55 protein-coding genes (2 of these 55 cut by a window edge) are annotated in these 57,671 nt (G+C 40.3%); 34 read left to right on the top strand and 21 right to left on the bottom strand.

The features are described from left to right. Positions 1–130: the 5' end (the start) of a thiol-disulfide oxidoreductase ResA gene (gene resA, locus SporoP37_RS05135; protein WP_085430431.1), read on the bottom strand. It extends 407 nt beyond the left edge of the window; 130 of the gene's 537 nt are visible here — the first part of the coding sequence; its start codon is at positions 128–130; the stop codon falls past the left edge of the window. 207 nt (positions 131–337) lie between these two features. Between resA and SporoP37_RS05130 the strand changes: the two genes are divergently transcribed. From SporoP37_RS05130 to ccsB, 7 genes are read left to right on the top strand one after another with little or no spacing between them, the layout of a single operon-like run. Further along, complete coding sequence (locus SporoP37_RS05130; protein ID WP_085430430.1) at positions 338–1,699, top strand: sensor histidine kinase; 1,362 nt, start codon at positions 338–340, stop codon at positions 1,697–1,699. A gap of 20 nt (positions 1,700–1,719) precedes the next feature. Then, a complete protein-coding gene (locus tag SporoP37_RS05125; RefSeq protein ID WP_085430429.1) occupies positions 1,720–2,397 on the top strand; it encodes a response regulator transcription factor in 678 nt (225 codons plus the stop codon). Positions 2,398–2,411: 14 nt separating this feature from the next. Further along, a complete protein-coding gene (locus SporoP37_RS05120; protein ID WP_085430428.1) occupies positions 2,412–3,329 on the top strand; it encodes a F510_1955 family glycosylhydrolase in 918 nt (305 codons plus the stop codon). Positions 3,330–3,349: 20 nt separating this feature from the next. Continuing rightward, positions 3,350–4,084: an urease accessory protein UreH domain-containing protein gene (locus tag SporoP37_RS05115; protein ID WP_085430427.1), complete on the top strand. Its 735-nt coding sequence runs from the start codon at positions 3,350–3,352 to the stop codon at positions 4,082–4,084. Positions 4,085–4,129: 45 nt separating this feature from the next. Continuing rightward, positions 4,130–4,840 (top strand): cytochrome c biogenesis CcdA family protein, encoded by a 711-nt coding sequence (locus tag SporoP37_RS05110; protein WP_085430426.1) that lies wholly within the window; start codon positions 4,130–4,132, stop codon positions 4,838–4,840. 35 nt (positions 4,841–4,875) lie between these two features. Beyond that, positions 4,876–6,525: a cytochrome c biogenesis protein ResB gene (resB, locus tag SporoP37_RS05105; RefSeq protein ID WP_085430425.1), complete on the top strand. Its 1,650-nt coding sequence runs from the start codon at positions 4,876–4,878 to the stop codon at positions 6,523–6,525. Further along, the gene (gene ccsB / locus SporoP37_RS05100) at positions 6,525–7,709 is read left to right on the top strand and encodes a c-type cytochrome biogenesis protein CcsB (protein WP_085430424.1); all 1,185 of its coding nucleotides are present in this window, start codon (positions 6,525–6,527) and stop codon (positions 7,707–7,709) included. The genes resB and ccsB overlap by 1 nt, the downstream gene beginning before the upstream one ends. 75 nt (positions 7,710–7,784) lie before the next feature. Here ccsB and SporoP37_RS05095 read toward each other — a convergent pair whose 3' ends face one another. Together SporoP37_RS05095 and SporoP37_RS05090 are read right to left on the bottom strand one after the other, a co-directional pair. Continuing rightward, the gene (locus SporoP37_RS05095; RefSeq protein ID WP_085430423.1) at positions 7,785–8,168 is read right to left on the bottom strand and encodes a DUF302 domain-containing protein; all 384 of its coding nucleotides are present in this window, start codon (positions 8,166–8,168) and stop codon (positions 7,785–7,787) included. Positions 8,169–8,319: 151 nt separating this feature from the next. Next, positions 8,320–10,401, bottom strand: coding sequence for a heavy metal translocating P-type ATPase (locus SporoP37_RS05090; protein ID WP_085430422.1), 2,082 nt, complete (start codon positions 10,399–10,401; stop codon positions 8,320–8,322). Positions 10,402–10,611: 210 nt separating this feature from the next. On the opposite strand from SporoP37_RS05090, the gene SporoP37_RS05085 reads away from it, so the two are divergent. The 9 genes from SporoP37_RS05085 (at position 10,612) to SporoP37_RS05045 (ending at position 20,360) form a co-directional block, all read left to right on the top strand. Further along, the gene (locus SporoP37_RS05085) at positions 10,612–11,508 is read left to right on the top strand and encodes a plastocyanin/azurin family copper-binding protein (protein WP_085430421.1); all 897 of its coding nucleotides are present in this window, start codon (positions 10,612–10,614) and stop codon (positions 11,506–11,508) included. Positions 11,509–11,551: 43 nt separating this feature from the next. Next, positions 11,552–12,112, top strand: coding sequence for a redoxin domain-containing protein (locus SporoP37_RS05080; RefSeq protein ID WP_085430420.1), 561 nt, complete (start codon positions 11,552–11,554; stop codon positions 12,110–12,112). 241 nt (positions 12,113–12,353) lie between these two features. Then, a complete protein-coding gene (locus tag SporoP37_RS05075; protein WP_085430419.1) occupies positions 12,354–13,397 on the top strand; it encodes a C40 family peptidase in 1,044 nt (347 codons plus the stop codon). A gap of 211 nt (positions 13,398–13,608) precedes the next feature. Beyond that, complete coding sequence (locus SporoP37_RS05070) at positions 13,609–15,111, top strand: multicopper oxidase domain-containing protein (protein WP_085430418.1); 1,503 nt, start codon at positions 13,609–13,611, stop codon at positions 15,109–15,111. A 119-nt stretch (positions 15,112–15,230) separates the two neighbouring features. After that, positions 15,231–16,304: a stage II sporulation protein P gene (locus SporoP37_RS05065; protein ID WP_085430417.1), complete on the top strand. Its 1,074-nt coding sequence runs from the start codon at positions 15,231–15,233 to the stop codon at positions 16,302–16,304. A 115-nt stretch (positions 16,305–16,419) separates the two neighbouring features. Further along, positions 16,420–16,746, top strand: coding sequence for a four-helix bundle copper-binding protein (locus tag SporoP37_RS05060; protein ID WP_085430416.1), 327 nt, complete (start codon positions 16,420–16,422; stop codon positions 16,744–16,746). A gap of 106 nt (positions 16,747–16,852) precedes the next feature. Next, entirely contained in the window at positions 16,853–17,416 is a 564-nt protein-coding gene (locus SporoP37_RS05055; protein WP_085430415.1) for a YdhK family protein, read from the top strand. 360 nt (positions 17,417–17,776) lie between these two features. Next, positions 17,777–19,045 carry a TniQ family protein gene (locus SporoP37_RS05050; protein WP_085430414.1) on the top strand — a complete coding sequence of 423 codons (1,269 nt, stop codon included), beginning with the start codon at positions 17,777–17,779 and terminating at the stop codon, positions 19,043–19,045. A 28-nt stretch (positions 19,046–19,073) separates the two neighbouring features. After that, on the top strand, positions 19,074–20,360 hold the full coding sequence (locus SporoP37_RS05045; RefSeq protein ID WP_232329812.1) for a heteromeric transposase endonuclease subunit TnsA: 1,287 nt from the start codon (positions 19,074–19,076) through the stop codon (positions 20,358–20,360). On the opposite strand, the gene istB is transcribed toward SporoP37_RS05045, so the two are convergent. Both istB and istA read right to left on the bottom strand, forming a co-directional pair. Continuing rightward, positions 20,346–21,071 carry an IS21-like element helper ATPase IstB gene (istB, locus tag SporoP37_RS05040; protein WP_085430033.1) on the bottom strand — a complete coding sequence of 242 codons (726 nt, stop codon included), beginning with the start codon at positions 21,069–21,071 and terminating at the stop codon, positions 20,346–20,348. The two genes, SporoP37_RS05045 and istB, sit on opposite strands and share 15 nt — an antisense overlap. Beyond that, the gene (gene istA, locus SporoP37_RS05035; RefSeq protein WP_335696860.1) at positions 21,068–22,486 is read right to left on the bottom strand and encodes an IS21 family transposase; all 1,419 of its coding nucleotides are present in this window, start codon (positions 22,484–22,486) and stop codon (positions 21,068–21,070) included. The genes istB and istA overlap by 4 nt, the downstream gene beginning before the upstream one ends. A 264-nt stretch (positions 22,487–22,750) precedes the next feature. On the opposite strand from istA, the gene SporoP37_RS05030 reads away from it, so the two are divergent. From SporoP37_RS05030 to SporoP37_RS05020, 3 genes are all read left to right on the top strand, one after another. Further along, on the top strand, positions 22,751–24,178 hold the full coding sequence (locus tag SporoP37_RS05030; protein ID WP_232329811.1) for a Mu transposase C-terminal domain-containing protein: 1,428 nt from the start codon (positions 22,751–22,753) through the stop codon (positions 24,176–24,178). 2 nt (positions 24,179–24,180) lie between these two features. Continuing rightward, a complete protein-coding gene (locus SporoP37_RS05025) occupies positions 24,181–24,669 on the top strand; it encodes a P-loop NTPase family protein (RefSeq protein WP_085430413.1) in 489 nt (162 codons plus the stop codon). Between the two features lie 67 nt (positions 24,670–24,736). Continuing rightward, positions 24,737–25,144 (top strand): hypothetical protein, encoded by a 408-nt coding sequence (locus tag SporoP37_RS05020; protein ID WP_085430412.1) that lies wholly within the window; start codon positions 24,737–24,739, stop codon positions 25,142–25,144. Between the two features lie 550 nt (positions 25,145–25,694). On the opposite strand, the gene SporoP37_RS05015 is transcribed toward SporoP37_RS05020, so the two are convergent. The 4 genes from SporoP37_RS05015 to SporoP37_RS17735 all read right to left on the bottom strand — a co-directional run bounded on the left by SporoP37_RS05015 (position 25,695) and on the right by SporoP37_RS17735 (position 28,669). Continuing rightward, positions 25,695–25,952, bottom strand: a complete 258-nt coding sequence (locus tag SporoP37_RS05015) for a hypothetical protein (RefSeq protein WP_085430170.1) — start codon at positions 25,950–25,952, stop codon at positions 25,695–25,697. After that, a complete protein-coding gene (locus tag SporoP37_RS05010) occupies positions 25,949–26,752 on the bottom strand; it encodes an ExeA family protein (RefSeq protein WP_085430169.1) in 804 nt (267 codons plus the stop codon). The genes SporoP37_RS05015 and SporoP37_RS05010 overlap by 4 nt, the downstream gene beginning before the upstream one ends. Beyond that, the gene (locus SporoP37_RS05005; protein WP_085430168.1) at positions 26,745–28,001 is read right to left on the bottom strand and encodes a DDE-type integrase/transposase/recombinase; all 1,257 of its coding nucleotides are present in this window, start codon (positions 27,999–28,001) and stop codon (positions 26,745–26,747) included. The genes SporoP37_RS05010 and SporoP37_RS05005 overlap by 8 nt, the downstream gene beginning before the upstream one ends. Before the next feature lie 134 nt (positions 28,002–28,135). After that, positions 28,136–28,669, bottom strand: coding sequence for a DUF6431 domain-containing protein (locus SporoP37_RS17735; RefSeq protein ID WP_085430167.1), 534 nt, complete (start codon positions 28,667–28,669; stop codon positions 28,136–28,138). 113 nt (positions 28,670–28,782) lie between these two features. Here SporoP37_RS17735 and SporoP37_RS04995 point away from each other — a divergent pair, with 113 nt between their 5' ends. The 6 genes from SporoP37_RS04995 to SporoP37_RS04970 all read left to right on the top strand — a co-directional run bounded on the left by SporoP37_RS04995 (position 28,783) and on the right by SporoP37_RS04970 (position 36,928). Further along, positions 28,783–30,504 (top strand): choline/carnitine O-acyltransferase, encoded by a 1,722-nt coding sequence (locus SporoP37_RS04995; RefSeq protein ID WP_158233609.1) that lies wholly within the window; start codon positions 28,783–28,785, stop codon positions 30,502–30,504. 192 nt (positions 30,505–30,696) lie between these two features. Further along, positions 30,697–31,860, top strand: coding sequence for an S-layer homology domain-containing protein (locus SporoP37_RS04990; RefSeq protein ID WP_085430410.1), 1,164 nt, complete (start codon positions 30,697–30,699; stop codon positions 31,858–31,860). Positions 31,861–31,916: 56 nt separating this feature from the next. Continuing rightward, entirely contained in the window at positions 31,917–32,111 is a 195-nt protein-coding gene (locus SporoP37_RS04985) for a hypothetical protein (protein WP_081242578.1), read from the top strand. A gap of 288 nt (positions 32,112–32,399) precedes the next feature. Beyond that, positions 32,400–33,119, top strand: a complete 720-nt coding sequence (locus SporoP37_RS04980; RefSeq protein ID WP_232329810.1) for an AIM24 family protein — start codon at positions 32,400–32,402, stop codon at positions 33,117–33,119. Between the two features lie 296 nt (positions 33,120–33,415). Beyond that, entirely contained in the window at positions 33,416–35,476 is a 2,061-nt protein-coding gene (locus tag SporoP37_RS04975; protein WP_085430408.1) for a transglycosylase domain-containing protein, read from the top strand. Between the two features lie 192 nt (positions 35,477–35,668). Next, complete coding sequence (locus tag SporoP37_RS04970) at positions 35,669–36,928, top strand: cytochrome P450 (protein ID WP_085430407.1); 1,260 nt, start codon at positions 35,669–35,671, stop codon at positions 36,926–36,928. 140 nt (positions 36,929–37,068) lie between these two features. Here the strand turns inward: SporoP37_RS04970 and SporoP37_RS04965 are convergent, their stop codons facing one another. Beyond that, entirely contained in the window at positions 37,069–37,920 is an 852-nt protein-coding gene (locus SporoP37_RS04965) for a DegV family protein (protein ID WP_085430406.1), read from the bottom strand. 264 nt (positions 37,921–38,184) lie between these two features. Between SporoP37_RS04965 and SporoP37_RS04960 the strand changes: the two genes are divergently transcribed. The 3 genes from SporoP37_RS04960 to SporoP37_RS04950 all read left to right on the top strand — a co-directional run bounded on the left by SporoP37_RS04960 (position 38,185) and on the right by SporoP37_RS04950 (position 42,355). After that, positions 38,185–39,345: a DUF3221 domain-containing protein gene (locus tag SporoP37_RS04960; protein WP_085430405.1), complete on the top strand. Its 1,161-nt coding sequence runs from the start codon at positions 38,185–38,187 to the stop codon at positions 39,343–39,345. A gap of 348 nt (positions 39,346–39,693) precedes the next feature. Next, positions 39,694–40,854 carry an S-layer homology domain-containing protein gene (locus SporoP37_RS04955; RefSeq protein WP_158233610.1) on the top strand — a complete coding sequence of 387 codons (1,161 nt, stop codon included), beginning with the start codon at positions 39,694–39,696 and terminating at the stop codon, positions 40,852–40,854. Positions 40,855–41,266: 412 nt separating this feature from the next. After that, positions 41,267–42,355: an S-layer homology domain-containing protein gene (locus SporoP37_RS04950; protein WP_085430403.1), complete on the top strand. Its 1,089-nt coding sequence runs from the start codon at positions 41,267–41,269 to the stop codon at positions 42,353–42,355. Between the two features lie 63 nt (positions 42,356–42,418). On the opposite strand, the gene SporoP37_RS04945 is transcribed toward SporoP37_RS04950, so the two are convergent. After that, on the bottom strand, positions 42,419–43,423 hold the full coding sequence (locus SporoP37_RS04945; protein ID WP_232329809.1) for a polysaccharide deacetylase family protein: 1,005 nt from the start codon (positions 43,421–43,423) through the stop codon (positions 42,419–42,421). A gap of 138 nt (positions 43,424–43,561) precedes the next feature. Between SporoP37_RS04945 and SporoP37_RS04940 the strand changes: the two genes are divergently transcribed. After that, entirely contained in the window at positions 43,562–43,837 is a 276-nt protein-coding gene (locus SporoP37_RS04940) for a DUF2564 family protein (RefSeq protein ID WP_085430402.1), read from the top strand. A gap of 127 nt (positions 43,838–43,964) precedes the next feature. On the opposite strand, the gene SporoP37_RS04935 is transcribed toward SporoP37_RS04940, so the two are convergent. The 5 genes from SporoP37_RS04935 to SporoP37_RS16880 form a co-directional block, all read right to left on the bottom strand. Beyond that, positions 43,965–44,861: a glycine betaine ABC transporter substrate-binding protein gene (locus tag SporoP37_RS04935; protein WP_231293298.1), complete on the bottom strand. Its 897-nt coding sequence runs from the start codon at positions 44,859–44,861 to the stop codon at positions 43,965–43,967. Next, positions 44,858–45,511, bottom strand: coding sequence for an ABC transporter permease (locus SporoP37_RS04930; protein WP_085430401.1), 654 nt, complete (start codon positions 45,509–45,511; stop codon positions 44,858–44,860). The genes SporoP37_RS04935 and SporoP37_RS04930 overlap by 4 nt, the downstream gene beginning before the upstream one ends. Beyond that, on the bottom strand, positions 45,504–46,640 hold the full coding sequence (locus SporoP37_RS04925) for a betaine/proline/choline family ABC transporter ATP-binding protein (RefSeq protein WP_085430400.1): 1,137 nt from the start codon (positions 46,638–46,640) through the stop codon (positions 45,504–45,506). Before SporoP37_RS04925 ends, SporoP37_RS04930 begins: the two co-directional genes overlap by 8 nt. A gap of 449 nt (positions 46,641–47,089) precedes the next feature. Next, positions 47,090–48,160: a TDT family transporter gene (locus tag SporoP37_RS04920; RefSeq protein WP_085430399.1), complete on the bottom strand. Its 1,071-nt coding sequence runs from the start codon at positions 48,158–48,160 to the stop codon at positions 47,090–47,092. Positions 48,161–48,340: 180 nt separating this feature from the next. After that, entirely contained in the window at positions 48,341–48,484 is a 144-nt protein-coding gene (locus SporoP37_RS16880; RefSeq protein WP_232329808.1) for a hypothetical protein, read from the bottom strand. A gap of 112 nt (positions 48,485–48,596) precedes the next feature. Here SporoP37_RS16880 and SporoP37_RS04915 point away from each other — a divergent pair, with 112 nt between their 5' ends. The 4 genes from SporoP37_RS04915 to SporoP37_RS04905 all read left to right on the top strand — a co-directional run bounded on the left by SporoP37_RS04915 (position 48,597) and on the right by SporoP37_RS04905 (position 51,356). Further along, positions 48,597–48,860, top strand: a complete 264-nt coding sequence (locus SporoP37_RS04915; protein WP_081242561.1) for a hypothetical protein — start codon at positions 48,597–48,599, stop codon at positions 48,858–48,860. A gap of 231 nt (positions 48,861–49,091) precedes the next feature. Next, positions 49,092–50,015, top strand: coding sequence for a S66 peptidase family protein (locus SporoP37_RS04910; protein WP_085430398.1), 924 nt, complete (start codon positions 49,092–49,094; stop codon positions 50,013–50,015). Between the two features lie 246 nt (positions 50,016–50,261). Beyond that, positions 50,262–50,411 carry a hypothetical protein gene (locus SporoP37_RS17245; RefSeq protein WP_099662742.1) on the top strand — a complete coding sequence of 50 codons (150 nt, stop codon included), beginning with the start codon at positions 50,262–50,264 and terminating at the stop codon, positions 50,409–50,411. Positions 50,412–50,693: 282 nt separating this feature from the next. Continuing rightward, positions 50,694–51,356: a hypothetical protein gene (locus SporoP37_RS04905; protein ID WP_081242559.1), complete on the top strand. Its 663-nt coding sequence runs from the start codon at positions 50,694–50,696 to the stop codon at positions 51,354–51,356. Positions 51,357–51,482: 126 nt separating this feature from the next. Here SporoP37_RS04905 and SporoP37_RS04900 read toward each other — a convergent pair whose 3' ends face one another. Continuing rightward, a complete protein-coding gene (locus SporoP37_RS04900; RefSeq protein ID WP_085430397.1) occupies positions 51,483–52,256 on the bottom strand; it encodes an SDR family NAD(P)-dependent oxidoreductase in 774 nt (257 codons plus the stop codon). 368 nt (positions 52,257–52,624) lie between these two features. Here SporoP37_RS04900 and SporoP37_RS04895 point away from each other — a divergent pair, with 368 nt between their 5' ends. Then, positions 52,625–53,938 carry a short-chain fatty acid transporter gene (locus SporoP37_RS04895; RefSeq protein ID WP_085430396.1) on the top strand — a complete coding sequence of 438 codons (1,314 nt, stop codon included), beginning with the start codon at positions 52,625–52,627 and terminating at the stop codon, positions 53,936–53,938. Between the two features lie 613 nt (positions 53,939–54,551). Here the strand turns inward: SporoP37_RS04895 and chrA are convergent. The 4 genes from chrA to SporoP37_RS04875 all read right to left on the bottom strand — a co-directional run. Further along, positions 54,552–55,745 (bottom strand): chromate efflux transporter, encoded by a 1,194-nt coding sequence (gene chrA / locus SporoP37_RS04890; protein ID WP_085430395.1) that lies wholly within the window; start codon positions 55,743–55,745, stop codon positions 54,552–54,554. A 15-nt stretch (positions 55,746–55,760) separates the two neighbouring features. After that, complete coding sequence (locus SporoP37_RS04885) at positions 55,761–56,069, bottom strand: PadR family transcriptional regulator (RefSeq protein ID WP_085430394.1); 309 nt, start codon at positions 56,067–56,069, stop codon at positions 55,761–55,763. A gap of 634 nt (positions 56,070–56,703) precedes the next feature. Beyond that, complete coding sequence (locus tag SporoP37_RS04880) at positions 56,704–57,603, bottom strand: S-layer homology domain-containing protein (RefSeq protein WP_085430393.1); 900 nt, start codon at positions 57,601–57,603, stop codon at positions 56,704–56,706. Between the two features lie 27 nt (positions 57,604–57,630). Further along, a protein-coding gene (locus tag SporoP37_RS04875; protein ID WP_085430392.1) for an S-layer homology domain-containing protein crosses the window boundary here: on the bottom strand, positions 57,631–57,671 show its final stretch. 307 nt of this gene lie beyond the right edge of the window; the window shows 41 of its 348 coding nt (coding positions 308–348); its start codon lies beyond the right edge, outside the window; its stop codon occupies positions 57,631–57,633.

The raw sequence follows: 57,671 nt of genomic DNA, 5'->3' as shown, positions 1-57,671 counted from the left end.
AATCCCCGACTTTTAATACATCGAATTTCTCTTTTGCAAAACCAGTGTAAATTGTAAAGATAGTGGCTGCTGCTAGAAGGGATAATGTGATTACCCTAAAAATAAAGCGATTCCTCTTCTTGTTGCTCAATGATAAATGCTCCTTTCAAAGTCTACAAAACGGATCGTATGCTGAAATGTCTTTATAATGATTACTATACTAAAGAGTTTTGAATAAAGTGTGCAGACACAAAGAAGTCATTAATTCATGCGAACTAAGCGATTATACCTTCGTCTGCATATTTTTTTGATAATTATTTTCTATACTAATTGCATGGGGAGAGGAGTATAAACTGTATTGAATAAAATCTCGAAAAAACTGGCTGCTTACTTTATCATTTCTTTCCTTGTACTAGAAACAGTTCTGATGATGTATTTGCACCAAAATATAGTTCATACAAGGGTGGATGAAGAATATTCTCGTCTGTTAGCGACTGGTTCGAACCATCGAAATGTCTTAATAGATCATTATTCTGATGAAACACTTACGCACATAGTATTAATGGAAGCCGAAGGGGACAGGGGAGTTATCATTACCAACAAAAACGGTGATGTCATTCGAAGTTCGGATGGAAAGCTGGAAAGCCTTTTTCCATCACTACCCATCTTACAAAATTCCTCAGTTCAAGATGATCAAGTCATCAAAACGGATTGGGAAGATTCTCCGTATATCATAAGTGCCCATCCATATAAGGTTGACGAGAATAATTTGGGGTATGTGCTGATGTTCCAAAGCACTGAACCAATAGAACAGCTAGTACGCAAGTTGAATTTCCATTTCGGTTTAGCAGGAGTGGCGATTATTGTCATCCTGTTTATCATCTATTCGATTTTGTCCAAATTTCTTACTCGGCCTTTGATTCGAATGAAGGAAGCCACCGAGAAATTAAGCGAAGGGAAATTCGATGTTAGCCTTCCAGCAGGAGGCAATGATGAGCTTGGTGAATTATCGGTTGCAATTCGGAAACTGGCTAATGATTTGGAAAGGATGAAAAAGGATCGAAATGAGTTTCTTGCGTCCATCTCCCATGAATTAAGTACCCCGTTAACCTATTTGATTGGTTATTTAAAAGTGGCTATGAGGCACGAATTGACTGAGGAAGAAAGAAATCATTATTTAATGATTATTGCAGAAGAATCTAATCGAATGAAAGATTTAGTGAAAAACTTAATGGACTTGGCAAAAATGGATGAATTAACTTTTTTAGTTTCAAAGTCGAATTTCTCAGCACGAAACTTCGCTGATGATATTTATCGACTTGTCCAACCTTCTTTTGCATTGAAGAATGTTCATCTAAATTTATACTGTAATGAGGAATTTACAATTCACGCAGATCCGGTGAGATTGGAACAGGTTGTATTGAATCTATTGGATAATGCATTGAAGTATTCAAATGAAAACACAACTGTTCAGTTTAAAATTTACAAAGAACAAAATAGGACAGTCATTACAGTTGCGGATGAAGGAATCGGAATCCCAGAAGAACAAATCGATATGATTTTCGAGAAACTTTTTAGAGTTGAAAAATCACGCTCAAGAACATTTGGCGGATCAGGCCTTGGACTTGCTATCGTGAAGGAATTGGTAGAAGCACATAGAGGTTCGATAGAAGTGAAAAGTGAGTTCGGAAGAGGCAGCGAATTTACAATTAAGATTTAAATAGGTAAGGAGTTGAACAAATGCAAACGATTTTGCTTATAGACGACGAACATAGAATGCTCGATTTACTTGGGCTATTTTTGGAGCCCCATGGGTTCAAATGTATAAAAGCGGATACCGGGAAAAAGGGACTAGAAATAGTAAGGAGAGAAAAGGTCGATATCGTTTTATTGGATGTAATGATGCCTGATATGGATGGTTGGGAAGTGTGCAAGAAAATACGAGAACTATCGACCATTCCGGTAATAATGCTCACTGCAAGGACAGATAAAGCAGACATCGTAAAGGGCCTTGAATTTGGGGCTGATGATTATATCACGAAGCCTTTTGATGAAAGGGAACTAGTGGCGAGAGTGAATGCATTACTACGCCGCACCTCAAGCGAAATCGCGGAAAACAGCAATACAGTGTATGGAGATTTCATATTGAATAGTGATTCGTATTCATTACTTTACAAAGAAATAGAAGTGCAGCTAACATTGAAGGAATTTTATATTATTGAAGCGTTAATTACCCACCCGAAAAGAACATTTACACGTGAACAGCTTTTAAGCACAGCGTGGGACTATAACACATTCACAGATATTCGGACAGTGGACTCGCACATTCGAAATTTAAGGGAAAAGCTAAAGGTTGCGGGTTTCCCGATTAATGACTTCCTGTTAACAGTGTGGGGAATCGGTTATAAGTGGAACTGAAGGAGTTGAAAATGATGAAAAAAATAGCGGAATATATTGGCATTGCGGGCATGATTACGCTTTTGTCTGCATGCAATGCGACTAAGGATGATACCTTCGCGTTTGAGGAATTGAAAAACAGTAAAATTGATCATCTACATGGTCTAGGCTATATAAATGGAGTTCCTGAAGTGGTCATTTCAACACATGAAGGGCTCTATGCCTATGGTGAAGATGGTTGGAAAGAAGCGAATAGTGAAAAGCATGATTATATGGGTTTCCAAGCAGTACGTGAAGGTTTCTTTTCAAGCGGACATCCGGAACCAAATTCAAAACTTAAAAATCCACTTGGACTTGTGAAAAGTACAGATCATGGTGCGAGTTTTGAGAAATTGGCGTTTTACGGTGAAATTGATTTTCACTATATGGCAGTCGGATATGAATCAAATGCCATCTATGCATTGAATGAAATGCCGACAAAAGAAATGCCTGCGGGCCTTCATTATTCACTCGATGAGGGAGAATCATGGGAGGAAGCTTTAATGAATGGTTTCGATTCCGAGTTCATCTCGAATTTAGCAGCACATCCTTCACGCGAAGAATTGATTGCAATCGGTAGTAAAGATGGATTATTTCTTTCGCGTGACTATGGTGAAAGCTTTGCTCCTATAAATGAGTGGGGAACGGTTACATATGTAATGTTGACTGAAACAGGTGGACTGTATGCCAGTTATGTGAATGAAATTGTCAAGCTGAACTCTTTTGATTACGAAGGAAATAATGAAGTGGAAATTCCGCTTCCAAACGAAATCACGCCAATCGTATTTATTGCGGTTAATCCAGATGATCAAGAGGAGATAGTAATTGCTACATTTACGAATGACATTTATAGAACAATAGACGAAGGAGTAAAATGGGAAACCCTTGCTAAAAATGGAGAGTTATTAAATTAATGTAGGGTTGGTGATTTCCAGTGTATGGATTTTTGTCAAAAATCAGTAATCTTATTACAGAACCTGTTACGGGCCTTATTCATTCGTACGCAGATTTTCCACTTATGGTTGCATTACTGTTAGGAGTGGTTGGCGCTGTTGCACCCTGTCAATTGACAGGGAATATGAGCGCCATCACTCTATATGGCAATCGTACGGTTCAATTCAAGACAGATTGGCTCGAAATATTTGCTTTTATTGCTGGAAAGGTTGTCGTTTTCAGCGCATTTGGGCTGTTAGCATGGGGGTTCGGTCAAACATTTGAATCCAAGATGACGGAATACTTCCCGCTTTTCCGTAAAGCGATCGGTCCTCTAATCGTTTTTACCGGTCTTATATTATTGGGAGTATTAAAACTGAAAGTTTTTCAGCGTCTGAGTATACATATACCGGTCCGAATGCGAGAAGGGAAGCTCGGCTCCTTTTTGTTAGGTGCGAGTTTTTCACTTGCATTTTGTCCGACAATGTTTGTTTTGTTTTTTGTTTGGCTCATGCCACTCGTTTCCTCAACCACTTATGGTCTCGTACTCCCCGCTGTCTTTGGAATTGCAACATCGTTTCCCCTTATCCTTTTATTCCTGATTATATGGCTTTTTGAAACAGACCGCCGAATTATGAGGAAGAGTATGAAAATCGGCCGTGCCATTCAACGATCAGCAGGATTGCTGCTTGTGTTGATCGGATTATTTGATACGTTGGCTTATTGGGGGATGTAACGAATGATCTAGCAAATTGCTTTTTTCTATAAGGAGTGTTCGTATATGTTCACTGATCTGAATTTGTTTCTAGCATTTGGAGCGGGTCTTCTTAACTTTATATCACCTTGTACTTTACCACTTTATCCGGCTTTCATTTCTTATATTACAGGCATGTCACTGGATGAAATGAAATCAGATAAATTAATAATAAGGAAAAACGGTATGATACACACGATTTTGTTCCTAATTGGTTTTTCCGTAATTTTCATATTCCTCGGATTTAGCTCTTCTTGGGTCGGTACATTCTTTATTCAGTACCAGGATTTGCTTCGGCAAATTGGTTCTATTTTTATCATTATTTTCGGTTTGATGATTATCGGTCTTTTTACACCGGAATTCCTAATGAAGGAGAAAAAGCTTCATTTTAAAAATCGTCCGGCAGGCTATTTTGGCACATTTCTTATCGGGTTAGCGTTTGCAGCAGGGTGGACTCCTTGTACAGGTCCAATAACAGGTGCCGTTTTCATGCTTGCCTCTCAAAATCCAGGTTCAGGCATCTGGTATATGATTGCCTATGTTCTTGGATTCGCGATTCCGTTTTTCCTGCTTTCCATTTTCATTACCCGTGTTAAATGGATTCAAAAATACAGCCGAACAATTACCAAAGTTGGCGGATACATCATGATTGCACTTGGGATTCTACTGTTCTTTGATGGATTGACATTCATTATTACGTGGCTAAGTCCATTCTTTGGAGATTTCATGGGGTTTTAACAGTAAATTAAATGCTATTAAGGAGTATATGATAAATGAGTAAAATCAAATGCCAATGTGGACATGAAAACCCTTTTGGCACGGTTCTTTGTGAGCAGTGCGGACGCCCTCAGACAGAAGAAGCGAAGAAAAGTAGTCTTATTGACATGCGATATGAAGGGTCGGCAAGAAGATCACAAACATATAAACGGTCGATTGTCGATAAAATATGGAATTTCTTTTCTAGTGTAAAGGTAGGAATAAATATCATTATTGCCGTCCTTGTAACATCGGCAATAGGTACGATTTTTCCGCAGAAGTTTTTTGTTCCGGCAACTACTGAGACAGATATCTTAGCATATTACGAAAAGCATTATGGTTTTGCAGGAACCCTTTATTACAAGCTTGGATTTTACGATATGTACAATAGCTGGTGGTTCATCATTCTGATTGGGATGCTTGGTACTTCCATCATCATTGCGAGTATTGATCGGGTTATTCCACTCTATAAATCATTAAAAAAGCAACGCACGAAACGGCATACTTCGTTTTTGAAGAAACAAAGGATCTATGCTGAAGGAACAGTAGCTGATTCCGATAGCTCACTTGCAAAGACAGAGGAGAAGCTTAAAGAGCTACGTTACAACGTGAAGACAGAAGATGGAGCGCTACTGGCAGAGAAAGGCCGGTTTTCCAGATGGGGTCCTTATGTCAATCATACAGGATTGATCATCTTTCTATTCGCTGTTCTATTACGAACTCTGCCTGGTTTTTATGTCGATGAAACAGTTTGGTTGCGTGAAGAAGAAACGCGTGCCATTCCAGGTGCACCAGGATACTACTTAAAGAACAACCAGTTCATAATAGAGACTTATTCAAAGGAAGAAGACGCTACTTTCGGTCAGGCGATAGATCGAGTCGGGACAATCGTGAAAAATTACCAATCAGATGTCACCTTGTATAAAGACACGGAAGGGGGTCTTCCAGGTCAGTCAGATCAGATGGAGTTTGTGAAAGACTATTCCATCATTGTCAATAAGCCGCTGAGCTTTGATGGATTCAACGTATATCAAATGGATTACCGTCTTGGTGAATTAAAATCGATGACATTCAAATTGACTGAAAAGGAAACGGATAAGTCATTTGGTGAATTTACAGTGGATCTTCTCAATCCCGAAAGATTATATGAACTAAACGAAGGTGCAACGGTTGAACTGAAAGAATTCTATCCGGACTATGGCGGGATTGAAGACGGAGAACCGGTGACTAAATCACCGATTCCTAATAACCCGGCATTTATATTTAAGATGGTAACCTCAACAAAGCCGAAAGGTGAAGTCAGTTTTGTCGCTATCCGTCAGACACTTGAGACGGAAGTGAATGATTATAAAGTGAATTTTGTCAGCGCGGAAACACGCGACATCACAGGACTTGTTGTACGGAAGGACAAAACTCTTTATATATTGCTCCTAGGGGGTATTATTTTCATGGTTGGAGTTGCACAAGGCTCCTATTGGAACCATCGGAGAATATGGATTCAAAAGGGCGAAGGAAATCTACTTCTCGTTGCAGGACATACGAATAAAAACTGGTTCGGCTTGAAAAAGGAGCTTGATAAAGTGAGAATCTACGCTGACTTGCCTCAATATGAAGATAGGCAAGACTCCGGATTAGATTCGCAAGGGATGAAAGGGGACAAGTACTAATGCAATTAGCTTCTTTAAGTGGTAGCTTACTGTTCATTTCATTTATCGCATATCTTGTGGCAACACTGTTCTTTGGTGGAGCGGTAAAAGGGGCAAAAACACAAGAGTCATATGAAAATAATGGATGGGGTAGAATTGCAATCGGTATTACGATAATTGGATTTATGACTCATCTTGGTTATTTTATCACACGATGGATCGCTTCCGCTCATGCACCCGTCAGTAATATGTTTGAATTCATCACTGCATTTGCAATGATGGTTGTTGGTGCGTTCATCTTGCTGTTTTTCCTTTACCGAACTCCTTCACTTGGCCTGTTTGCAATGCCGCTAGCTGTTGTGATGATTGGGTATGCAAGTATGTTCCCGAGGGAGCTCGCCCCATTAATACCAGCGTTGCAAACCTACTGGTTGACGATTCATGTAATAACAGCTGCAATTGGAGAGGCAATACTCGCAATTAGTGCAGTTGCAGGTCTTGTATTTCTATTGAAAAACATCGACCTGACGAAAAGATCCAAGCGACGTTTTTGGTTGGAATCAGTGATGTTCACTCTTATGCTTGTTGTGGGATTCATCTTGTCATCTTCGACCTTTGCGATTATGGGGTATGAAGCAAAGTTCACCTATATTAATAAAAATGAACAGTCAGCTGAAATAGTTTATAATTATCCGCCATTATTCGGGATGAATGAGTATGAATCACTTACTCCGGACAAGATAATGCCACTGGCTGAAATGCCTTCAATCGTTAATGCAAAGACGCTTACGACGTTCGTTTGGTCTGCTGGAACAGGCATAGTCCTTTATTTATTGCTGAGACTTATTTTGCGTCGTCCGATTGCAGCATTATTTCAGCCATTCGCCCAAAAGGCGAACTCCCAAGTGATGGACGAAATTGGTTACAGATCCGTCCTCATCGGATTCCCTGTATTTACCCTTGGTGCCCTTGTTTTCGCAATGATATGGGCACATGAAGCATGGTCCAGATTTTGGGGATGGGATCCGAAAGAAGTATGGGCGCTCATTACATGGTTATTCTATGCAGCCTATCTACATCTTCGGCTATCACGTGGGTGGGAAGGCGAGAAATCCGCATGGCTTGCGGTTATCGGTTTCGTCATCATCATGTTCAATTTAATTGCGGTTAACTTGATTATCGCAGGACTGCATTCGTACGCATGACATGTTGCAATGCTTATACAGTTGAAATCATAAAAGATGCCACATACGATTTTTCGTATGTGACATCTTTTTTATTTAAATTGCCTTATCAATAGATGAAATGAGCCGTCGTTCTATATCTTCAGCCATTACTTGGATCTCTTCATTCTGGATCATTTGAATTAAAGACGTTGGTTTCGGTAAACCAATTTTCGTTGTTCCATTGTCTTCATAGATGACAATCTTACATGGTAGAAAATATCCGACAAGTAAATTCTCATAAAGCACGCGTTGTGCTTCCTTAGGATTACACACTTCCAGTACGGTATATGGTGTATCAAAATCCGCTCCTTTTTCCTGTAACTTTGCAGTTAAATCAAGTTTCCACAGGACACCGAAATTTTCCTCTTTTAATCTTTCTTCTACGGCTGTAACAGCTTCTTCCATATTTTTTGATGTTTCAACAGTATAATCAAACATATACCTATCTCCTTCGAACAAATATATACTGTTTTAAGGATTCCCTTTCGAATTAATTATAAACTGTATTTTTAGGGGATTCACTAAATGGACTATACACAATTTTAATTGTGTAAAATTTTATAATCATATCATATTATATTTGTTCGAATTAGATTTTTAACAAACGGGCATTGATTGCCACGATTACTGTGCTAAGTGACATCAAGATTGCACCAACTGCCGGGCTTAGGACAATGCCGATAGGATAGAGAATACCTGCTGCTAACGGGATTGCAGCGATATTATATCCTGCAGCCCACCACAAGTTTTGAGTCATCTTACGGTAGGTAGCCCTTGAAAGCTTGATAATATTTACAACATCAAGTGGATTGCTTTTCACAAGAACAACATCGGCGGTTTCTATGGCTACATCTGTACCCGCGCCAACAGCAATGCCTAGATCTGCTTTGGCAAGAGCGGGTGCGTCATTTACGCCATCTCCAGTCATCGCAGTTCGAAGACCTTCAACTTTTTGGATATGCTCTATCTTTTCGGATTTCTGGTGTGGAAGGACTTCAGCAAAAATCTCCTCCATTCCGAGTTGCGCACCTACATAATGCGCTACCTTTTCATTATCACCTGTAAGCATGATTGATTTTATATTCATTTCTTTTAACTGATTGACTGCGTCTATAGCAGTTTCGCGGACGATATCCGCAAGTGCAATCATACCGGCAAGTTTTTTGTCAATCAGCGTGAATACCACTGTTTTTCCTTCCGAAGACCACTGATCAAATTGGGCTTTATCGAATTTAAGGTTCAACTCTCTTACATAACCAGGACTGACGATCATAACCTGTTTTCCATTTACTGTTCCTTCGAGCCCTTTTCCGGTCAGTGATTGGAAATTCTCCACTCGTTGAAGAGGGATGCCCATCTCATCTGCTTTCCTAGTGACACCTTTCGCCAGAGGGTGTTGGGATTGAGCTTCGACTGCTGATGCATAGGAAATGACATCTTCTTCACCGAAGTCCCCAAATGTGTACATGTTGGTTACACCGAATTCACCTTTCGTTAGTGTGCCAGTTTTATCGAAGACGATGGCTTCAATGTTTCGGGCGCCTTCAAAAGCGGCCCGATTTCGGATGAGAAGTCCATTTTTAGCTGCGATTGATGTTGAAACTGCTACAACCAACGGAGCTGCCAACCCTAAAGCATGCGGACAAGCGATGATTAAAACCGTCACCATTCTTTCCATGGCAAATGAAACGGAATAACCTAGTGAAATCCAAATAATGAACGTAATCAGTCCAGCAGCGAGTGCACCGTAAAACAACCACTTCGCAGCACGGTTGGCAAGGTCCTGTGCGCGCGATTTTGATTCTTGTGCTTCCTTAACTAAGGTGATTACTTGTGAAAGATACGTCTCACTGCCGGTTTTCATGACTGAGATCACTAAGGATCCTTCCCCATTAATCGATCCACCAATCGCCTCTAATCCAGCTTCTTTTTCCACTGGAACCGATTCACCCGTAAGCATCGACTCATCAATAGTCGATTTACCTTCCAGTATCATTCCATCAACCGGTACCTTCTCACCAGGCTTGACGAGTACATGGTCCCCTTGTTTCAATTCCGTTACATCAACCTCTTTACTATTTCCATCGGCATCGATCAGGTGTGCTTCTGAAGGCATCAGTTTTGCTAACTCTTCCAATGCCTTTGAAGCCCCCATGACAGAACGCATTTCAATCCAATGTCCCAAGAGCATAATATCGACGAGGGTAGCTAATTCCCAGAAGAAGTCATTTTCTGCAAAGCCGAAAACCGCTGCTGTACTATAAACATAGGCAACCGTAATGGCCAAAGTAATTAATGTCATCATTCCAGGGTTTCTACTTTTTATCTCATCCTTTGCTCCAACAAGAAATGGCCAACCTCCATAAAAGAATACAAAAGAGGATAATGCAAAAAGAATATACATATCCCCTGTAAAACGCCAGTCGACATTTAAAAACATTTGAATCATTGGCGACAAAATTAATATAGGGATTGTTACAATGAGCGAAATATAGAAGCGCCTTTTGAAATCTTCTACCATATGTGCGTGGTGATCGTGATGCCCTCCATGGGAGCTGTGTTCCCCGTGAGAATGATGTTCCTCATGGGAATGGTGAGCATCATGATCATGATGTAGCCCCGATGAAGAATCTTTTTCCGATTCGTGGTGATGATGTGAATGGTTTGACACATCATTACCTCCTTTCTCTTGTCAATTTTCAGTATGTGTTCATTATACCCATTAAATGTGCAAGGATTATGCATTGATCTCCATTTCACACGCGATTTAGAATTCCAACTGCATTCATTTAGATTAGTTTTGGAACATACCCTTATAAGGTATATTGCCTTTGTAATAATATATAAACAACCATAACTTTACAATGAAGGTGGAGGATCAATGGGTTATTATCATTTTTTTGTATTAGGTTCTCTCGGTTTGTTAACATTCATAGTCGTTATATGGGCTGTAAATTTGAAAAAAACAATAGGGATCATGCGTGGAATGATCATTTCAATGTTCTATGGCATGAATGTAGGTTTGACTGCGGGAGTTCTACTTGGTGTAACTTATCAAGGCGACCTATTCCTTTCAACAATCTTCTCCATAACTATTGGTGTTTTGGCGGGCTCATTATGTGGACTTTGTTTTGGGATGCTTTCAGTATTAGAGGGATTTATGGCTGGGTTAATGGGTGGAATGATGGGGGCGATGGTGGGTGAGATGATTCGTGTGGACCAGTCGATCAGTCTCATTCAAATTTTCTTACTTCTATCTTTCAGTACTCTATTTGTTATTCCTATTTTAAAAACACCAAAAGGATCAAAAGTAAAATCGAAAAAATGGATTTTAAAGCCATTGACGCTGGCAACTTTTACATTTCTTACGGTGATGGGTAGTAATTCAATTGCTGAGCGATTCGAAGGTCAAAAAGAATTGCCGAGTAAAACAATAGAAAGTGCTCATAATAAAGGTCAAACAATCGTATTGGAAACTGCAGATATGAAGTACTCAAGAAATAAAATCATTGTTGAGAAAGATAAACTCGTCACATTGACACTTAAAAATCTGGATAATATCGAACATGATATTGAAATTCGGACTTCTTCATTTAACATGATCACCCAATCAAAACATAATCATGGAGAAAGTAAAGGATTGATACATCTACATGCTCTGCCTGAAAATACTGAGACACTTTCATTTACGATAACCGAAGCAGGTATTTATGAATTTTATTGTACTATTCCAGGGCATAAAGAAGTGGGAATGATTGGTCAATTTATTGTTAGCTAATTCCTTACCTTGCTTGTTTGAAAAATTTGTTCGGAGGATGAATATGAAGAAATGGAAAGCAGGTATAATAATAACGGCATTAATAATCATTACATCAATTGTTAAAATGGTCAATTCAAATATAGAAGCAGCCGAGCTGATTGGTACTGTTGCAGTTGAACAAGAAGAAGGACTTGAAATAGGTAATGTAGCACCGAATTTCGAACTTCAATCGCTTTCCGGTGAAATTGTAAAGCTGAGGGATTATAAAGGGAAAAAAATTATTCTTAATTTCTGGGCGTCATGGTGTGGGCCTTGTAAGGTGGAGATGCCGCATATGCAAAATTATTATAATAAAAATAAAAAAGCTGAAAATGTTGAAATCATTGCAGTTAATATGACGTCGGAAGAGATAGCAGGGGAGAAAGGTATTGAGAAGTTTGTCAAAGAGTATGGACTAACTTTTCCTATCCCACTGGATGTTGATGGGCAAGTAATGGATGTGTACAATATCATAACGATTCCGACCACGTATATAATTGGCACGGATGGGGTAATTAGTCAAAAGATACTTGGACCCATGGATGAAAAGATGATAAATGAACTTATTGAGAATCTAAATTAGCAGCTACCAATAAAACTATATGACCAAAACGCTTAGATGAATATAAATCTAGGCGTTTTTTTATGGAAAGAAGTTCAATGAATCTCCCCCATATTTCTGCATTTTAAATCCTTAAAAAATCCTAAGATTAGTAATATGAATGTCATGTTACTGTAAAGCGGAATTCATATTTATTATGTTAAAGTTAACCTAGAAATAAAGCAAAATAAATAGATAGATAATCGAACAGTTGGGGTGGAAAATGAAAATACGTGTTTTGAAATTAGTAATGGCTATGTTTCTTATGGGCACGATACAATTTACGATTTTAAATAAGGTAAGCGCGGCAAATTCAGATGAGATTGCATCTTATGCTGAAAAGTTTTATAGTACGCCATATAAATTTGGAGGTACTACTCCGTCCGGTTTTGACTGTTCTGGGTATATACGCTATGTCTTTAACGAATTTAACATTAGTTTGCCAAGAACATCTGCAGATCAGTTCAGAGTCGGTACTTCAGTAAGTAAGGAAAATCTGATGCCTGGTGATCTTGTGTTTTTTGCTAATACCTATAAAAAAGGAATTTCCCATACAGGAATCTATTTAGGGAATAATGAATTTATCTCAGCCAAGAGCCGTGGAGTTCTTAAAGCAGATTTGAAAACAGATCCTTATTGGGCACCTAAGTATGCCGGTGCAAAACGTATTGCAACTACAAAAGTAGCTTTTGACCCACTTCAGGTAAAGTCAGCTGAACAGATGAGCGAAGTATTTAAAGATCTATCCGTTGAGCATCCTGCGTATGAGGCAATCATTGCATTAAACGAGATCGGTGTCATAAAGGGGTACGAAGATTCCACATTCAAACCTGAAAAGTCAATTACACGTGGACAAGCAGCAGCAATGATAAATCGTGAGCTTAACTTAGAAGCATCAACACAAGTGACATTCAAGGATGTTGCAATAGATCATCATTTTGCAGCGGACATCGCGGCACTGAATGAAGCAGGAATCCTTCAAGGGTATGAAACTGGAGAATTTGGTTTAAACGACAAGCTTACACGTGCACATCTTGCCGCAATTGTTGACCGTGCGTTTGACCTTCAAAGTCAAATGGATGGGGAAGTGCAAGCCCCATCCGAATATGACGATGTACCAGCAAGTCACTGGGCCTCCGAGTCAATTCATGCTTTAAAAATATTGGATCAGACCACAGTGTTTCAAACAAAAAAGTTTAGTATCGGGAAAGAAGCGACACGCGCAGAATTTTCAGCTGCAGTATATAGTGTGATTTCCGGAAGATAAAAGCATTTTAATTAATGGCACCCATCTTGTAGAAGAGATGGGTGTCTTTATTTTATTTAATTCTTCCTTAAACCTTTTCGTCCATTTGCAATTTTCATGCATGAATTATGACGATTTTTAGACACAACCACCGCGTGCATATTTTTTTCATATCTTCCTGTTATGCTGAAAAAAGTAATAAATAAAGAAAGAAAGAAAGGGGAAATAAATGATGGGTCTGAAAATAAAAGTTGCCGCATCGGCAATTAGTATATTGATAATCAGTGGTTGTAGTAATAATGCCCAGACTGAAAAGGAAATGGATCATTCGGCAATGAATCATGAGATGGAGGAAATGGACCATTCCACTATGGCTGATATGATGGAAGGGCATATGAGTCATGACGAGGTAATCATGTTAAATGACTCAACGGGGGAAAATGAATTGAAAATCCCTACTATGCTTGAACAGGATGCTGAGGAAGATGTCGTGTATACGGTTCGGGCACAAAAAGGAAAGACTGAAATATTCGATGAGACAGAAACGGAAACGTATGGATATAACGGATCGTTTTTAGGTCCGATGCTCCGCTTCGAGAAAGGCGACAAAGTTAAAATTAGAACAATAAATGAGCTTGACGAAGAGACCACTTTTCACTGGCACGGGCTGGAGGTAGCTGCGGATGTGGATGGTGGACCGCATGATGCGCTAAAGCCGGGAGAAGAAAAAGTGATTGAATTTGTAGTGTCGCAAGAGGCAGCAACTTTATGGTTTCATCCTCACCCTCACGGAAAAACATCGGAACAGGTATACAATGGACTTGCTGGTTTGATTTATATTGAAGATGATAATTCGAAAAGCCTTGGATTGCCAAGTGTTTATGGTGAGAATGATATTCCTTTGATATTGCAAGATCGGAAATTTGATGATAAGAAACAATTGAATTACAGCATTGCAAAGAATGAAGACGGTACAATCGGCGATACACTATTAATCAACGGGACGCTGAATCCGAAGTTGACTGTAAACAAAGAGAAAGTGCGTCTTCGTTTATTAAATGGATCCAATGCTAGGAATTTCACATTTAAATTGAATACTGGGGATCCCTTTGTTCAAATTGCAACGGATGGTGGCTTGTTGAATGAACCGGTTACTTTAAATGAGGTGACTTTGACCCCTTCCGAGAGAGCAGAAATTATTGTTGATTTCTCACAGGTTAATACGACAGATGAATTGGCATTAATAGATGAGGAAGGGGCAGTCCTTTTACCTTTTGAGGTTTCTGACCAAAGCGGTACGGTCAGTAGAATTCCAGGGGAAATGAATGATTTTACTTTGACAGACGAAGAAATGAACTTGCCAGTCACAAAGAAGATAGAACTCTTTGGAATGATGAATATGGTAAGGATAAATGGAAAGAAATTTGATCCGGAAAGAATTGACTTTACACAACAGCAAGGGGTTACGGAAGTGTGGGAAATTTACAATAAACCGGATATGATGGGTGGCATGATTCATCCGTTCCACATTCACGGAGCACAATTTAAAATAATTTCCAGGAATGGAGAAGCACCGCCGGAAAATGAACGTGGATGGAAGGACAGTATTTCAGTAGCACCCGATGAGACGGTTAAAATAGCGATACAGTTTAAGCATAAGGGTGTGTATATGTTCCATTGTCATATTCTTGAACATGAAGACAACGGAATGATGGGACAAGTAAAAGTCGAATAAACATCATTCAAATCAATTGCGTGTGAAAGTCTGTAACAGCCAGTGTGAGTCGTTCACACTGGCTGTTTTAGAATTCATCATAGGAAAAATATTCATTCTTTCTAAAGGTAGGTCACATAATGTTTCCCAAAATCAAGCGGTATTCAGAGAAAAAGAAAAAGTCTTTGTTAGCTATCCTTTTATATTTTGCAATTATATTATTCCTTATTTGGCTACTGATCGTTTCCTTGCTTGCTTTCAATTATCGGAATGATAGAAACAATGAAAAGAATTCTGTACCTAGAGAAGAGTCTTCGTTTTCGGATTTTGGAACGGAAATGTTAGACAGCCATTCTGGTAGTACGAATTCACTTACAGAGTCGAACGCTTCTACAAATAGTACATCAGATAAAAAAGTCATGAAGAGCATAGAGCAACAACCAGGTAGAGATGAGTTCAAACCTAACATGAAGGATCTTTTAAAAGATAGGGAACTTGCATTCAAAGATCTTGATGCTATCTTTGCAAATATGAAATCGCCCAAAAGCTTTACAAAAGACGCCATAAATTCGACATTTGGGCGAGATGTCGTGTATATATATCACACCCATAACCGCGAATCCTTTTTACCGTTACTAAAAGGTGCAAACAAACCGGAAGAAGCGTATCACTCAAAGGCCAATATGATATTAGTTGGTCAAATGCTAGGGAAAGCATTGGAAAGAAAAGGTGTAGGAACGAAAGTAAATCCAACTGATATTGTTCAGGAACTAAGTTTACGGGGATTAGATTATAACAGTTCTTATGAGCTTTCGGGGGATATTGTTAGGAAAGCACGCAACGAAAATGCTGATCTAGACATTTTCTTGGACTTACATCGGGATTCCTTACGGAAGGATTCCACAACCGTAAAGTTGAATGGAGAAGACTATGCACAGCTTTTGTTTGTTGTTGGGACAGGGCATGAAGATTTCACTCAGAATCTTTCTTTTGCTGAGGGAGTTAATAATATTATTTCCACGCAATATCCAGGACTGTCAAAAGGTATATTGAAAAAGGATAAAAGCCAAGGGAATGGAGTTTATAATCAAGACCTTTCTCCGAATTCTATTATTGTAGAAATTGGCGGAGTCGATAATACAGTTGCAGAACTTCATCGAAGTGTTGATGCGCTTGCAGAAGGACTAAGTGAATATTATTGGTATGGGAAATGATTTGATTGAAATTCATAATAAGAAATAAGGATTTTTTAAGGAGATGCCAGTTTCCTGTTTAAATTAACGCCTTCCGGGAAAAATTACACCGAACGAGAAATCAGGAGGTGAGTCCATGAATATGAATTCCGCAGAAACCCTTAAGGTGATTCTAGAATGCCTGGAGGAATGCAATACTTGTTACGATGCATGCCTGAAAGAAGAAGACGTTAAGATGATGGCTGAATGTATTCGGTTGGACCGGGAGTGTGCAGATGTGTGTGCATTCGCTGCGCAGGCGATAACGCGTAATAGTCCATTCACTAAACAGATTTTAGAGCTTTGTGCAGAGGTCTGCGACCGTTGCGCGGAAGAGTGTGCTAAGCATGAAGTGGATCACTGCAAACGCTGTGCCGAAGCTTGCCGCAAATGTGCCGAAGCGTGCCGTAAAGCGGTGGCGTAAACGTTACAAAAACTTTAACGAAGGAGCTATCCTGAGAAATTTTAACGGTTTCTTGGGATAGCTTCATTCTTAACTAATTTAAGGAAATCAGAGGTGTATTAGACAAATGAAGAAGCATTTATTTTTTCTAGGTCTGGCTGTGGTTATTGGTTTAAGTGGATGTGGAAATAAAACGACCAATGAGAACAACACAGACGTTAATAATGAACCGAAACATGAAGATATGGAAATGGAAATGAATCATTCGGGTTCAGGTGAAGTTCCTGCAAATTTAAAGGTGGCTGAAAATCCAACCTTTGAAGTCGGAAGTGAAGCAATCATTGAAACTGATCATATGAAAGGAATGAAAGGCGCAGTCGCAACAATTGTGGGGGCATATGATACTACAGCCTACGCCATTTCATATACCCCGGTAACTGGCGGTGAAAGAGTGGAGAACCATAAATGGGTTATCCAAGAGGAAATTAAGGACACAGATGATAAAACGCTGGAGCCAGGTACTGAGGTCACAGTTGAGGCAGACCATATGAAAGGGATGAAAGGTGCAGTAGCCGAAATTGATTCAGATGAAAAAACTACTGTATACATGATCGATTATACTCCGACAACCGGTGGTAAAGAAGTAACTAACCACAAGTGGGTAACAGAAGAGGAACTTTCAGCTAAATGAAAGCTTGAGGAAAACGAATATAGAATTAAAAGAGCTAAATCCCCGTGGTTTAGCTCTTTTATTCGTTACTAAAAGCTGTGGTGAAGTAAACCAATATATTTTTTAATTTGATTAATATTGCTTTGACCAAGAAAGCAACGTGACTATTCAAAACTATTTTCTTATTGGTAAAGATGATTTTCGCTGATGAGGAGAGCTGACAATTTTCCGGCTCTCTTAGTTTATTATCAAAAATATAATAGAAAGATTGTTTGAAAGAATTTGGTCTTACATGCATAAAAGAAAGAGTAGTAGACAATTCTATTTTTATAGTTTATTTGGACTGTAAATAAACAAATTAAAAATAGGGGTGTCAAAAAAATGCAAAGAAGTTGTTTATATTCTATAGAACCGATCGGTCTTGGCTCAATTGAAGTTGAGTCCCTTACAAGCTATATATCTAGAGTGGCGGATGCTCACTGTGTAACTGTCGGTGATATTATGGCTAATTTAATAACACCGATATTAGACAAAAAATACATCAATAATATTGTGATCAATGGTGGAAATGGTTTTTATAAATCTGCATCTGCCATTAACGGCCATGGAATAATTGCAGAAGATTTCATTGAAGCATTCACGTTTTTAACAAAGAGAAAAGATATTGGGGAAACTACTCTTGTTAATTGCCGAGAATTAGTACCATTTAGGGGGTTCCTAAAAAGTATTAGACATTGGTGTCCTTCCTGTTTTCAAGCTGATTTGGAAAGTAAACAGATTGTGTATGAAAGACTAAGTTGGGCTCTTCAACCCTTTCGCAATTGTATTATTCACAACAGGATTCTAGAGAGTGTATGTCCATACTGTGGGTCTAGCATGTTTACACTAGAAAGAAAGAGTATACCAGGTTACTGCACAAAATGTTTTTACTGGCTAGGCAATTTTAAGGAAAACAAAGATGTGACTTACAATAATGAGACCAATGATTCAATGAGAGCTTTTTTCTTTGAATTGATCAACCTATCAATTGGAAATCATCATGTTTCAAGCTCAATATCCTTTTATTTAGAAAGTTATTTTGATGGTTCTTTAACTCAAGCCGCTGAATTCCTTGGTTATTCCAAGTCGACTTTATGGGGATGGAAGGAAGGGGCTAATCTCGCTCCATTAAGTGCTCTGATAAACATTACATCGAAACTTCAGCTTAGTCTGGCTGATTTCATAAATATGGAGCAATCGAAAATAACATTAAATGGTGATCCCTCTCGAAGAATAGTTATTTCTGAAAGAACAAAAAAAGATCACCAAAAAATCCAGAGATTCATTAATTTAATTATCGCAGAAAAGAAACCATATTCATTAAGTGAGATTGCAAAATTGACGGAGTGTGATAGGAAGCTATTAACACAAATGTACCCAAACGAATGCCAACAAATAAAAAGAATCTATTTAGATGCCATAGAGGAAAATAAACTAAGTAAAAATAAAACTTTGATAAAAAGTATTGATAATGCGGTCTATATATTAGTGAAACGGGGTACTTATCCAAGTAGTGGGAAAGTTGAGCGAATTATCGGTGAAGGGAAATTACATGAAAAAACGTACCAAGACTATTGGAAAGAGAAAAAGTCATCGTTGACCACACAATAATAAACTAAGAAAGCTGGGAGGGATAATGTTGAAAAAGGAATTAATGAAACTGTTTCTTGAAATGAATCTCCAGGAAGAGGTAATAAGAAAAATAGAAAGTATAAGAAGTTCAGAACCATCACGAAAAGTAAGATCAAGTGCCAAAAATGTTTCCGGTTCTTATCCTAGTCAAAAGATGGGCGTAACTATTCAGTTTGAGAGTCGAACCCTTGAATTAGCAGCTATCTATGAAAAGGAATTCGATTCAAATGTCATTGAGTATTATGACCAACCAGAAACTTTTCTAATACGATATCAAAATAAAGGACGTAATATTGGCCACTATTACACTCCTGACTTTTTCGTTATTGAAAAAAATTGGGTAGGTTATGAAGAATGGAAGACCACAAAGGAATTATCCAACTTGATCCTAAAGTATCCGAGTAGATATAGTATGGATGAAACAGGTGCTTTCCGATGTCCTCCCGCTGAAGAGTATGCAAAAGCGTGTGGATTATCTTTTCGAATTCGTACCTCTGATGAAATTGATTGGACACTTCAAAGGAATATTAGATTTTTGGAAGATTATCTAATTGGTGACAATATCGATGTTTCTCAAACAAGGAAAGACCTTATTATTAACTTGGTTGCAGAAAAACCAGGTATAAATCTTGAAAGATTACTTAATATGAAGTTTGATTTTGACGCAGATGATATTTACCATCTACTCGCACAAAATGAGATTTATGCTGATATCAAGGCCGCTTTGATCACTGATTTCGATAAGTTCTCGTTATATGAAAGTAAAGAATCTGCGGAAGCTTTTTACAATATGACTAGCGCAAATGTAAAAGATATCTTAGATATATCAACCCTCAATATTTACCCATTACAACCTCTTTTATGGTCAGCAGAACCTTGTACAATTTTAAGTATAAATGAATCGAATATCTCGATCATGAATGGAGAACGGGAAGTTAAAATCCCTCATGCCCTTTTTGAAAAACTATATCAAGAAGGTACAATAAAGCCCCTTATTGATTCTAATGATGAATCCACCACCTCCCAAGAAGTTATAGACATAATACTTAGTGCTTCGCCAAAAAGCTTGGAAGAGGCTAATCGTAAATATAGTGTTTTGCAAAGCCATTGGAATGGTATTTCCTTAGCAGAGTTAAAGGTTAGTCCAAGAACATTTAGAGATTGGGTGAAGAAATACAAAGATGCCGAAAGTCAATTTGGAAATGGTTGTGTTTTGCAAGATAAAAGTGCAGAAGAATGCAAAGTAAAATACATAAGCTTGCCAGCCTTCATTTCAGTATTATTTTTGACGTGATAAAGCGTTTGTTACTCTAAAACTATCTCCCGTAAAATTCAATATATGGGCATGATGTATCACCCGATCTACTAATGCTGCAGTCAATCTAGAATCGCTAAAAACGCGATTCCACTGACTAAATTCCAAGTTTGATGTGATGATTAAACTTTTTTGTTCGTACCAGTCAGAAATCAGCTGAAAGAGGAGTTCTGCCCCTTCCTTATTGAATGGTATGTACCCCATTTCATCCAATATGATAAGGTCTACGTTTTTAAAACGCGCTCTAAACTGCGTTGACTTTCCCTCCTGCCAGGATTTCTCCAATGCTTCTGCTAGATCTGAAACCCGGTAAAATCGTACTTCAAGCCCTCTTTTACACGCATCATAACCAATGGCCGTAGCTAAGTGAGTCTTTCCTGTACCGGGCGCACCGGTTAGAATGACATTCTCTTTGCGCCTGATGAAACTTAACGTACATAATTCTTGCGAATCAATATGAGAGGGAAAATGAATCTGTTCATTCCATTGAAATGCCGAAAGGGACTTCTTTTGCAGAAATCTTGCTTTCTTAATCAATCTCTCGGCTTTCGTTTCTTCCCGTAACTGCAGCTCTTTTTTTAATAAAGCTTCAAGAAATTGAGCAGAATTTTCAAATGGGATATCTGAATAAACATCATGCACGTGCGCTAAGCGCAATGCTTTGCACATGGTCTGTAAATCTTGGGTCATTTCCCCTCACCTTCAATCTGAGGAGCACTCTGAAGCTGATCATACTTGCTCCAATCAATGTTATAGGGATGCGCATCTGGCTCTTTTAACTCGTCCGATTGACCACTTAAGAGTTCGTAGAATTGATTATTGATTTCATTCATTTCATACGTAGCTAAAAGCCCGATAATCCATTGAATACGCTCTTTGCGAATCGAAAGATTAGAGATGTTTAGATATTCAAAGAGTCGACCAGGTAAATAAGCTGAATAACGTGAATAGCTTACTGCCCGTGGTTTACTCAACCATGCTTTCAAGATGGATTGCCAAGGAATCTCGCGATTCTTATGCATATAGGGTCGGTTGTCTTGATATAACGGCTCTCCGTGAGGAGACACCACCTTAAAGCGATCCCAGTACTTCACTACGGATAATTGACTGTAATTATATCCTTTTGGAACATACACCTTCGTTTTATCTAACGTGATTTCTCCATACTTATTCGCTTTTGTTTTCTCCTCTTTGAATACTGGATATTCTTCTTCAGGTAATGCTAAAAGATATTGATGCTCCTCCTCCAGTAACTCTTGTAACGGAACTTGCTTCTTATAGTGAATACGTTGTCGATCTGTCGTTAGTTGCTCTTGCAGTAGCTTTGTCAAGTGGTCTAAGTCCTCTATAACAGGGGCCGGAGTGATAAAGTTATATCGAACATATCCCACCTTATTTTCTACATTTCCTTTTTCGTGACCAGAATATGGATTACAGGCTTGTGGTTCAAATCCATAATGAGTGGCGAACTGTAAAAATTCTTGGGTAAAAGCAGCCTCTTCATTTCTATTCCTTGGTTTCACCACTGCAGTTTTCATGTTATCAATACGGATTGTTCTTGGAATACCACCAAGTTGATCGAAGATAAGTTTCATACCGTGTAAAAGACACTCTTGATTTTCTGCTGGCAATGGGATGGCAAATGCACTGTTACTAAAAGGAAGCGTCATAACCAAACAATGAACATCTCGGTATTTTCCATCCTGCACAGCTTGCATCAATCCGAAATCTAATTGTGCCTCAGCAGGGGGATGGATGAGTCTCTCATAGCTTTTGTCTTTCGTTTCATCCTCCAGGTCTTCTCTTCCTTCACGCCATTCTTGAATATAGTTTGAAACAGTCCGATAGGACCCCTCGAATCCCATCTCTTGCAAGGCCTTAAAAATTCCTTTATTAGTTCTTCTATCTTTTCTTTTAAGCTTCTGATCTTCCCAAAGCCAATCTCCAACAATTTCTCCCCATTTTTCTCTATACATCATTCCCGATCTTTTTCTCTTTGCTTCTTTAGGTAATAGATCACCATCAGCATACTTTTTAGCAGTTCTCCAATTAATTCCTAAGGTTTTAGATATCTTGTTGATAGATAATGATTTCTGATTTCTCATTAGTTTGATACAATTAATTTCAGGCATTGTCAGCATTCCTTTCAACCTCCACTGGTTTTGATTCGACACCAATACAGTAGAGAAGTTTGAAGAGGCTGGCAAGCCTTTTTTTATTGAAACTTACGTTGCAATGTTATGTACTTTTTCATTTCAAAACTATGTACTTCTATTTTGCACTAAACAAATGGTTATGTAGGTTTAATTAACAAAAGAAATAATCAAGGCAATCGGGAACGAAAGCTTTCTCCTAAAGTTATCGAATTAATGGATAAATATATTAAGGAGAAATATGAAAATCCACGCAGTTCTAATCTTAATTCAATCTATAAGCGATTTTATCAAGAATGTATAGAAAAAGGATGGACTCCCCCTAGCTTCGTTACGTTCTGGAAAGAATCAAAAAAGAGGCCTATTCATGTTCAAACTGAAAAAAGGAAAGGACCGAAAGCTGCATATGATACAGAACAATTCTATTTCGAGCTACAAACAACTACTCCTAGACACGGCGACTTTCCATACCAGATTTGTCATTTAGACCATACGGAACTAGATATTGAATTAATTTGTTCTGAGACACTTGAAAATTTGGGGAGGCCTTGGCTCAGTTTATTGATTGATGCCTATTCCAGAAGAGTACTAGCTTTCTATTTAACATTTGATCCTCCAAGTTATCGATCTTGTATGATGGTTTTAAGGGAATGCGTAAAGAGAAATTCAAGATTACCCAAAATGTTAGTGGTAGATGGCGGTAAAGAATTTCATAGTATTTATTTCGATACATTGTTAGCTAAATATAACGTAACTAAAGCACAGCGGCCAGGAGCAAAGCCTAAATTTGGTTCTGTTTGTGAAAGAATGTTTGGGACAACTAACACTGAATTTATCCATAATTTATTGGGGAATACACAAATAATGAAGAAAGTTAGAGTGGTAACTAAGAAATTCAATCCTAAACATAATGCCATTTGGACATTTGATTCATTACACGAAATGATGGATGAATGGTGTTATCAAATATATGATCAGCAAATACATTCAACATTGGGTACTTCTCCACGCAATTTTTATGAAAATCGATTGTACAAAACGGGTAAGCGAGAACATACCTTTGTTAGATATGATGAATTATTTGAAATAATGACTTTGCCATCCACATCAAAACAAAAGGCAAAAATTCAACCTGGACGAGGAGTCCGTATTAATAACATTTATTATTGGGGAGATATGCTTGATCACCCGGAACTGGAAGGACAGAGTGTATATGTAAGGTATGATCCATTTGATATGTCTATTGCATATGCCTATGTAAATAAATACTGGATTAAACTTCGGTCAGAAAATTTCATGCTCTTTGAAAATCGTACCGAAAAAGAGATAAAAATGGCTACTATTGAAATTAGGAAACGAATGAGGAATGCTGGAAATTCAATCGAAATTACAGGAACAATAATTGCAAAATTCCTTGATTCTGCGGAATTAAAAGAAGTACTCCAAATACAACATTTAAGGGATAAAGCAGCGAGATTATCGGCAAAAGTTACTAATGAAGAAAGTAATGAAAAGGTTGGTAATGTTCATATTCCAGAAGGAAAACATCTTTCTATTGTGAAAAAAACTCAAACTCAAATTAATTCTTCAAAAAAACAGGTAGATTTTGATGCCCAAAAATACGTCGCCTATGAGGAGTTTTAGATATGGATGGACAGCTATTTCCTAAACAACTGATTCTAAAATCAGCCAATGATAAAATAGATTACTTTAAAAAACTAACTGTTGCTCATCCTAAATTGATCAATGCATATCAAGAATTTAAAAATAAGATTAGTGTTGCTGAAAAAAATGAGATTTTACTTGTTTTTGGGCCTAGTGGTGTTGGGAAATCTACACTCTTCAATAAAATAATCGATGATTATAATAAAATTTATTTAACAGAAATGTTAGTGGATAAAGGTTTAATACCTATTGTTGGTACCGAAGCAATCGCACCCGATGATGGTCGTTTTGACTGGAAAGATTTCTATATTAGATCTTTGACGTCACTTAATGAGCCATTGATTAATCACAAAGTTAATCTTGAAGTTCATCCCAATGGAATCATGCCAAGCGATAAAAGCAAAAATGCTTATAGAAGGGCAATGGAGAACGCATTACTTAAAGAAGGAGTAGAGCTTTTTTCTTATTGAACTAAAGGGGCAGTTGAGTGGAACAAGTTTGTAAAGATTAATTAGGATCAAAAAGGAGAGAGTGAATATGAGCTTAGCAAGCTATATTGGATGTAATGTGGAAATCCCTCTTAGCGATGAAGAGTCAGATTATATAATGATTATCGGAGACTGTTTTTCAGACAAATATACCAAACGAGATGTGAAAAAATATCAATTTTCCACTCCTTTTGTTTATGAAGTATCAAGTGACTGGGGAATCGAGATTTCGGAATATATGAGCCCAAAAATGCTTGCCGAATCAAAAGAGAAGCTAATCGCACTATGTGAAATTATGGACAGTTACCTTGAAAAAGGTGATTATTTTGAACTGTATAGTTGTTGGGTAGGTGAAGAAGCTGAAAAGCGAGAAGGCGTGATAACTCTTCGAATCAATAACTTTGACATTGAACAGATTAAAATACCTGAAAAAACATTAGTACGACTTGAAAAATAAGGTACCTGTGTGAGAAATAAACGTGAATGTTTAAACAATCATGAAAGTTTGACGCACAGGTACCTTTAATTACATTTCCTAATAAAAGTAAAAATCGTTTTCCCCACACTTAAAGATACGCCGAACATAAAAATGTTATAATGTTTGATATAGCCAAACCAACTGTTTACAATTAATATCAATGCATATCGCGAATGATATTTGATTTCGGTCTAACGATTTTATTGGATGAAAAGACAACCATAAATAAATTGCTCGAAAAGAAGATTGGAAATCCGATCTTCTTTTTAGCGTAAAAAATGATAATTGCTTAGAAATGAATCATGAAGGGGCTAATTATTATAAAAAAGACATTTGCTTACGAAAATGAATTACCACCTTTACCAATACCGCCATTAACGAGTACTGTAACCGAGCACATTAACCCAGTAGTCTATATTCACAGTAATTCAGCCAAGATAAGAGAAACTTTTTCATAGTTTTTCACATTGATTGGCAATATGCAAAAAACTTTTCATGATAATCCAGCAGACTCCTTAAAAAAAGCCCCTCAAAAAGGGGCCTCAGTGACGGATACATAATCGCATGCTTGCACACGAACTTTATAGATTTGTTCTTCACGAAGATGAAATTCCACACCAAGGAGGGCGATAATCCACTCCGCGTCTTTCATGAGCACAGCTGGAAGATACTGTTGGTCGATCTTCAGGTCGAGGTGGCAACCTGGGAACACCCAATAACACGTGTGACCGACCCAAATATTCCATTCTTCGCTCTCTTGGTGAAACAATAAAATACCTCGTTTCATGAAAACCCACCATCCTCAATGGCCAGCCGTACCTCTTCCTCCGTAATCTGTTCCTTTTGTAATCGCGATCCGAACAATAAGCTGTTAATGGTCAACGTATTGATAGCTCTAGGCCATCCCTGAGAATGTAAAGCGATGGCTTCTAACGCGTTCTCATTAAAAATGGGCAGGTGGGCACCCGCTGCCGTCAAGTGGTGATGGATGTACTGCTTGACCTCTTCCTTCGGAAGGGAATGAATCTCATATTTCATGATGAGCCGCTGAGAGAGCGGACGATTATGCTGTAATTGTAATCGGGTTTTCAAGTGCGGTAACCCGGCCAAAACCAAGATGAACGGCGTTTGTGAATCCATCTGAAAATTAAATAAGAGGGCAATATCTTGCAGAAACGCGTCCTTGGCCATATGCATTTCATCCAGAATAAAGACCGGCGTGACTTTTCGTTCGTGCGCCATCCGCTCAATCCCTTGCTGGATTTGCCGAAAGAGATCCACTTTCCGAAACTTCGGTTCCTCACCCAGCCCGTAGACGAGTCCGCGGTAAAAATCCATCACTCCGCCTGTTGATAAAGGAAAATAGACGACATGATACAGAGAAGGATTCAGTGATTCCTTGAAAGACCGTAAGGTAAACGTTTTCCCTACCCCTGGCTCCCCAATAATCAGTCCCATGCCTTTGGTCTTTTGTAAATACTGAAGGGCGCCTAGCGCTCCTTGATAATCAGAAGAGGGAAAGGCTTCGGTAGATGTCAGATCTTTAGAGAAAGGCACACGTGCCAATGAATAGAAGGATTTATACATGACGTGTATCCTCCTTCTCCTCTAGAGTCGGTTGAAAAGGAGATCGTGACCGCTTCACATGCGCATTATCATGAAGATGGACGGGTATCGCTTCGCCTACTCGCTGGTCCTCTTCATAAATATAGACACCCTTGCCATCCAACCGCAGATCAATCGACTGCCCAATGAAACGCTGTGGAACTTCATAGAGCTTCTTATCCAGCGTAATGGTACTATCCACTTTTACTTTTCGTTGCTCCCGTTTCATAAACACAGGATCCAATATCTCAGGGTCTTCCAAAAACACGACCTGATCGAGTTGCGATTGAAAAACTTCATGCGGTGTACGACCATCCAATGAAGCATGGACACGACGATGGTAATCCGTTTCCAACCAGTGCCAAAAGCGGATGTTCAGTTCGTCCACTGTCTCTACAGGGTCAGACTGTAAAAGAGGATAGAACCGAGTCTGCACCGTCTTGAAAAACCGTTCAATTTTCCCCTTGCTTTGAGGATCGTATGGCTGCGTATGAGCGAGAGTGATTCCAAGTTGTGCACAGGCATACTGGAGGGTCTCCGATCGATAGATCTTTCCATTATCCGCATAGATAATGGCAGGTTTACCACGCCGAATCAACGCTTCCTTTGTAACGACACGTAGCCCGTCAAACTTCTCCGAGGTGAAAAACTGCCCGTAGGGCACCAGCCTGGAACAGTCGTCTATATAGGCAATCAGAAACGTCTTCCTGCTTTTTCCTTGGGCGGAAAGATAGGGACCATGCGATAAATCAGCTTGCCATAATACATTGACTTGATCGTGCGCAAATCGCTTTCTTTCTTTCATAGAGACACGATGTTTCCCTGTCAAGTTGTGTTTTTTCACTAATCGGTTTATAGTGGAATAAGAAACTTCATTTTTGTTGATCTCTCCCTGTTCAATCAGTTGTTCGTAGAAGACGCTGACTGGCATATGGAGAGATTTTTTTCGCTTTTCCAGTAGATGATCTTGTTCGTCTGCTGAAAGTCTGCGTGAGATCCCTCTGTCTGCACGCTTTTTGGGTTTCAATGCGTCAAAGCCATCCCTCCGGTAGTGGCGCAGCCATTCCTGTACGGTCTTTGCGGCAATTCTCCGTTCTCCATAGTAGGGAATGGTATGTACTTTCTCTTCAATTCTTTGCAGATAACTCTTTGCTTCCACCTGCTGGTTGACAAGCGGGGCAATCAGCCCATAGCGAAACAAGGCCACTTCATCTCGTGTTTTTTCGTTCATGGAATCTTCCTCCTTTTAGTAGAAGGACGACCGGTCATCCATGAATACTATTCTACTTTCACCTGCATTTCATGGCTATGAAAAGGTTATGTGGTATCTAGAATATGTAGATTTCCGTCGAATTTGTGGTAGAATTAATTTGCCATAAAATATCTTGATAAGTGACCCTGGCTCCTTCGCAAGAAGGAGGATTCGCCAAAATCGAGGATCCTTTTCATGTATTTTGTGGCCTCTTTTCTTTTATCGTTTGAAAGCCCCCGGACTTCCCCTTGCTCGACAAAATAGCTATGCACCCACTTGACCTGTCGAAGATATCGATTCAGATGAAAGCGGAGTAGTTGGCGACCCTCACTTTTTATCTTCTTTTCTAGAATTTCTACTACTCGCAAAAGTACTGCCCGCAGGGTGTATTGAAAATAGGGAATCAGGAAGTCGGGTAAGACGGAGATGGTCATCCTGCACCGTTGACACCTGAGACGGCAGATCGGAATTCGTCTCACTACGTGCTTCTCTGTGACTCCATTACGCCAATAAAAACCGTGGCGATGTAGATTTCCAGGCGCATGACATTGGCAGTTAGGACAATGTGTAAATAAGGGAAATTCATTGAGCAATCCCCGCTCTTCATACTCTTTCAATCCAATTCCAAAATTATACAAAACAATCATAAAAAAACCCCCTCCTATCTAATATGCAAAAAATTTAGCACATTATCTCGGAAGAGTATAGAGGGGATGCCGAAAGAATTTGAAAAGAAACGTATCTTTATGAATGAATTATAGTGCTCGGTTACACGAGTACAAAGGAGAAACTTCTTGAATGGGTTGAACCTCTTTTAAATGATGAACAACTTGAAGAAACTACGAAGGTTGTTAACCAATTCTTCAAAGCAGGTGGAGACGCAGAAAGACTTCAAAAAAAATTATGCGAATTGAATGTCAATATTAAAGGTAGTTGGCTAAAGCCTTTATGGGATGATATGTATTTAAATTTCCGCGAACCTTTGCCAACGGGCATGCATTTCAATATTTTATTAGATAATAAAAAACATGAAAATCGATATACGCGTGCGGAACTTGCCGGAAGGGTAATCCGTTTAGTCACGGAATTATATCATTTAATAATTGATGGCGAAGTAGCGCCAGTCATACAAAATGGTGTGCCCCTAGATATGAGTCAATATAAGAATTTTTTTAAGTCCATTCGCATTCCAAGATTAGAAAGAGATGAATTTAGACTAGCGGCATTCGAGAAAAGAAATAACCATGTCATTATTTTATATAAAAGAAATGTTTATAAAGTGAACGTAACAAATAGTGAAGGTGAAATTTATTGTAGTAGTGAAATCGCAAATGCTATTGAAAGAACCTTTCAAGAAGACCAAAGTGAAGGCGCCAACGTAGGAATTTTTACAACTGCAAAAAGAGACGAAGCTGCGAAGATATATGACCAACTCACCGTATCTAAAGCGAATGCAGATCATCTACAAACGATAGCGGATTCGCTAATTGTCATGTCTATGGATGAAGAAAGTAGTAATTCCGAAGAAGCGATTGAGAACTTAATGTTAAATGGAACGAACAAATACTTTGATAAAACAATCCAGGTAATCCTTACTAAAAAAGGTGAACTGGGTTATAGCATCGAGCATTCTTCGGTGGACGGTACGACGATGTTTGCTGTCATCAGCTATGTAAATGAAGGTCTGGAAAGTGAAGAGTCTGAAACAATATATACGACTGAACCCACTCGAATGGAAAAACAACATTGGGAATTATCTGCGGAGATTGAGAAGTCGTTAATGAGATTGGAAAAAAATCATGCGAGGGTCAAAAAAGAGTTTTCTATTAAAACGAGAATCTTCAACAGCTTTGGTTCAGATGAAATCAAAAACATGAATATTAGTCCGGACGCTTTTTTCCATATGGCCTTACAAATTGCACAGTACAGAACGTTTGGCGTATGTAGAAGCGTTTATGAACCCGTTTCAGTCCGTGCATTTTATGAAGGAAGAACAGAATGTGCGAGAGCGACCAGTATGGAGAAGCTGAACTTGGTGAAAGCAATTGAAAACGGTGAAGAGAATAATGCAGTGTTGTATGCCCTAATGCAAAAGGCGAGCGCGGCTCATACAGATCGAATCATAAGATGCCGTAAAGGATTCGGCGTTGAAAGGCATATGTACGGCCTGGAGCAAATGTATGAGTTGCACGGGGCAGACATCGGTATGACGGATAGACCAGCACTCTTTAGCGACACTGGCTATTTGACATTGCGTCATGATTTTATTTCGACAAGTGGTATGGCTTATGACAATGTGAAGTATCGGATATTCGGCCCAGTCGTTGAAAGCGGATTTGGACTCGCTTATATTTTATTGGATCAAACGATTTCTATTAATATCTCCTCCCATGCTGATGAAGCAGATAATGCGCAGAAGTTAATAAATCATTTGGTAGATGCATTTTTAGAATTAAGACAGATTGCGAATTGTATTCTTTGACCTGGTACGCATAAAGAAGGTACTAGGTCCCCACACAATTCGCTAAAATAAAGTACCTGCGCAAGAAACAATCATGAAAGTTTCATGCACAGGTAGCTTTCATCTGGGTATTTTTTGAAACTATTTCTTCATTCTCGCGTCTATACGCTGATTACCAGAATAGATTCTACAATTTAGAGAGGATGAGAGTAAATGAAGAAAAAATTACTGACGATAGTTGGTGCATTATTGCTTGCGTGCAGCTTGCCTTTATCGGGTATAGCCGCAAGCAAACAGTCATTTCCTGATGTGCCGCCAACGAAGCATTTTGCAGAGGCAGTGAATGATCTGGCAGCACGTAATATTATAGGAGGCTATCCTGACGGCACGTTCAAGCCGGGGAATTCGATTACGCGGGGACAAGCTGCTGCAATTATTGCGAAGATGATTGGTCTGGGTACGTCGGATGTGAAAGGCAAGAAATTTATAGATGTACCGGCATCGCACGGTTTTTATAAAGCGATTGTGAAAATGGCGGAGGAAGGAATTATTGGCGGCTATCCGGATGGCAGTTTCAAGCCAAATGAGCCGATCAAGCGTAAAAATATGGCTGCGATTCTTGTGAAAGCATTTGATTTACCACGTGATGGGGAAGTAAAAAACCCGTTCAAAGGAGAAATTGGCATTACACAGGACATACTTATTATTTACAAGCTCGGCATTACTACAGGCACATCTCCTACAACATTTAGTCCGAACGCATCGATTACGAGAGGGCAAGCCGCGAAAATGCTAGCAGCGACGGAGCAAGTCATGCTGAAAAATGCCGTGACGATAATAGCAGGCGATTTAGGATGGGATTCGATCGATGCGGTTATCGATGATCAAGTGAATCCGAGCGTATTTCGTGCAGTAAAAGTGAAAGGGAAAGAAGACAGGCTAAGTCAAGTTCAATTATTTCCGGTCAAAGTAGGAACAGGTGGAGTGGTCATTTGGGGGAAAGATGCGGAACTGAATATGAAGTATCAAAAGTATTATATTCATGTAAAAAAAGAGAACAGCGAACTACGTTTGACGGTAGAAAAGACGAATGATACTCTTCCGGCTGAGGTATCACTCAATACAAAATATAAACCCGTAAAAAATATAGCTCTTGCTGAAGTAGATGGAGAGACGATCTCCGACAACGTAAAGATTGAAAAAACTGTATATAATTTTACGTATATTACGATCGAAAAGCCAGGTGAGTATATTACAACCGTCCGCTTTGAGAATGGGGAAGAAGCGCGTTACAGTGTGAGCGTTTTTGAAAATGAAGATTCTTTTTTATATGCTGGAGTGGCCATGGAAGTAGGACCGGCTGATAATATTAAATAAATATAATGGGTGCCGGGTCTGCAAGCAATCTTAATTAATAATTGGGAGGGAAAAATATGTTTAAAATATTCATACCAGATGACGAACTAATAATTGTAAAAGCAAAAAAAGACTTTAAAACGAATGGATATGACGTTAAAGAAGGGGAACTTTTCAATGCCTCAGAAAAAGAAGGAGTAATTGTAAATGGCAGTTTCGCGTGTACTATTGGTAGTCCTACTTTTGAAGCTTGGTTTGAAATAATCAACTAAGCCAAATTGTAAACTGACTGATTCGTAAACTTTAAATAGCCTGCCAAACGCTGTGCATCACACAACTCAAAAATAATTCAGAGTAGTCCTCGGGTTTTGTGATGCACAGGTAAACAAAACCAATTTTCGTGTGGAAGTTATATACTGTACAGACTTTTCTTTATAAAAATCAGTTAAGTAAAATATAGTGTTATAATTACCACTACCTTTCAATCAAATTAGAAAATCAGAAAGCGGGCGATTATTCTGTTTACTATTAAAAACTTTGAAGATAATGAGAATGTAAAAGTGAAGGAAGAGCTTGGCCCTTTTAAAGTAGTAGAGTTTCAAAGAGAGTTAAGTATCAATCATGCTACGGCTCAATCGGCATATTATGCTTCTGAAATGAATGTAAGAAGACGACAGCTCGTTTGCGATGTCAGTCAGTCTAACATTACGATTCAGGCAGGGGCCATGCAATGGATGGCCGGAGAGGTGAAAGCAACGACTGGGCTTAAGGGAGTAGGAGACTTTATCGGAAAGACGATTAGAGGCAAAATGACCAAAGAATCGAGCATCAAGCCTGAGTACACGGGAACGGGTACACTTGTTTTAGAACCAACGTACAAGCATATTTTACTGTTGGATGTGGACGAGTGGCATCAGTCACTTGTCATTGAAGATGGACTTTTTTTAGCTTGTGATTCAGGATTGAAACATAAGGCCGTGATGCGCTCAAATCTTTCTTCTGCTGCACTTGGCGGGGAAGGCCTTTTCAATCTGGGGATTTCTGGGCAAGGAACGATTGCACTGGAATCTCCCGTAGCGAGAGAGGAACTTATCGAAATCGAGTTAGAAAATGATGAGTTGAAAGTCGATGGGAATATGGCGATAGCTTGGTCAGGCGGTTTGGAATTTACTGTCGAACGCTCTGGAAAAACACTTATGGGTTCAGCGGCTTCAGGCGAAGGATTGGTAAATGTCTACCGCGGAACAGGAAAAGTATTAATGGCGCCGTTCCTTCAATAAATTAAAATAAGGTACCTGTGCGCGAAACAAACATGAATGTGTAAACAATCATGAAAATTTCATGCGCAGGTACCTTTAATCATTAAAAGGGAAGAAAAGCCCTGCAATGAATAGAGTACCCAAAACAATTCAGAAACAATTTTGAACTGTGTTGGAGTTGTGTGCGGACCTGGCACCTATTATCGTACCAAAATCCCCCAAAAGACAAAAACCGCAACTTTCAAACACCCCCATCGTCAATACTATGCTATATTCAACAAATAAAACTCCGCAGCAATAAAGCAGGTGAATCCAATATGAAAAGATCCGAATATAAAGAACAACAGCGTAAAAAAATGCCAAAAAAGAAAATTAGCCTGAAGAAAAAGATCATCCGTTTCGCATGTATCGGTGTACTGCTTGCAGTCCTTTGTGTGCTGCTCATGCTGAATGTTTTCATCACATTCAGCGATGTAAGTAAACTCGAAGAACCCGCACCGAGATCGACGGTTATTTACGATCCGGATGGAGAAGTCATCCGTAAGGTTTCGAATTCGACTATTGAAGGTGTATTGATCGATCAGATTCCGAATGCGCTGGTCGAAGCCGTTATTGCCGTGGAAGATCAACGGTTCTACAAACATCACGGCATTAATTATTTTAGAATGGGGCGCGCCTTGCTCGAGAATGCGTTCAAAGGCAAAATCGTGTCAGGAGGCAGTACGATTACGCAGCAGCTTGCGAAAAATGTATTTTTGACGCAGGAGCGCACGTACTCGCGTAAATTCAAGGAACTGATCCTCGCAAAGAAGATTGAACGGGTGTATTCGAAAGAGGAGATCATGGAACGTTACCTGAACCAAATTTATTTTGGCGACGGTGCGTGGGGTGTTCAGCGTGCAGCGCAGACTTATTTCGGGAAGGATGTCAGTGAGTTGACGTTGAACGAATCTGCGACAATCGCAGGGCTTATTAAAGCTCCTTCGTATTTAGCGCCAACGGAGAATATGGAAAAGTCGGTGAACCGACGGAATCTGGTGTTGTCATTGATGCTGCGTGAACAGTATATTAGCCAGCAAGAATACGATGAAGCGATTGGAGAGGAACTGGTACTTGGCGAATCGACAGTGCCGGATTATGAAGAGAAATATCCGTATTATATCGACCGTGTAGTGGATGAAGCGGTGAATATGTACGGTTTGACGAGAGATGAAGTGTTGTCCGGCGGGTTGCATATTACGACAGAAATCAATCCAGTGATCCAGAATGCGCTGGAAGAAGTGTATGCGGATGATAGATATTTTCCGAAGAGCACGCCAGATCAACTCTTACAAAGCGCCTCTGTTTTCTTGAACCCTAAAACAGGCGGGATTCTGGCGTTAGTCGGCGGAAGAGGGGAATATACGCAGAAACGCTTCAATAATGCGACTGACCTCATTCGTCAGCCTGGATCTACATTGAAGCCGATTGCCGTCTATACTCCGGCACTTGAGAAAGGATACCATATGTCGGATTTGCTTGTGGATGAACCGATCGATATGGATGGATACTCCCCGAAAAACTTTGATCAGCAATATAGAGGGGAAGTGACCATGTACGAGGCGCTCGCCCAATCGTATAATATCCCTCCCGTCTGGCTGTTGGATCAGATTGGCATCAAAGACGGCGTGAGTGCAACGAAACGGTTTGGAATTTCATTAGAAAAAAATGACCGTACGCTTGGATTGGCGCTTGGAGGACTGGATAAAGGAACCTCTCCCTTACGAATGGCTCAAGCGTATTCCGCTTTTGCGAATGATGGAGTGATGGAGGAAGCCCATGCGATTACAGAAATCAAAGATTCGGAAGGAAATGTGCTTGGAAAGTGGCAGGGAGAGTCTGTACACGTGACAGATGCGGAAGTTGCACAGCAAATGACCTATATGCTGCAAGGAGCTGTAGCGGAAGGTACTGCGACAAAAGCACAAATTTCTGGTATGGAAGTGGCGGGGAAGACGGGCACCACACAGCTCCCGTTTGAAGGAGTGGACGGTTCAAAAGATCATTGGTTCGTTGGCTATACACCGGATATTGCTGGTGCGGTCTGGCTCGGCTATGATCAAACAGACGCCGACCATTATTTAACAACTACCAGCAGCTTTACCGCACCGCCCATTTTCGCGCAAGTTGTTTCAAAATCAGCCAGCGAATTATCTGCAAAGAAATTTGATTTATCGTTAATTGATGAAGAAATAAAAGAGCTTAAGAAGCAGAAGAAAAAGACAAAGGAAGAAAGAGAAAAGAAAGAGAAGAAAAAAGAGAAAGACAAGAAGAAAAAAGAGTTTTGGAAGAGTATCGAAAAGTGGGGACGGGACTGGTTTAAAGATAAAGAGAACTGAAATAAGGTGCCTGTGTGAGAAATAAACGTGAATGTGTAAACATTCATGAAAGTTTCACGCACAGGTATTTTCAACTAAGTTGTGTGCGGACCTGGTGCCTTGCCATGTTTACTAAACTACATATCAGGTAATAGAGCTTTAAGTCAAAAAGTACGAAATGAGGTATATACGTAAAAACAGGAGTGAAAAATAATGAAACAAATACCTGAAACAAAAGTTACATTAACTGATGTGAAGGAACTGATTGATAAAGGATATAATCTTTTGGGAGAACTTCGTGAAGAAGTGGATGCGCCGGTTGTTAAAGCTACTTTCTTAACTAAAGAAATCACTGCTATTTATGGGGAAGAAGCGTCCCGTAAATTTTATAATCCGGAAAACTTTAAACGAGCTGGGGCCATGCCAAAGCCGGTCTTAAAAACGTTATTCGGTGAAGGCGGCGTGCAGACTTTAGATGGCGAAGAACACCATCATCGCAAGAACTATTTCATGGATTTAATGTCTCCGGAAAGAATGGAAGCGTACCATGAAATATTATCGGAGAAATTATCAAAGGAATTAACGAAACAACACGGAGAATTTGAGTTGTTTGACCTCGCTAATAAGGTACTGTTTACTTCCATTTCTGAATGGTCTGGCATCAACTTGGAATCATTTGATTCAAAAACGTTAGATAAGCTTGCAAGAAATCAAATCTCTATGATTAGTGGTGCCGTTACATCCCCTGTAGACCATATAAAAGGAATAACAGATCGCAAGGAGTCCGAAAAATGGGCACAAGATCTTATAAAAGAAGCACGAAAGCACCCAGTGCCAGGGAAAGAACATCTTGCTTTATATGCTTTTGCCAATGCGACGGACCTTGACGGGGAAGTATTACCTGTGGAAGTAGCAGCAGTCGAATTATTGAATATCATTCGTCCAACTGTAGCTTTGACCGTTTGGGTGGCATTAATGGGGCATGCGTTATTTGCCAGAAGAGATATTTATGAAGAGTTAAAAGCTGATTTTGATGGCTTACAAGATTCTTTCATTCAAGAAATGCGCCGTTACTATCCATTTTTCCCAATGCTGCCGGCGATTGCTGTGAGTGACGTAGAAATTGACGGGTATCTGATTCCTAAAGATAGCTGGGTAGTATTGGACATTTACGGAAGCAACCATGATGAGCGTACAATCGCTTCTCCTGAACAATTTGATGTCAGGCGATACGCAGGGAGAGCAAAAGACATTTCATACGAAGAGGAATATGAAATGATTGCGCAAGGCGGCGGGAAGTTCAGAGAAATGCACCGCTGTGCGGGGGAATGGATAACTCTTCATAGCCTGCGTGTCTTTTCTGACCACTTAGTGAATAAATACGAATTTGCTGTACCGGAGCAGGATTGGACGATTCCAATGAATCAGTTCCCTACGTACCCGAACAGCAAGGTGCTGCTGTTTAAAGAGTAAGTCTTGTATATAGGATGTTAAATACCATATGTGCAAAAAGAGTCTGTCTGCTAATGTGGACAGACTCTTTTTAAGGTGTAAGAAACAAACATTCATGAAATTTTCTCGCACAGGCACTCCATTTAAATACCTTTTAAACGTTAAACCTCTATCCCTGCAATCCCAAATCCTCCAGGACCAGAATGTGTCGAGATCATGGCGCCTGCTTCCATCCAAAGACAATTTTCAAATCCATTTTCCAATGCAATTTCATTGATCCGTTCTTTGATAGTTTCACTAAGTCCGATGGAGTATATAAAATAAATTTGTTGTCGATCTACATCATATTGCTGCAAATAATCTAGCAGTAAATTTTCAGCAACTTTACTCATTTTCCCGCGGTATTTTTTAGTCGAAACAAGCTTTCCTTCTACTAATTCAATACATGGTTTGATTTTTAACAATGCGCCGCCAAGATACGCCATATTGCTGACTCGTCCGCCAGCCCGTAAAAAATCTAAGCTGCCAGGAACGAAGGCAAGTTTCGTTTTGGGAACTATTGATTCGATTTTCTCCAGCAAACTGATGGGATCCATTTCAGGTTCTTCCTCCAGCAGCGCTACCGCATACATAATAACCGCAGTTAATCCGCCTGTAACATTTAATGCATCAATTAAATAAATATCCTCTGCGTCTTTTACGGCTGTTAATGCATTTTGAAACGAAACAGACGCCTTTGATGTATAGCCAATATGAACGATTGGATGATCAGGAAATTCGGTTCTAATCTTTTTGAAAAACTCCTGATATTCATGGGTATTTGTAGCGGCAGTGGAAGGTATCTTCTTTGTGCGATCATAAAAATCAAATATTTCTGTTACGGGCAGATGACCATCTAAATAATCCTGACCATCCATGATTACATGCATAGATACTACATGTATATTATGTCTTTTCGCTAAAAACTCCGGCAAATCGGCACCGCTCTCAGTCGTTAATATGATGTTTCTCACTGTATGTCGCCTCCAGTTCATATTGTATTAGGTATGCAGATAATTGAATTCATTTAAACTATACATGATAGACAGGCGATGTATGTTGAAATTTATAAAATATGTAGAAGAGTAGATTTACTTATTTTAATGGACTGATTACACGTGGTGTGTGGAAGCAAAGGTGGATGTTTATTACAAAGGGCATTTTTCATTGATTTTCAAACCTAGTTTGTAACCTTTCCAATAATTCTCAGTCAACTACCATAGACAGGAGGCGTAAAAATGAAAAAGACAATCTGGCTATTCGTACTGGGCGCTGCTTTATTGGCCGGTGGTTGCGGAACGGGCACTAAGGAACCTAGTGTTTCCAGTCAACAGGGTGGCTGGCAAACGATAAAAACGGTAGACGGCCGTGAAATTATTGCGGAACTGAAGCAGACTGCGGAAGAGTCGCCGGCGCGTGATCGTATAGCTCGCGAGCAGATAGAGAGTCCGGATTATACGGGAGGATTCTTCGGCGAGCCATCTAAAGAGCTGGAAGAAGACGTCGCGATGCAAGCGATTGAAGGACCGATTGCCATTGAAGTGGTGGAAGAAGTGTACGGAAGTCATGATGCGTTTGAAAAAGAAGGAGTTCTTTTCTTGGAAAACCAGACGTATGGAGACGCGCAGTCAGGTGTCTGGATTGGCGTGAAGAAACCTGACGAGCGATTGCAGAAAGTCGTTGATTTATTGCAGAAGAAAGTGGATGCTGGTGAAATTTTGGCTGCGCCGATTTATATCTTCCGCAGTGTATATACACGGGAAGATCTCCATGCAGTTCAGGATGAAGTGGCGGCAGTGCTTCAGGACCTGAAGCAAAAGCGAGGTACATTTTCTTTATCGGTCAGTACGGTGACAGGTGATGTAGAAGTCGGACATGATTTCCTGACAGCAGCGCAGCAAAAAGAACTGGAGCAGCAGTTTCCTGACTATACGTTCCACTTCGAGCAGCTAGGCAGCGCCGTTGAAGAAGCAGGCTTGTCCGCTATCATCCGCCCCCAAAAAGATACAACCGATACACCGGCAGAAGTTGGCGGGTACATCATGGCCGTGTCGGACGGTGGTATTTTCGTTTCTGGAGGAACAGAAGAAGCCGCTTATTATTCATTTGATGAAGCGAATGACCTGACAGTAGGACAGCGAGTGAAAGTAGAAGTTTCAGGCGAAATGAAAGAATCATATCCTGCACAGGGTTCAGCGAAATTCGTGGAAGTCCTTCCTGATTATAAACCGGCAGACGCAGTGCTTTCTGAATCGCAGGCCGTGGCATTGGCGATCAAGCAGAAGAAACAGGAATACTTTTCCTTTAACGTGATTAATGAAGTGCGCTATGATAAAGCCCAAAAAGTTTGGATCGTAAAAGTGAGCGACGGGAGCGAAGTGTTGGTGGAGGATAACTAGGATGCCTAGTCCTCACACAACGCAAGAGGAATCAAGTGCATAAATTTAATAGGGCTAGAACCGGTCATGACTGAAGAAGACACGGAACTCACAGAAGTTTCGTGTCTTGTTTTATGTAGACGGGATTGGAAATCGGTACCTTTGTGAAAAACAAACGTGAATGTGTAAACAATCATGAAAGTTTTAAGCACACCTTTATTATTAAAAAATATCATTGGAACATATAGTTTTTAGTTTCAAACTCTTGTGCACTTCTCTTAATTTTATTTTAAAACGATTGAAACTATTTCGGGAATCCTCCGTCTATACGCTGATTAAAAGTTTAGATGTTTAGAGAGGATGAAAGAAATGAAGAAGTTATTTGCAGTAGTTGGTGTATTCTTACTGGCATTCAGTTTGCCGTTATCAGGATCAGCAGCCGGTAAGCAAGTGTTTTCTGATGTGCCGCCGTCAAAGCATTTTGCGAATGCGGTGAATGAGCTAGCCGCACGTGACATTATAGGAGGTTATCCGGACGGCACGTTTAAGCCGGGGAACTCGATTACGCGCGGACAAGCTGCGGCGATTATTGCGAAGATGATTGGTCTGGATACATCCTATCGGATAGAACAGAAATTCACAGATGTACCCGAATCATATGGTTTTAATAGGGCGATTGCGAGAATGGCGGAAGAAGGAATTATCGGCGGGTATCCAGATGGTAGTTTTAAACCGGATGAGCCGATTAAGCGTAAAAATATGGCGGCGATTCTTGTGAAAGCATTCAAATTACCTCGTGATGTAGAGCTGAAAAATCCGTTCAAAGGAGAAGTTGGCATTACAAAAGACGTCCTTGTTATTTACAAGCTTGGCATTACTTCGGGTACCTCTCCTACAACATTCAGCCCGAACGCATCGATAACAAGAGGGCAAGCCTCAAAAATGCTTGTGGCAGCGGAGCAGGCAGTAATGAAGAATGCCGTGACGGTGAAAGCAGGCGATTTAGAATGGGATACCATCGAATCGTTTGTCGCTGATCAAGTAAATTCTGGCGCATTTCGAGCGGTAAAAGTGAAAGGGAAAAATGGCATACAAGATCAAGTTCAACTATTTCCGATCAAAGAAGGAACAGGTGGAATTGTACTTGGAGGAAGAACAGCCAAAGGTGAATGGAAGAATCAGAAATATTATGTTCATGTGAAAAAAGAGGCCGGCGTACTGCGTATGACGTTAGAAAAAACGGATGATTCCCTGCCGAACGAGGTAGCGCTCAATACGAAATATAAAACCGTGAAAAATATAGCCCTCGCCAAGAAAGACGGAGAGAAAATCTCTGATGATGTAATGATTGTAAGAAATGAATACAATTTCACCTATATTATGATGGAACAGCCGGGAGAGTATATTGCAACGGTCATTTTTGAAAATGGAGAAGAAGTGCGATACAGTGTGACAGCCCATGAAAGTGAAGACAGCTTTTTATATGATGCATACGCCATGGAAATAGGGCCAGCTGAAAATTTTAAGTAAATGTATGAAGTGCCAAGTCTGCAGAAAATCTTCATTTATGTAGAGATACTGTCTGGCGGCACGTTTTGAAAAATGGTGCTTGCCTGAGGAACCAACATGAATGTTTCCCGCACAGGTCCTTTTTTGAAGTGTTGGTGGAGGATAACTAGGATGCCTAGTCCTCACACAACGCAAGAGGAATCAAGTGCATAAAATAACAGGGCTAGAACCAGTCCAGACTGAAGAAGACACGGAACTCTCAGGAGTTTCGTGTCTTGTTTTACACAGACGGGATAAAGGGTATGGATCATATAAGAGAATCCATAAATGGAAGATAGCAATCAACTGAATGGTAATTTGTGATATGTGACTAATGATGAACATATAAATATAGAGTGAGCAAAAATATGAATACATAAAGGGGGCGAATCGATTGTTGAAAAAGTGGATGGCGGCATGTGCGATTTTTTTGCTGGCGGTTACCGGAACGGTGCAGTATGCAGAAGCTGCAAGTTTTACAGATATGAAAAAGAACAGTTCTTCGCTGTACGTGGAAGTGAATTACCTGGCGGATCTCGGCATCATCAGCGGGTATCCGGACGGCAAGTTCAAGCCGAATGAGCCGATTGCAAAGAAGCATATCGCGGCAATGCTCGTCAAAGTGCTCGAGTTGCCGATGACGGATCTAGCGGACCCCGGATACAAGGACGTACCGAAAACCCATCCTTATTACAAGGAAATCGCTGCAGCGTACAAGGCAGGATTGTTTTCCAAGGCTGCTAATTTCAAACCGGAATCCAGCATCTCCCGTGCATTCATGGCACGGCTGATGAGCAAGGCATTTCATTTGAAGGTGCAGAATAAAGCGGATAATGTGCCATCGTACAGTGACGTAGGAAGAAATTCGGACTTTCATACAGATATTATGAGGATATCGACCAATAACGTCGCCACCGGCTATCCGGACGGGACATTCAAACCAAATCGGCTGATTACCCGTGCGCATTTCGCCGCATTTCTGACCTGCGCAATGACAGCAAGGATGATGAATATTATGCCGGATGCCGGTTATACGTACTATTACACGGACGGCTCCAGCACATACCGCCACGATCACGAGGGCAAAGAAGAGAACGGCCTGGACTACTGGCGCATTACCAATGAGACGGAATATGAAGACATTCCCCGACTGGGCTTTGTGCAGAATTCCTCGTACTACGGGGAAGGATACGATGACTGGGCCCATTACGATCAATATATCCCGCATCCTTTTGTGGTGACACAGATTCATGGGCAGGATGATGTGGGGCCGGTCAGTTACGGTAACGGGTGGATTACCTCTACGAACGGAAAGAAAACAGTTCGCGGTACAGAGTATCGTGATGTGCTGGTCATTGAAAGTTACTTCCCGTGGAGTAAAGAATCCATGATCGAATACTATGCAAAAGATATTGGCTTGATCCAGCGAGTGGACAGTTCAGGGAAGGAGCTGTATGGACTGGTGAAGCGTGTGAAAAAATAAATGCAGAAACAGGGTCCCCAAACAGCTTCGGGAATATTCCGAATTGTTTGGGGACCTGGTCCGTTATTTCCACTCCGTTCCGTTCACACGTTTTTCACTCATCAGTTCACTGACGGTCCCCAGACGAAAACCTTTCTCTGTGATTTGTGTAATCATAGCATCCATTCCTTCCGCTACAGGTTGAGTCGGGTGCATTAAAATCATCGAGCCGTTCTCCACTTGCGATACGACCCTATTCACCATTTCATCAGTCGCCGGCTTTTTCCAGTCGACTGTATCTACCGTCCATAAAACGGTATGCATTCCTAGCTGGCTTGCCGTTTCAACCGTTTGCTGATTAAAACTGCCGCTGGGCGGACCGAACCACTTCGGCGATGTAATCCCGAGTGTTTTTATGATGACCTCATTTGTCTTCTTTAACTCTTCCATTGTTTCAGCTACTGATTTCTGCTGTAAATCGGGATGGCTGTATGCATGATTTCCAATTTCGTGCCCTTCTTGATAAATTAGTGTAGCCAAATCGGGATTTTTCCTTACCCAGCTGCCGTCGAAGAAGAACGAGGCTTTCGTTTTATGCTTCTTCAGTACATCCAAAATTTCAGGAATATATTCATTACCCCAGGCAACATTAATTAAAAAAGACACCATCGGTTTCTCTGGATTACCTCTGAAAATGGGGTGGGGGCCCAGATCATTTAAATGTACAGCGGGGGAAGTTTCTTTGTAAACGACTTTTGATTCATCCAATTTGCCAGTTGCTTTCATTTTCCTGTAACTGGCTTCCAGATCCACTTCTAATCCGTTATAGCCGGGGATGGCTTTCCAGACTCTGTCGACTTTTGCATCAACCGCGGGGATCTGATGCGCTTTACTGAATGATTCTAATTCTGTCGTCAGTTTGTCTTTGCCAGTTGCAGATGCGGATGCTGTGCTTGCTGCATTCGTTTCTGGATCCCAATGATCGATGAACAAAACCAGGTAAAGTATTCCTATACAGGCGATGAAAGAAATAAGCCAGATCCGTTTCAGTTTATATCGCTCCTCTCTAGTCAGTAGTGTTTCCTGCACTTGAATAAGTATGCTTAGATATGAGCTCCCCGCACAAAACAGCCATTGTTCTCCTGTAAATTTTCCAGCGCATACTTCCGCTGTAAATGGCGATACTACGTTTATTATCAGTTATTTCACATGTGGGAGGCGAAGTGTATGGGAAAAGAATTTGGTCAGAGCTGGAAAAAGCAACATCCGGGTACGTTCTTTGGCAATTCAGTAGAGAAAGCAGATCGTGCAGTGAAACAAGCGATGTCTCATCCGGAGGAAATGGCCATCGAGCATGCATTTAATGCAATCGAGCGTGCCGAGAACGCGTTTGTGAATGCAAAGCAATACAACGAAGAATTAGATACGATTGAGCAAGATAAGGGACACTTGGATGTGATCAGGCAGCAATTGAATGAAGCCCGAATGAAGAATGGCGAGTAAAATTGGATACGGTACCAGGTCCCGACACAATTTGGAAACTATTCTGAATTGCACTGAAGTTGTGTGTGTACCTGGCACCAAAAAAACAGCGCATCCTCATCTGCATAAGAGGATGCGCTGTTTCCATTCACTTTTCTTCAATGAACCCGTGATCCACCAAGAATTCCTTGGCGACTAGTTCGACCATGATGCCGTCATTATCGACTTTTCCGTTCATGATTTGCATCGTTTTTTCATCGATTTTACCTTCTAGAAGACCGAGTATTTCTTCGAGTTCCGGGTATTCTTCAAGCGTTTCATCCCGTACTAACGGCAGTGCATGGTAGGGAGGGAAGTACGATTTATCATCTTCTAACACACGCAGATTCGCAATCGCCAGCTGTCCATCTGTCGTGTAGGAGTTGATGACATTTACTTCGTTTGCACCAATCGCACGATACATCATGCCGTGATCCATTCCTTTGACATCTTTAAACTCGATGTCATATTCCTTCTCGAAACCAGGTAACCCATCTGGCCGGTCAATAAACTCGAACACGGCGCCTAATGTAAAGTCTTTGGAAACTTTCGCAAAATCACTAAATGTCACAAGACCCAGCTCTTCAGCTTTCTCCTCATCAAGTGCCAGTGTATACGTATTATTGAATCCGAACGTACCGAGTGCGGTGATATGGTCATCCGCGACAAGTCGTTTGGTCGCAGCTAATGTCTCTTCGGCCGTTCCAGGCTCTTCCTGGTAATACGTCACCACGATGGTTCCTGTATAGTCGGGGATGACATCAATATGGCCATTGGTCATAGCGTTCCAGACGACAGACGAGCCGCCAAGGTTTTCTTTGTAAATAATATCTACACCTAACCGATCCTCAATTAATTGTCCCATGATATTAGACAAAATAATACTTTCCGTATTATTTCGGGAACCGAGTCTAAGTGAATCTTTTTCATTGAAAATACAGCCTGAAAGCATGCTGGCAAGTAAGATCGTGACGAGCAATAGTATACGTTTATTTTTCAGCATCATTTCAATCCTTCCGGCGTGGTCCAGCGTTCGACTGCGCTAAAGAACGTTTCTAGGGCAATCGCAAGAATCGCAGCTGGAATTGCACCAAGTAATATCAATCCGTCTATTCCACGTGTAATTCCAAGGAAAATGAAGTCACCGAGTCCGCCAGCTCCGATGAATGCCGCCAGTGTCGCATTACCCACGTTAATAACCGCAGCTGTTCGAATTCCGGCCATAATAATAGGAATTGCAAGAGGCAATTCTACTTTAAACAAAATTTGCATGTTTGTCATACCCATACCTCTCGCAGCCTCGATTGTGGCAGGGTCAACGTCTTTAATCCCTGTATAGGTATTTCGCATAATTGGCAATAACGAGTAAAGAAATAACGCAGCAATTGCTGTTTTTACGCCGATTCCGAAAATTGGAATCATAAAACCAAGCACAGCTAAACTAGGGATCGTTTGCATAATGCCTGCCGCACCAAGGACTCCGGTTTTAAGTCTAGGTACGCGTGTAATGAGAATTCCGAGCGTTACCGCAATGAGCACTGCGAGGATCATCGAGAAGAAGACGAGTTGAATATGGATAGATGTCGCTTGGAGAACTTCCGGCCATCGTAATTTTGTTTGTTCTACGAGTTGTTGCCATATATTTAAATTATTCATGGAGATCAGCCCCCTTATCTGTCCATTGACTAGACATCGCAGAAAGTAAGGAGCCGCGGTTGACAAGTCCTGTCAGTATATGATGTTCATCGACAATGGGGATCATGCCAAACGGTGAAGTGTCCATCATGATAATGGCATCTTTCGCTGTCGCTGTATGCACTAAGAAAGGTACAGCTGGCTTCATCACTTCATCAATGGTTTTGATGCCCTCTAAATTTTTGATTAAATCGTAAGCAGAAACAATGCCAAGCAGCTTTCTTTGATCGTCTACGACGAGAAGATCCGTAATTTTTCGTTGACGTATAAGCGAAAGGGCTCGTTCTGGAGAAGTGGCAGGACGGGTGGTGACTACTTTCTCTGCCATTATTTCAGTAACAGGCATAAGTTCAGGGTTTTGGATAATTCGATGCTTACCCATAAACTCTTCTACAAAGCCATGAGCGGGTTCATGCAGCAGTTTCTCTGGAGTGTCTAACTGAAGTAAATTGCCGTCTTTCATAATAGCAATACGGTCGCCCATCTTTAAAGCTTCGTCCATGTCGTGTGTAACAAAGACAATGGTCTTCTTTAACTTTTTGTGCAGCTTAATTAATTCTTCTTGCAATTGCTCACGTGTAATTGGGTCAAGCGCACTGAAAGGTTCATCCATTAAAATAACTTCTGGATTCGCTGCAAGCGCTCTCGCAATTCCGACACGTTGTTGCTGTCCGCCTGATAATTCTTTCGGATAACGTGCGGTATAAATTTCGGGATCCAGTCCGACTAATTCAAGCAGTTCCCGTACACGTGTTTTAATTTCTTTTTCATCCCAATTTTTAAGCTGGGGTACAATGGAAATATTTTTTTCGATCGTATAATGAGGGAAAAGCCCGATTTGCTGAATGACATAACCGATATTTCTGCGGAGATCAGCGGCGTTGTAAGATTTGATATCTTTGCCGTTGATAGAAATTTTTCCACTTGTGTGTGGAATAATCCGGTTAATCATTTTCATAGTAGTAGACTTGCCTGAACCACTAGGTCCTATCAGAACAAGCAATTCACCTTCAGCAATCTCGAAGTTGACAGATTTCACAGCTTGAAATCCGCCATCGTACACTTTTGATACATTCTCAAACTTCAGCATAAGTACCTCCTGTATATAATTAAAAGTAAATCCTGATTTTTAAACGACTTTGACATACGTATGTTAAGAACGGACGTCGCCCTTTAATAAATTAAGAAAGCCGTATGGTTTAGTACTTTAACATATTAGTAAAATTTGTTCAAGTGGAAATGAAAGTAATGTCCAGTTTATCGGTCAAATCATCAATTGTTAAAGCAAGAAGCCAATGGAGTTTACCTGAAAACGGACTCTCGTTTATGAGAAGAAAAGTATGAATGATACGTGAATCGGATACTGTATTCCGAAGATAATCCAGTAAGGAGTGCTTAGCTTCACGGGGGGCTGGCAGAAGTATGAAGTGCAAGTCATAGAGTAAGAAAAAGGGGTGTTATAAGAATAACTGAAGATGCCAGGCACTCCAATTGCAATGGAGTGCCTGGCATCTTTTTATTAATCGGCTGTCAAGCAGCTTAAACAAACGCTTCCGTACTGTCCGCCCGCAGTGTACGGTATATCTGCAAGCCCATCAAAGTAACTTCAGCGATAATTAGCAGTACAATCACTGCCGGCAAGAAAAATTGAAGTGGCTGTGCCAACAGATCGATCCATTGATGCTGGCCGGCGGGAATTTGTTCGGTAAAGAAAAGAAACATGCCGAATGTAAACACTCGAGCCCATTGGGTTGGTGAATAGACAAAGATGCCTTGACGCCAGCCGAGTTTCCGAATCCGCTGAAAAGCCCATATAATTTCAATTATTTCGATGACCAGGAAGAAAATGAATGAAAGAATCCACACGATGTAAATTAGAGAGGGTGCCGCAGGATAAGCTAGTGTAAGTGCCACGCCTGTAATAGATATTGCACCGTGTAAAATACAATTCGTATTAATCCAGTTGACCGTCAAGTCTTTATCCGAAGCACTTGCATAACGGTACACAATCAGCAAAAAGTTCAGTATATAAAACAGTGAGCCAATGATGAGCAGACTGCCGGCCGGTCCTGTCCAATCCGCACGGTCAAACACATGATAGCCCGAAATGACAATGGATTGTGTGGAGACGCATGTCAGCAGCAATCCGCCATGAATTTGCTGTATATACTTTTTTAGATTTGTAAAAATGAACATATAATTTCTGATGACAAGTCCAATATAGAGTAACCAAAACGTAAAATTTATATAAAATAGAATTTCCATTGAACCGAATGTGTTTTTATCTGACAGCAAAATAAGTATAATCGACACGGATGCAATCCACGTGCCAATCGAAAAACTCGATATAGGATCTTCCACATGAAGCAAATAAAAATCTTTCTGAAACACATCGAAGAGGTAATGAATCAGTATCCAAAATGCGCCAAGAATAATCACATAAAATACGGCGCTGTTTGCAGCCGGAAAATAGACGGAACCGACGCTTTTCCATGCAATGCCCATCGACATTAGGGGAGCACCTGCTACTGTGGAAATCACTGGCTTATGTCCAAGCTTTTTAACGGCCATCGCCAGAACAAACACAGTGAGAAATAATAGTATAAACATAGTCCTATCCCTCTGCTTTGACTTTCTCTTCTTGCATAAATCATATCATATAAACATAAACCCGATGAATTCAATTTTTCCATACATATACACTTTTTTACATTGTGATTTTTCAACTAAGAAGCCAGACCCCAAAACTGTTTGGGATCCGGCACCATGCAGTAAGATATATTTTCCAAATTATTCGGGACGCAGCTTTTCCTGTTCTATCAGATAGTCAGCAATGTTCGCGCCTATGAAAAACGCGGGTGCGGAAGTATTGCCATCCGACACAAAAGGGGCAATAGAATCATCGGCGACGATCAAATCCTGCACGCCATACACTTCTCCTTTGATTTCACGAGTAATTACGTATAAAATGTAGTTCTGTACCTTTTGAAATTACTGAAGGAGTACGTTTGAATAGATAGAATACATGTTTTAGTGGAGGGTCTTTATGAATTATAGAATCAGTAACAAGCAAGTATTTGAACAAGCACAGCTGCGTTCGGTTTCAGATGTGCCGTTTACTGAAGAAGAACTTCAAAACGGTATGAAGCTGGCGACAGCCAAGGAAGACGCTACGCTGGCGCTGTATTTGGTAGAAGTAGACGGTCATAAGAAATTTGAGGTTCGCTGGGATGATTCGCACGAGCTTTTCACCGGCTGGTATTCCGCCTGGGATAATTTCACATGGTGCCTAAACATCGCGGGTAATTAATTGTACATATACTCGTGAGCTATATGCTGTAATAAAAAGACTCCGCTGGTTTATGCAAACTGGCGGAATTTTTTCGCGTTCACTGAACAAGTGAAAAAATTCTTCTGCATCTTTAGTGAACTTACGTGGTGTGCGAACTTTTTTAAGTGTCCCCAAAGTAGAATTGCACACATATGCTATTACATAAGAATATGTTTGTGCGATTCACACGGGGAGAGGAGCTGCTGATTCATGGCGACAAAACCGCAGCAATTAAAAAGGGGCGACACGATAGGGATTGTGACGCTTGGAAGTCCAATGGCGGCCAATCGTATTACGGAAGGGATTCGGATGCTGCAAACGATGGGATATAAAGTCATTGTGGGGGATCATGTGTATTCTGCTAATGGCTTTCTTGCAGCAACTCCCCAGCAAAGGGCTTCGGATTTAATGAAGATGTTTAAAAATCCGGATGTAAAGTGTATTTTACCAGCTCGCGGCGGAGTCGGGGTTGCCAGTATTTTGCCGTACCTTGATTTCAACGTGATTAAACAAAACCCTAAAATCATTTCGGGATACAGTGATATCACGATTTTATTAAATGCGTTATTTGAGTATGCAGATCTCATCGGTTTACAAAGCTTGTTATTGTTAGATTTTAATCCGGGAACTCCACAATATAATTTTAATCAATTCTTTTCAGCGGCGTCACAAATCACCGCGCCCTGGCAAATTATCAACCCGCCTGGCGTTCCGCTAATTGGAACGGTTCCCGGAAATGCCACAGGACAAATTGTAGGCGGTAATCTCACGTCGTTTCTAGGCACTTTAGGCACGTCCTATGAAATCAATACTGAAGGCAGAATTCTTCTTTTGGAAGAAACACATGAACCGGTCAATACGGTGTATCGCTACTTAAACCATTTAGCGATGGCAGGGAAATTTGACGACTGCGCAGGAATTATTATGGGACAATGCACGAACTGTGACCCAGCCTACGGGAAAAGCTACGCGGATTTGATCAATGAATTTCTAGTTCCGTTCGGAAAACCTTTATTGACCAACCTGGCGACTGCACATAGCTATTATAAAGCGGCAATTCCTATTGGAGCCAATGTTCAAATGGATACGGTGAATCGAACGCTGACGGTGATGGAGCCGGTGGTGAGAGTGTAATCAAAACACAGTACTGCATGGCTGATGACCTGACGCAGTAACTCAACGTTCCCAAGTGGTTACTGTTCTTTTACCCAGCGTATACAGCTGGTTTCCATGACAAATATTCACTAAACAGTTTTACTGATATATGAAAGGTTTAGGGGTATAATAATGTAGTAAGAGGGTCTATTTCATTAACATCAGATACAGCTACTGTGTTGAATAGATAGCTTTCAAAGACAACAAGAATAGCGGGTGAGGAAAATGGGGAAGTATCAATTAGACAGCAAAGGTAAGGCGGCTGTGGCAAAGTATCATGAAAAAAACAAGCCAGCCCAATTTGATAAAAAGCAGCAACTTGATAAAATTCGTACGGCGTATTTGGAAAAAAAGAAAAACCAAGCAGTTGATTAAATGGGTTCAGTTTTCCGTATAATACAGAAACAGTTCTGAATTGTACTGGTATTCCGTACGCAGCTGATTTTTGGCAATTACGTGTTTAAAGATGGCAATGTAGAGTACCTATGTAAGAAACAACATGAATGTTTACATGTTCATGAAGGTTTCAAGCAATAGGTGCTTTTTTGAGGCTGTATTCTGATATACGTCCTCATTTGATGATTGAGGACAGCGTGAAATGGGATTGCATGAAAAGGCGGCAGCCTAAATAAAATTTTTAACAAGGTGGGAGACACATTGAATTTATTAAATGTCAGAAAAGGGCAATTTGTTTACTATAAAAACAAGCTGCATAAAGTCTATTCTGTCAAAGCATTTTTTAAGCAGTCGATTCACCTCGTTCGGCTCGAAGATTATGAACAGCAGCTGGCAACAGCTAAAGAAATTACGCTGTATAAACCAAAGCATATGGACAGTTTTATAGTCAATCATAAACGATACACATTGCACAAGGACGTCAAGGCAAAGGTCGGAGATTATATTTTAATTATCAATCCTCAGCCAGATTCTCTGGATCACCATCACCTTCATGCGATGGAAATCGTCTCTTCAATTGAACCATATGGCGTCATCAGTAATCAGTCCAACGGGATCAAGCATAACGAGTATTGGACGATGATCCCTGGGCTGGAAGAAGGCGCAAACATCATCGACGTGGAAAATCAGGATGCAGATTATATACATGAACAAAAACAAGTCTTGCATGAAATCCATACACCAAAAACGTATGTACCTAAAATAGGCGATGTGTACCAGCGCAATAACAATGGCCCGATTCTGCAGGCGATGGTTGTAGCTATCCAGGGGGAGACTGTTTATTTAGGCGGGAATCTTGAAGTGCAGCTGGATGAGCTGACCGATGCAGATTCCTGGAGCTTTGTGCACAACATACTCAATTAATATTCTGAAGTGCTGTTGAAAGAGGGAATCCAGCCCGTGAATAGCACTAGCAGTGAGAGATCAGGTTTTATTTCTGATCTCTTTTTTTGTATGCAATTTATTTTCTCATACTTATTTTCTCACACGTTAAGACTGCATTTTACCCGCAGTATAGCCGCCGTCCACAGCAAGCGTCACGCCGCTGATTGATTTTGCAAGGTCCGAACATAGAAACACAACCGCATTTGCTTGATCTTCTGCGGTAGACATTTTACCGGCTGGAAGCGATGAAAGCACAGCTTCATATTGTTCGGGAGAAGTTTTTGCCCAATATTCAATTGCAGGCGTAATCGTTGCACCCGGCGCAATGGAATTGATCGTAATGCCTTGCTGACCGTACTCCAAGGCAACTGATTTAGTCAGACCGGCAATGGCGTGCTTAGAGGCAGTATAAGGAGCCATGTTTGGTGAACCTTCAATACCAGCACCTGACGCCGTATTAACAATGGCACCGCCGCCCGTTTTAAGCATCGCATTGACCTCATGCTTGATGCAGTAAAACGTGCCATAGAGATTTACTTGTAGTGTAATATCCCAATCCTTGGAATCCATTTCTCCAATGGGCTTTAATCCCTTGTTAATGCCTGCATTGTTATGCGCAAAGTCCAGCTTGCCGAATGTTTCAACGGTTTTATTTACAAGTCCGATTACTTGCTCCTCATCACTGACATCACATTTGAAAAAGGCTGCTTCCCCGCCTAGATTCTTGATCATTTCAACCGTTTCTTGTCCTGCCTCTTCACTGACGTCCGATATCATAACCTTTGCGCCTGCCTTCGCCAATGCAACAGCGGCTGCTCTGCCAATCCCTGAACCTGATCCTGTGACCAAACCTGCTTTTCCTTCCATAATTCCCGCCATGAAAAACACTCCTTTTTATACACGCATTTAGTAGGTTACATAGAAATTTATACATAGTAAGTAGGGTGAACTGAATGGGAAGAACACTCTCACAAAGTTTTCTATAAAATAACATACGCCCCTTTTCAAGCAAAATCAACTAGCTAGTTTAGTGTCTAACTACTTTCAAAGAGACTGTGGATGAATTGAGGTAGAGGATCGCGCTAAAAACCGAGTCCGCCGCGCCGGCCTGTGTTGTATCCGCGCTATGTAAGCGTCCCGCTGCGCCCCGATAATCCAAATACAGACAGATTCACAACTCTGACGCATATAGGCCGATTCAGCGGAATATTCTATAAGACATACAAAAATTATAGAGGGGGGTAATTATGAAACTTTTAATTAGGTGGTCCAATGCATTGATGGAACGCTACTTACCGGACCCGTATATTTTCGTAGCCATTTTGACGTTGGCTGTATTCTTGCTCGGGCTTGGATTCACCGATTCGGGGCCGCTTGACATGATCGTTCATTGGGGAGACGGTTTCTGGGGGCTTTTAGCGTTTACAATGCAAATGGTTATCGTACTGGTCGCGGGGTATGTGCTGGCTATCAGTCCGGTATTTAAGAAACTGCTAAGTACACTTGCGGGCTTGGCGAAATCACCTGGCTCGGCAATCATCCTCGTTTCAGTTGTCGCGCTGATTGCTTGTTGGATTAACTGGGGCTTCGGCCTGGTCATTGGGGCTCTATTCGCGAAAGAAATTGCCAAAAAAGTAACAAATGTCGACTGCCGTCTGTTAATTGCAAGTGCGTATTCAGGTATGATTATTTGGCATGGCGGCCTGGGGGGATCCATCCCGCTATCGATAGCCACCGCAGATCATCCATTCGCTGACATAATGGGTGTCGTTTCAACTTCTGAAACCATCTTCTCCACGTATAACGTAATAATTGTTATTACGCTGCTCATTCTTATTCCCATTTTGAACCGGTTTATGATGCCGAAGCCAGAAGATACCGTTACTGTCGATCCTAAGCTGTTGGAGGATCATATCGAAATGGAAGCAAGTACAGATAATACCCCGGCCAGCAGACTTGAAAACAGTTTGATTATTTCCATGCTGATCGGCGCAATCGGTCTTATTTATCTCATTCAGCATTTCATAACAAAAGGGTTCGATTTAAACTTAAACATCGTAAACTTTATTTTCCTAATTCTTGGCGTTATTTTCCACGGTACACCAAAACGTTTCCTTGCAGCTGTTACAACCGCAGTGAAAACAGCCGGCGGTATCATCATCCAATTTCCGTTCTATGCGGGAATTATGGGGATGATGGTTGCTTCAGGGTTAGCTGGTGTCATGTCCGAATGGTTTGTTTCTATTTCGAGTGACACTACTTTCCCGCTGTTCACTTTCTATGCGGCGGGACTTGTTAACTTTTTCGTGCCATCCGGCGGCGGCCAGTGGGCAGTGCAGGCTCCAATTATGCTGGATGCCGCGCAAACTCTAGGCGTCAGCTATTCTAAAACAGCTATGGCGATTGCATGGGGCGATGCATGGACAAATATGATTCAGCCGTTCTGGGCATTGCCGGCACTCGCCATCGCAGGACTCCGCGCAAAGGATATTATGGGCTACTGTATTTTCATTCTCTTAGTAAGCGGAGTTATTATAAGTGTCGGTTTATATTTCTTCTGAATGAATGTGAAACGACTGGGGAGATTCCAGTCGTTTTTTTGATGTGTGCGGTTTAGGTGTTACTTTGACCGGTGATTTGCACTTGTTTTAAGCAGTATTTTGCATACTTCACTATTTTTATTTGTGTGTATTAGCAGATTGCTCAGCAATTATTCTTACATTACATATTTTAATCAGTCATTTCATTTTTAAAAGAAAATTACACATTGCAGAAAAGGTTGCGTCCATTTTCAAAAGGCAGAAATAAGCTGTGTATGATGATGGAAAACGTCGCACTCATTTTATTTATAGAGATCAATATAGTTTATTTTACAACTGCTAAACCAAAGAATTTCTCACTAACATTCGATCCGAAACGTTTCGTAATTTATATATTCTGCAAGCTCATTAAAAAAATAACATCGAATTAATTAAAATTCTACGCGAATACTAGTGTGAAGTTTTGAGATATCTTCTGTTCCTTAATCGGCATATTTGCGATAGGACAACCTGTACTGCAAATGTGTAAAATTCAGGAAAAAGGATAATTCTGCTAAAGGGCCAAATTCTTGAGTTTTGGTAAATACTAAAAGACTAACAACTCGTTAGTCTTTTAGTATTTAGATATGACCATTTAAATTAAGGTCATGAGAGATCCACCTATAGCTCCAGAAACAACAATAACCCAAGGGGGAAGCTTCCAGTAGGCAAGCATACTAAATAAAATTGCAGCTAAAGCAAAATCAACAGGTGCTAAAATAGAGCTTGTCCAAATCGGAAAATAAAAAGCGGAGATTAAAATTCCAATTACTGCTGCATTTACACCCATTATTGCACCTTTAATTTTAGGGTTTTTACGCAAACTATCCCAAAATGGCAATGCGCCAAGAATAAGAAGGAAGGCAGGTAAGAAAACTGCTAACGTTGCGACTAAACCGCCCTGCCAACCTTTCATAACAGTTCCTAGATAGGCCGCAAATGTAAATAACGGTCCTGGTACTGCCTGGGTCGCACCATAACCTGCTAAGAAAGCCTCTTCGCTTATCCAACCCATTGGTACAAGTTCCTGTTCTAATAAAGGCAAAACGACATGACCACCACCGAAGACTAAAGAACCGGAACGATAAAAACTATCGAACATTGCTACCCAATAAGATCCAGTTACTTCTCTTAAAACGGGGAATAGAAACAACAAAGCGAAAAATAGCGTGAGACAGATCACAGAGACTCTTTTGGTAATAGGAAAACTTGATTTTGTTTCTTCAACTACATCATGTTTTTTAAATAAAAGGAACCCAAAGAATGCTGCAATTAAAATGACGCCAACTTGAGTAAAAGCTGATTGCCAAAGAAGAGTCCCTATAAGTGCAAATAGGGCGAAGGCTTTTCTTTTTAAATCAGGCGTCAAGTTTTTGGCCATTCCGATAATGGCGTGTGCAACTACTGCAACTGCCACAATCTTTAATCCATGTAACCACCCAGCATTTCCGATATCAGTTCCAGTGAGCAGTAAAGCAAAAAGGATAAGTGCAATTACTGAAGGTAATGTAAAACCAATAAAGGATGTAATTCCACCTAATACACCTGCCCGCATAACACCAATGCCAATACCCACTTGGCTACTGGCCGGACCCGGTAAGAACTGTGATAAAGCAACTAAATCTGCATAACTCTTTTCATCCATCCACTTTCTTCTTCGGACATATTCTTCATGAAAATAACCTAAATGAGCTGTTGGTCCACCAAAAGAGGTAAGCCCAAGCCGTGTTGAAATTAAAAATATCTCCAAAAATGATTTAATTCTACTAGTTTGTTTAGAATGATTCATTGTAAGCTCCTTTTGTTAATCTTTGATTTCTTTGAAGAGTTCATAAGCCTTTTTTCTGGCTTCAATAAGGACTAGATCTCCTTTTTCAGTTGTCGTGTAATATTTTCTGATTTTCCCGTTCACGTTCTTATCTTCTCTTATTAGAAGTCCATCAGATTCCATTGAATGTAGAATAGGATAGAGAGTTCCAGAACCGATACTATAACCGTGTTCCCTGAGTTCTTCTAACATCCATACTCCGAAAATGGGATGCTCTTTTGCGTGATGTAATATGTGTATTTGAATAAAACCAAGAAACAATTTTCGTAATACTTTATCTTCCAAACTATCACCCCCAAACACTGATATTGCACCTCAATATTGCTTTTCGATATTGAGACTATATTATACGTTCTGCTTATTTACAATGCCAAAACTAACATTTACATAATCTTTACATCACATCGAAAGAATTTCTTCCGTAAACGGGGGCGTCTGCTTCACAAGTAATCGCACCAATACCGCAATATGGGCTTATTCCTAAGAAAGGAGAATCTTAATAAACTATAAGGAAAAACATTCTTTATTTTGTTGCGGGACTCCTAACTTACTTCGTAGTCTCAACTCTTATAGAATTATTATAAAAACAAAGGCCGATTGTATAAACGGATGCTTTAACGGTACAAGATTTGTGCTTCAAACTGGCCACTTGATAGTACGAAGAGGATTCAGTTGGAATATGTTCTAATCTTTATTGGATTAATGATTTTGGCATTTATTAGTTTTATATTTTGGAGAAGTATTGTGTATTGGAAATGGTGATTAGATTTTTGTTGGCAGTAGTGTTTTAGCTATGCAAAGTTCTGTTATCATAACGTTTTTAATAAATCTCGTCTTAAAATAGAAATAGAAACTACAGTAAAAAAGTTTCCAGTATTTATTTCTGCAATCTGATCCGATCAGCAGACTTGAAGAGGCTTCAGGTTCCATGAAATAAAGACGGACCCGCAACGGCGATTTTTGCTGCTTCCTTATCATAGTAATCATACCCATCGAATATTCTTTCTACGTCAAATACATAGGTTGTTCGTTCTCTTAAAGTTTTCATATCATACTGAAATTTATCCATTTCCGGCACTTTTGCTTCAATCGCATAACGTACGTCTTCGCCTGCAGCGAATCGTACCGTTGCAATATACTTACCGGGTTCTTCGATTTTAATGCAAGTAAACCCAGTTTCGTAGCCGGCGCATTTTCCGAATGATACATTGTCAGACACTAATTTTCCATCCAGTGTAGAAAGACTGACGTTTTTAACTTCTTCATTAGGAGCTACTTGCAGCAATGCTTCGGTCGGCAAATAATCGGCCGTCTCTTCTAATGTGAGCTTTAATTCACCGTTCACTTTTTTGATATAGACATAAAACTTTTTATTCATTGGCTTGTCTGACAGAGTGCCTCTGATGTGGAGTGTGCCTTTCCCTTCTTTCAATGGGATGAGCTGAATCTTCGTTTTTGTATAACCTGGTTTTCCATATACTTCGATTGACTTATATAGATCGGTATCTGTCTTGTAAGCAACAAACTGGAGCTCATCCAGTCTGAGCGTTTCTGCTTCTAACGTTACCATCGTGGTTGGCTTGTTCTCTTCGGTTGCTTTCATTAGTTTAGCTGCTTGCCCTCTAGTTACAGGTGCGTTCACGCTGAACTTGTCAGGCGATGTCCCTGTTGTGATGCCCAGTTTATAAAGGGTCAGGATATTGGGGCTGTGTGAATCCAGTAAATGAACATCCTTAAACGGATTTTTCAATTCATAAACACTATAGCGCGGCAAGTCGAATGCTTTCACGAGAATGGATGCTAATTGCCCTCGTTTCACCGGATCATTCGGTCCATACCGTCCGTCTTAATAACCGCCAATAATATTCGCTTCCGCGAGTGCGGCAA

The organism is Sporosarcina sp. P37 (assembly GCF_002109365.1).
Taxonomy (GTDB): Bacteria; Bacillota; Bacilli; order Bacillales_A; family Planococcaceae; genus Sporosarcina.
The sequence above is the reverse complement of the archived record's forward strand: the minus strand, read 5'-3'. Positions and strand labels throughout refer to the sequence as shown.

Coding starts and splice junctions, on each gene's coding strand:
- SporoP37_RS05025 (WP_085430413.1), top strand. CDS start 24,181: ATGGATGGACAGCTATTTCCTAAACAACTGATTCTAAAATCAGCCAAT.
- SporoP37_RS04910 (WP_085430398.1), top strand. CDS start 49,092: ATGGCGACAAAACCGCAGCAATTAAAAAGGGGCGACACGATAGGGATT.
- SporoP37_RS05010 (WP_085430169.1), bottom strand. CDS start 26,752: ATGTATAAATCCTTCTATTCATTGGCACGTGTGCCTTTCTCTAAAGAT.
- SporoP37_RS05085 (WP_085430421.1), top strand. CDS start 10,612: ATGGGTTATTATCATTTTTTTGTATTAGGTTCTCTCGGTTTGTTAACA.
- SporoP37_RS04935 (WP_231293298.1), bottom strand. CDS start 44,861: ATGATGCTGAAAAATAAACGTATACTATTGCTCGTCACGATCTTACTT.
- SporoP37_RS05080 (WP_085430420.1), top strand. CDS start 11,552: ATGAAGAAATGGAAAGCAGGTATAATAATAACGGCATTAATAATCATT.
- SporoP37_RS04975 (WP_085430408.1), top strand. CDS start 33,416: ATGAAAAGATCCGAATATAAAGAACAACAGCGTAAAAAAATGCCAAAA.
- SporoP37_RS04970 (WP_085430407.1), top strand. CDS start 35,669: ATGAAACAAATACCTGAAACAAAAGTTACATTAACTGATGTGAAGGAA.
- SporoP37_RS04990 (WP_085430410.1), top strand. CDS start 30,697: ATGAAGAAAAAATTACTGACGATAGTTGGTGCATTATTGCTTGCGTGC.
- SporoP37_RS05005 (WP_085430168.1), bottom strand. CDS start 28,001: ATGAACGAAAAAACACGAGATGAAGTGGCCTTGTTTCGCTATGGGCTG.
- SporoP37_RS04900 (WP_085430397.1), bottom strand. CDS start 52,256: ATGGCGGGAATTATGGAAGGAAAAGCAGGTTTGGTCACAGGATCAGGT.
- istA (WP_335696860.1), bottom strand. CDS start 22,486: ATGAGAAATCAGAAATCATTATCTATCAACAAGATATCTAAAACCTTA.
- SporoP37_RS05120 (WP_085430428.1), top strand. CDS start 2,412: ATGAAAAAAATAGCGGAATATATTGGCATTGCGGGCATGATTACGCTT.
- SporoP37_RS05125 (WP_085430429.1), top strand. CDS start 1,720: ATGCAAACGATTTTGCTTATAGACGACGAACATAGAATGCTCGATTTA.
- SporoP37_RS05030 (WP_232329811.1), top strand. CDS start 22,751: ATGGATAAATATATTAAGGAGAAATATGAAAATCCACGCAGTTCTAAT.
- SporoP37_RS04925 (WP_085430400.1), bottom strand. CDS start 46,640: ATGCTGAAGTTTGAGAATGTATCAAAAGTGTACGATGGCGGATTTCAA.
- SporoP37_RS05050 (WP_085430414.1), top strand. CDS start 17,777: ATGCAAAGAAGTTGTTTATATTCTATAGAACCGATCGGTCTTGGCTCA.
- SporoP37_RS04955 (WP_158233610.1), top strand. CDS start 39,694: ATGAAGAAGTTATTTGCAGTAGTTGGTGTATTCTTACTGGCATTCAGT.
- SporoP37_RS04920 (WP_085430399.1), bottom strand. CDS start 48,160: ATGTTTATACTATTATTTCTCACTGTGTTTGTTCTGGCGATGGCCGTT.
- istB (WP_085430033.1), bottom strand. CDS start 21,071: ATGACCCAAGATTTACAGACCATGTGCAAAGCATTGCGCTTAGCGCAC.
- chrA (WP_085430395.1), bottom strand. CDS start 55,745: ATGAATCATTCTAAACAAACTAGTAGAATTAAATCATTTTTGGAGATA.
- ccsB (WP_085430424.1), top strand. CDS start 6,525: ATGCAATTAGCTTCTTTAAGTGGTAGCTTACTGTTCATTTCATTTATC.
- SporoP37_RS05065 (WP_085430417.1), top strand. CDS start 15,231: ATGTTTCCCAAAATCAAGCGGTATTCAGAGAAAAAGAAAAAGTCTTTG.
- SporoP37_RS05015 (WP_085430170.1), bottom strand. CDS start 25,952: ATGAAACGAGGTATTTTATTGTTTCACCAAGAGAGCGAAGAATGGAAT.
- SporoP37_RS17735 (WP_085430167.1), bottom strand. CDS start 28,669: ATGATTGTTTTGTATAATTTTGGAATTGGATTGAAAGAGTATGAAGAG.
- SporoP37_RS05055 (WP_085430415.1), top strand. CDS start 16,853: ATGAAGAAGCATTTATTTTTTCTAGGTCTGGCTGTGGTTATTGGTTTA.
- SporoP37_RS04985 (WP_081242578.1), top strand. CDS start 31,917: ATGTTTAAAATATTCATACCAGATGACGAACTAATAATTGTAAAAGCA.
- SporoP37_RS05095 (WP_085430423.1), bottom strand. CDS start 8,168: ATGTTTGATTATACTGTTGAAACATCAAAAAATATGGAAGAAGCTGTT.
- SporoP37_RS04915 (WP_081242561.1), top strand. CDS start 48,597: ATGAATTATAGAATCAGTAACAAGCAAGTATTTGAACAAGCACAGCTG.
- SporoP37_RS04960 (WP_085430405.1), top strand. CDS start 38,185: ATGAAAAAGACAATCTGGCTATTCGTACTGGGCGCTGCTTTATTGGCC.
- SporoP37_RS05110 (WP_085430426.1), top strand. CDS start 4,130: ATGTTCACTGATCTGAATTTGTTTCTAGCATTTGGAGCGGGTCTTCTT.
- SporoP37_RS17245 (WP_099662742.1), top strand. CDS start 50,262: ATGGGGAAGTATCAATTAGACAGCAAAGGTAAGGCGGCTGTGGCAAAG.
- SporoP37_RS05060 (WP_085430416.1), top strand. CDS start 16,420: ATGAATATGAATTCCGCAGAAACCCTTAAGGTGATTCTAGAATGCCTG.
- resB (WP_085430425.1), top strand. CDS start 4,876: ATGAGTAAAATCAAATGCCAATGTGGACATGAAAACCCTTTTGGCACG.
- SporoP37_RS04930 (WP_085430401.1), bottom strand. CDS start 45,511: ATGAATAATTTAAATATATGGCAACAACTCGTAGAACAAACAAAATTA.
- SporoP37_RS05075 (WP_085430419.1), top strand. CDS start 12,354: ATGAAAATACGTGTTTTGAAATTAGTAATGGCTATGTTTCTTATGGGC.
- SporoP37_RS04940 (WP_085430402.1), top strand. CDS start 43,562: ATGGGAAAAGAATTTGGTCAGAGCTGGAAAAAGCAACATCCGGGTACG.
- SporoP37_RS04895 (WP_085430396.1), top strand. CDS start 52,625: ATGAAACTTTTAATTAGGTGGTCCAATGCATTGATGGAACGCTACTTA.
- SporoP37_RS05020 (WP_085430412.1), top strand. CDS start 24,737: ATGAGCTTAGCAAGCTATATTGGATGTAATGTGGAAATCCCTCTTAGC.
- SporoP37_RS05070 (WP_085430418.1), top strand. CDS start 13,609: ATGGGTCTGAAAATAAAAGTTGCCGCATCGGCAATTAGTATATTGATA.